Here is a 56,291-nt window from a genome sequence, read left to right on the forward strand (position 1 = left end):
GATGGCGGTGGATCAGTGACTGATGAAGTGACTGAAACACCGCCATCGGGGCAAGCCCCCTCCCACATTTTTACCTGTGTTGTGTCAGATCAGGCCAGGGCAGTCTCAGCCGGCGACACGATACTGGTCTTGCCCCCACGCGACTTACCGGAGCTCAGGTACTCGGCAATCGACTCCTGCGTCACCTCACCCAGGAACACCCGCTCCGCATCCATCACCGGCAACCACGAACGGTTGAACTCATACATGCGCGACAACAGGATGCGCAAATGCTCGTCATACGCCGCGGTGGCGTTGAACTCACGCAGATACTGGCCGCAGGTACCGGTCTGACGGTGCAGGTCGCGGCGGCGCACATACCCCAGCGCTTTGTTCTCGGCGCAGGTGACCACCACGTAGCGACGGTCCAGTTCGTCCATTTGCTCCAGGGCCTCGGCCACCGGCGTTTCCGGGCTCACCGACGGCGCGTTGTCCGCGGCATCTTCGGCCTTCACCAGCAGCAAGCGCTTGAGGGTGCTGTCCTGGCCCACGAAGTTGCTGACGAATTCGTCGGCCGGGTGCGCCAGCAGCGTGTCCGGGTGATCGATCTGCAGCAGCTTGCCGGCGCGGAAGATGGCGATCTTGTCACCGAGCTTGATGGCTTCGTCGATGTCGTGGCTGACCATGATCACGGTCTTGTTCAGCGCGCGCTGCATCTCGAAGAATTCGTTCTGGATCATCTCGCGGTTGATCGGGTCGACCGCGCCGAACGGCTCATCCATCAGCAGCAACGGCGCATCGGCCGCCAGTGCGCGGATCACGCCGATGCGCTGTTGCTGGCCACCGGACAGCTCACGCGGGTAGCGATGCAGGTACTGCTTGGGTTCCAGCTTGATCATGCTCATCAACTCGCGGGCGCGGTCGTGGCATTTTTGTTTGTCCCAACCCAACAGCTTGGGCACGACCACGATGTTTTCCTCGATGGTCATGTTCGGAAACAGGCCGATCTGCTGGATCACATAGCCGATGTTGCGACGCAGGGTCACTTCGTCGAGGTCGGTGGTGTCTTCGCCGTTGATCAGAATCTTGCCCGAAGTGGGCTTGATCAGGCGGTTGATCATTTTCAGCGTGGTGCTCTTGCCGCAACCCGATGGGCCGAGGAATACGCAAATTTCGCCTTCGTTGACGGTCAGGCTTACGTCGTTGACGGCGGAAACCGTCTTGCCGTTGCTTTGAAAAGTCTTGGTCAGGTTTTGAAGTTCGATCATTTGAGCAGTCCTTTTGGAGTCAGCGAGCGTTGCAGCCATTGCAGAAGCAGGTCGGCGAAGATGGCCAGGAGACTGACCAGCACGGCGCCGACGATCAGCATCGACATGTCGCTGCGGCTGATGGAAGCCAGAATAAGTACACCCAGGCCACCGGCGCCGATGGTGGCGGCGATGGTCATCACACCAATGTTCATCACCACGGCGGTGCGCACACCGGCGAGGATCACCGGCACGGCGATGGGCAGCTCGACCATGCGCAGGCGCTGGCCGAAGGTCATGCCGATGCCTTTGGCGGCTTCACGGATACCGGGTTCCACGCCGGTGAGGGCGAGGTAGGTGTTACGCATGATCGGCAGCAGCGAGTAGAGGAACACGGCGGTGATCGCCGGCATCGGCCCCAGGCCCTGGCTGAACTTGGAGTAGAACGGCAGCAGCAGGCCGAACAAGGCGATGGACGGCACGGTCAGCAGCACCGTGGCGCTGGCTTGCAGCGGGCCGGCCAAGGTGGGGAAGCGGGTCATCAGCACGCCCAGGGGCACGCCTACGACGATTGCCAGGATCACCGCGATGCCGACCAGGGTGATGTGCTGCCAGGTCAGATGCAGGACTTGGGCCCAATCAAGATGGGAAAAGGCGTTTAAAAATTCCATGTCTTCTCCTCTTTAGTTGATCGGATGTTGGCGCAGAAAATCTGCGGCCACGGCGGACGGGCTTTCATGCTCGACGTCGACCCGCGCATTCAGCTCGCGCATGGTTTTGTCATCGAACAGATCGGCCAGCGGCTTGAGTTCAGCGGCCAGCTGAGGGTGCTGGTCGAGGTATTGCTGACGAATCACCGGCGCGGCGGTGTAGTCCGGGAAGTAGTGCTTGTCGTCTTCCAGCAGCTTGAGCTTGAAGGCGTTCAGGCGACCGTCGGTGGTGTAGACCAGGCCGGCGAACACTTGGCCATTACGCAGCGCGGTGTAAACCAGGCCCGCGTCCATCTGCCGGGTGTTTTTGCGGGTCAGGTTCATGTCGTACAGCTTGACCATGCCGCCCATGCCGTCGGAACGGTTGGCGAACTCGGTGTCCAGGGCCACCAGGCGCGTGCCTTTGGTTTTTTCCGCCAGGGCTTGGGTCAGGTCGCTGATGCTATTGATCTGCGGGAATTCCTTGGCCACGTTCTCGGGTAACGCCAGCGCGTAGGTGTTGCTGAAGCGCGACGGCGAGAGCCAGACAAGGCCTTTTTTCGCGTCGAGTTCTTTAACCCGAGCGTAGGACTGTTCGCTGTCGAGTTTCTCGTCGACATGGTTGTAGGCCACCAGCGACACGCCGGTGTATTCCCACAGCAGGTCCAGTTGCCCGCTTTCCTGGGCACTGCGCGCCAGGTTGCTGCCCAGGCCGCCGGTCACCTGGGTTTGATAGCCCTTGGTGCGCAGGTACTGGGAGGTGATTTCGGCCAGCAGGGTCTGTTCGGTGAACACCCGGGCGCCGATGCGGATCAACGGTTTTTCAGCGGCTTGCGCAATGCCTGCAAACAGCAGGACGCAGCTCAATATCAGAGTCAGTCTTTTCATGTGATTTCCTTTGCCAAGCCTTAAGACGGACGCAACCCACGTTCCAGCCAGAGGCGGCTGGCCATGGTCACCAGACCGTCAAGCAGCAACGCCAGCAACGCGGTGCACGCGGCGCCGAGCAGCAATTGCGGCTGATTGTTCAGGGCGATGCCGGGGAAGATCAGGCTGCCGAGGCTGTTGGCACCAATCAGGAACGCCAGCGGTGCGGTGCCGACGTTGATGGCCAGGGCCACGCGCACACCGCCGATGATGATCGGCACGGCGTTGGGCAATTCCACGCGAAACAGTACCTGGCGCGGCGTCATGCCAATGCCGGTGGCGGCTTCTTTCAGCGAGCCTTGAACGTTTTTCAGGCCTTCGTAGGTGTTGCGCACGATAGGCAGGAGGGAGGCGAGGAACAGCGCGAAAATGGCCGGGCCGCTGCCGATGCCAAGAACGCCGAGGGCGATGGCCAGTACGGCCAGGGGCGGGACGGTGTTACCGATGTTGAAGATCTGCATGAAGCGTTCTGCGCGCCCGACCATGTTCGGTCGGCTGAGCAGGATACCGGCGGGGATGCCCACAATCAGGGCGGCCAGCATGGAGACTAGAACGAGGATCAAATGAGCTTGCAGGTAAAACAACAAATCGTCGCGGTACAGTTCGATCGTGTTGATGCCGATCCAGTGGACCAGCAGGGCCAAGAGGGCGACGACAACCGCTCCTCCTATCAGCCCTTTGCCATAGCGAATAGCCACAGGCGGACTCCTTTTTTCTTCTGTCGGCGCCCACATTCTCCGGCGGCAATGCCATGCCTGGCTGCCTCTGAATGTGGTCGCGAAATGCAGCTCGCCGATACCGGCAACGCGGTATGCGATCGAGCCATGAGCGCAGCCTCGTCAGGCTAACTTGCTGATTTATCAGCCCCTGTTCCGAGTGCGGTAGCAGGGGAGTGGACGTCTCTACCTTTTAAAAGGTTCCACACTTGGCAGCATTTAGCCACCCCCAATGGGCTGAACGGTGGTCCGTCCTCGTGGGTTTGCGCTATACTCGCCGCCCTTTTTTGACTCACCTGCCAGGCGATTTCCCATGACCCACCAGGCCGCCGAAGTCGCGAAACGCCGCACTTTCGCCATTATTTCCCACCCCGATGCCGGTAAAACCACCATCACCGAGAAGCTGTTGCTGATGGGCAAGGCAATCGCGGTGGCCGGCACGGTGAAATCCCGCAAGTCCGACCGCCATGCCACCTCCGACTGGATGGAAATGGAAAAACAACGGGGTATCTCCATTACCACGTCGGTCATGCAGTTCCCGTATCGCGACCACATGGTCAACCTGCTCGACACCCCAGGCCACGAAGACTTCTCCGAAGACACCTACCGCACTCTGACGGCGGTCGACTCGGCGCTGATGGTCCTCGACGGCGGTAAAGGCGTCGAGCCACGGACCATCGCGTTGATGGACGTGTGCCGCTTGCGTGACACGCCGATCGTCAGCTTCATCAACAAACTCGACCGCGATATCCGCGACCCGATCGAGTTGCTCGATGAAATCGAAGCCGTCTTGAAGATCAAGGCCGCGCCGATCACCTGGCCGATCGGTTGCTACCGCGACTTCAAGGGCGTGTACCACCTGGCCGACGACTACATCATTGTCTACACCGCCGGCCATGGCCACGAGCGCACCGACGTCAAGATCATCGAGAAGCTCGACTCTGACGAAGCCCGCGCCCACCTGGGCGACGAGTACGACCGTTTTGTCGACCAACTGGAACTGGTGCAAGGCGCCTGCCACGCGTTCAACCAGCAGGAATTCCTCGACGGCCAACTGACCCCGGTGTTCTTCGGGACCGCCCTGGGCAACTTCGGTGTTGATCACGTGCTCGACGCTGTCGTGGACTGGGCCCCGCGCCCGCTGCCCCGTGTCGCCAACGAGCGCACCGTGGAACCGGTGGAAGAGAAGTTCTCCGGCTTCGTGTTCAAGATCCAGGCGAACATGGACCCTAAACACCGCGACCGCATCGCCTTCATGCGCATCTGCTCCGGCAAATACGACAAAGGCATGAAGATGCGCCACGTGCGCACCGGCAAGGACGTGCGCATCGGCGACGCCCTGACGTTCTTCTCCTCCGAGCGTGAACAGCTCGAAGAAGCCTTCGCCGGCGACATCATCGGCCTGCACAACCACGGCACCATCCAGATCGGCGACACCTTCACCGAAGGCGAGTCCCTGAGCTTCACCGGCATCCCGCACTTCGCCCCGGAACTGTTCCGCCGCGTGCGCCTGCGTGACCCGCTCAAATCCAAGCAACTGCGCCAAGGCCTGCAGCAATTGGCGGAAGAGGGCGCCACCCAGGTGTTCTTCCCTGAGCGCAGCAACGACATCATCCTCGGCGCCGTCGGTGTGCTGCAGTTCGATGTGGTCGCGAGCCGCTTGAAAGAGGAATACAAGGTTGAGTGCTCGTATGAGCCGATTACCGTGTACTCCGCGCGTTGGATCGATTGCAGCGATAAGAAGAAGCTGGAAGAGTTTTCCAACAAGGCGGTGGAAAACCTGGCGGTGGATGGTGGTGGTCATTTGACCTACCTGGCGCCGACCCGAGTCAATTTGGCACTGATGGAAGAGCGCTGGCCGGATGTGAAATTCCGTGCGACTCGCGAGCACCATTAAGGTCTGAGCGGTAAGGAACAGGGCGAAGCTGTGATGGCTTCGCCCTTTTTCATGGCCGCTCACCCATCAAAAATGTGGGAGGGGGCTTGCCCCCGATAGCAGTGTATCAATCAATAAGTCCGCTGGCTGGTACGCCGCCATCGGGGGCAAGCCCCCTCCCACATTTTGCTTTCAGTCAGGCGTGGAATTGGCGAGAACCTTACATCCCGTCTAGCGTTTCAGGTATTTCACTTACCCATCGACGGAATAGGAGGCCACCGTGCGTATAACTCAACGCGCCATTCAACTGGTGCTGCTCGGGGCTTTGGGGTTGTCCGCCTCATTGGCGCTTGCAGGCGCGGGAACGCCCCAATGGAAAGACACCGGCCCTGTCACCAAGAAAAAGCAGCAGGAGGTCAACTCCGGCAGTTGGCAACCTCAGGCTCAGCCTGCCCCCAAAGAGGACGCAGAAAACCCCTACAACGAAGGGGAAGACAGCGAAACCTATGATGACGGGGACACCTGATAGCTGGCGCAAACCCAGTATCACAACTAGCTTCAAGGACTGGCGACGGTGGATCACTGTCGTACGGGTTTCATCTACTGACTGGACGGAAATCGACCATGAGTATTTTTCAACGAGTCGTGCTGTTGATAAAGGTGCTGGTGCTGATGTCGTTGGGTATGTCGGCGGCCTGGGCACATAACCCGGTGCAGAGCGGTCAGGCGAGCTTTTCAGCGTCGCATGACAAGGGCCTGCAGTTGGCCAAGTCTGAAGCTGAGCCTGGGGACCAGGATCAGGGTGGCAGCAAGGACGATGATGACTCCACCACGAACGAGCCGGACAGTGACGACCCGGACGACGATGATGGCGACAGCCAAACCTAGGTCTTGACCAAAAGAAAGCCCCTCCCACCCGGCTGATGCGCAACCGGGTGGGAAGGGCTGTGAAACGCGTTACCACTGCTTACCCCTGTGGGCGCGGGCTGTTGTGGCGAGGGAGCTTGCTCCCGCTGGGGTGCGAAGCGCGCCCAAAAGCGGGCGACTGCTACGCAGTCGAACGGGAGCAAGCGCCCTCACCACAAGAGCAACTCCCCTGAGGGGGCGTGTTGCTTAAGCCACAAACTGCTCCGCGTAATGGCAAGCCACTTGGCGGTTATCCAACGGCCGCAACTGCGGCTCCTCGGTGCTGCACCGCTGGGTCGCGTACGGGCAGCGTTTGTGGAACGCGCAGCCAGGCGGCGGGTTCAGGGGGTTGGGCAATTCGCCGACGATCTTGATCTTCGGCTTGCTCGGGTCTGGGTGGATGGTCGGGGTGGCCGACAGCAGCGCCTGGGTGTACGGGTGCAGCGGCCGGGCGTAGATGTCTTCCTTGGGGCCGACTTCCACCGGGCGGCCGAGGTACATCACCATCACGTCATCGGCGACGTGTTGCACCACCGCGAGGTTGTGGGAAATGAACACGTAGGCGGTGTTGAATTCCTGCTGCAAATCCATGAACAGGTTGAGCACCTGGGCCTGGATCGACACGTCGAGTGCCGAGGTCGGTTCATCCGCCACCAACACTTTCGGTTGCAGCATCATGGCGCGGGCCAGGGCGATGCGCTGGCGCTGGCCACCGGAGAACATGTGCGGGTAGCGCTGATAATGCTCAGGGCGCAGGCCCACTTGCTTCATCATCGCCTGGACTTTCTCGCGGCGCTCGGCGGCCGACAAGTTGGTGTTGATCAGCAACGGCTCGCCGAGTTGATCGCCGACCTTCTGGCGTGGGTTCAACGAGGCATACGGGCTCTGGAACACCATCTGCACGTCTTTGCGCAATTGCTTGCGCTGGGCCTTGTCGGCGCCGGCCACTTCCTGGCCGGCGATTTTCAAGGAGCCCGAAGACGGCTCTTCAATCAGCGTGAGCGCACGGGCCAGGGTGGATTTTCCGCAACCCGACTCGCCTACCACGGCGAGGGTCTTGCCGGCTTCCAGTTCAAACGACACGCCATTAAGCGCGCGTACCAACGCATGGCCCTTGAACAGGCCACGGGACACTTCGTAGTGACGGGTGAGGTCGCGGGCGGTAAGAACGACGGCCATTACGCCACCTCCTGGTTCAAGGGGTAGAAGCAGCGCGCAAGGCTGTTGCTTTTCGGATCAAGCCCAGGCCGCTGGGTACGGCAGGATTCCTGCACATACGGGCAGCGCGGCGACAGCAGGCAACCCTGCGGGCGGTCATAACGACCGGGCACGATACCCGGCAGCGTGGCCAGGCGCGTGGCGCCGAGGCTGTGCTCGGGAATCGCTTTGAGCAGGGCTTCGCTGTACGGGTGCGCCGGAATGTCGAACAGTTGCGGCACCTGGCCGACTTCCACGGCTTGGCCGGCGTACATCACGCACACGCGCTGTGCGGTTTCGGCCACGACCGCGAGGTCGTGGGTGATCAGCACCAGGCCCATGTTCTGTTCTTTCTGCAAGGCCAGCAGCAGTTCCATGATCTGCGCCTGAATGGTCACGTCCAACGCGGTGGTCGGTTCGTCGGCGATCAGCAGCTTCGGCTCGCCGGCAATCGCCATGGCGATTGCCACGCGCTGGCTCATACCGCCGGACAGTTGGTGCGGGTAGGCGTCCATACGGCTGGCAGCGCCGGGGATTTCAACCTTTTCCAACAGTTCGATGGCGCGCTTGCGCGCTTGCTTGCCGGACATCTTCAGGTGCAGGCGCAGCACTTCTTCAATTTGGAAACCCACGGTGTAGCTGGGGTTCAGCGCGGTCATCGGGTCTTGGAATACCATCGCCAGGTCCTTGCCGACGATCTGGCGACGCTGGCGGTTGCTCAGCTTGAGCATGTCCTTGCCGTCGAAGTTCAGCGCGTCGGCGGTGACGATGCCGGGGTGCTCGATCAGGCCCATCAGCGCCATCATGGTCACGGATTTACCCGAGCCCGACTCGCCAACAATCGCCAGGACTTCGCCTTTGTCGACGGTAATGTCGAGGCCATCGACCACCGGCACGGCGGTCTTGTCGCCGAAGCGCACGTTGAGATTCTTGATTTCTAACAGTGACATGGGAATCTCCTCAGGCGGCGTTCTTGAGTTTCGGGTCCAGCGCATCGCGCAGTCCGTCGCCCATCAAGTTGATTGCCAGCACGCTGAGCAAAATGGTCAAACCCGGCAGGCTCACCACCCACCAGGCGCGTTCGATGTAGTCACGGGCCGAAGCCAGCATGGTGCCCCACTCAGGGGTTGGCGGTTGTACGCCAAGGCCAAGGAAGCCCAGGGCCGCAGCATCGAGGATCGCCGAGGAGAAACTCAGGGTGGCCTGGACGATCAGCGGTGCCATGCAGTTAGGCAGCACGGTGATGAACATCAGGCGTGGCAGCCCGGCGCCGGCGAGGCGGGCGGCAGTCACATAGTCACGGTTCAGCTCGCCCATCACAGCAGCACGGGTCAGGCGGACATAGGACGGCAGCGACACGATGGCGATCGCGATCACGGTGTTGATCAGGCCAGGGCCGAGGATCGCGACAATGGCCACCGCCAGCAGCAGCGAGGGCAGGGCCAGCATGATGTCCATCAGGCGCATGATGGTCGGGCCGAGCAAGCGCGGGAAGAACCCGGCGAACAGGCCCAGCAGGATGCCCGGGATCAGCGACATCACCACCGACGACAAACCGATCAGCAACGACAGGCGCGAGCCTTGGATAAGACGCGAGAGCAAGTCACGGCCAAGCTCGTCGGTGCCGAGCAGGAACTGGATCTGCCCGCCTTCCAGCCACGACGGCGGGGTCAGCAGGAAGTCGCGGTATTGCTCGCTAGGGTTATGCGGGGCAACCCACGGGGCGAAGATCGCGCAGAACACGATCAGCACCATGAACAGCAGGCCGGCAACCGCGCCTTTGTTCTTGGAGAAGGCTTGCCAGAATTCTTTGTACGGGGACGGGTACAGCAGGCTTTGATCGACTGCTGACACTTGAGTAGGTGTGGTCATGGTCATGATCTCAGCGCTGGTGACGGATGCGTGGGTTGGCGAAGCCGTAGAGGATATCCACCACGAAGTTCACCAGGATCACCAGGCAGGCGATCAGCAGGATGCCGTTCTGCACCACCGGGTAGTCCCGCGCGCCAATGGCTTCGATCAGCCATTTGCCGATGCCGGGCCACGAGAAGATGGTTTCGGTCAATACCGCACCGGCCAGCAGGGTGCCGACTTGCAGGCCAACCACGGTCAATACCGGGATCAGCGCGTTACGCAGGCCGTGCACGAATACCACGCGTGCCGGCGACAGGCCTTTGGCCTTGGCGGTACGGATGTAGTCTTCGCGCAGCACTTCGAGCATCGACGAACGGGTCATCCGTGCGATCACCGCCAACGGGATGGTACCGAGCACGATGGCCGGCAGGATCAGGTGGTGCAGCGCATCCCAGAACGCGTCCGGCTCGTCAGCCAGCAGGGTATCGATCAGCATGAAGCCGGTGCGCGGCTCGATGTCGTAGAGCAGGTCGATACGCCCGGAAACCGGGGTCCAGCCCAGGCTTACCGAGAAGAACATGATCAGGATCAGGCCCCACCAGAAGATCGGCATCGAATAGCCCGCGAGGGAGATGCCCATCACCCCATGGTCGAACAGGGATCCTCGCTTCAAGGCCGCGATCACCCCGGCCAACAGGCCCAGGATACCGGCGAACAACAGGGCGGCCATGGACAGTTCCAGGGTCGCCGGGAAGAGGGCGGTGAATTCAGTCCACACGCTGGTGCGGGTGCGCAGCGATTCGCCAAGGTCGCCTTGGGCGAGCTTGCCGACGTAATCCAGGTATTGCGCATACAACGGCTTGTTAAGGCCAAGGCGTTCCATTGCCTGTGCGTGCATCTCGGGGTCGACGCGCCGCTCGCCCATCATGACTTCGACGGGGTCGCCAGGGATCATGCGAATCAACGCAAACGTGAGCAACGTTATGCCGAAAAACGTGGGGATCAATAACCCCAGTCGGCGGGCAATAAAACTAAACATCTTGTGGTGTACCTCAATCAGCCGGTTAGGCAGGTCCGGCACCACCCTGGTGGGCGGTGCCGAGCGTTTCTCTTATTACTTCACCTGGGTAGTGGCGAAGTTATTTGTACCTAGAGGGCTTTGGGTAAAGCCTTCTACGTTCTTGCGCATGGCGGTGAACAGTTTCGGGTAAGCCATGGGAAGCCATGGTTGGTCCTTGTCGAAAACGTCCTGTGCTTGTTCATAGAGTGCAGCGCGCTGGCTGGGTTCAGCGATGGCGCGAGCCTTGTCGATCAAGTCTTGAAACTCTTTGTTACACCAACGTGCGTAGTTTTCGCCGTTTTTTGCAGCATCGCAACTCAGGTTTGGCGTGAGGAAGTTGTCCGGGTCGCCGTTATCACCTACCCAGCCAGCCGAGACCATGTCGTGCTCGCCGTTTTTAGCACGCTTGAGCATCTCGCCCCATTCCATGACTTTGATATTGACCTTCAGGCCAATCTGCGCCAGATCCGCTTGCATGCGCTGGGCGCCGAGCATCGGGTTGGGGTTGGTAGGACCGCCGCCGTTACGGGTGAACAGGGTGAATTCGGTGCCTTCCGGTACGCCGGCTTCCTTGAGCAGGGCGCGGGCCTTGTCCAGGTCGCGAGGCGGGTTTTTCAGTTTGTCGCTGAAACCCAGCAAGGTCGGCGGATAAGGGCCAGTCCCCACCACCGCATTGCCTTTGCCGAACAGGGCTTCGGTATAGCCGGCCTTGTCGAACGCGATGTTGATTGCGTGACGTACCCGCGCATCGCTCATGTATTTGTGGGTGGTGTTCAGTGCGGTGTAACTGGTGGTCATCGCCGCCAATTCATCGACTTTCAGGTTCGGGTCTTTCTTGATGCTTGGAATGTCATCCGGCTTGGGGAACAACGCGATCTGGCATTCGTTGGCCTTGAGCTTCTGCAGGCGCACGTTGTTATCGGTGCTGATCGCCAGGATCAGCGGGTCGACTGCCGGCTTGCCGCGGAAGTAGTCGGGGTTGGCCTTGAATCGCGCCTGGGCGTCTTTCTGATAACGGGTGAAGATGAACGGGCCAGTGCCGATGGGCTTGGCGTTGAGGTCTTCGGTCTTGCCGGATTTGAGCAACTGGTCGGCGTATTCCTTCGAATGGATGGAAGAGAACGCCATGCCCAGGTCGGCCAAAAACGGTGCTTCAGGACGGGTCAGGGTAAAGACGACCGTGTAATCGTCGGTCTTCTCTACGCTCTTGAGCAGTTCCTTGAAACCCATGCTTTCGAAGTACGGGTAGCCCACGAGGGACTGTTTATGCCATGGGTGATTCGGGTCCAGCTGGCGCTGGAAGCTCCAAAGCACGTCGTCGGCGTTCATGTTGCGCGTGGGTTTGAAGTAGTCGGTGGTGTGGAACTTGATGTCGTCACGCAGGTGGAAGGTGTAGGTCAGGCCATCGGCGCTGATCTCGGGCAAGTCTTTGGCCAGCGCGGGGATCACTTCGGTGGTGCCGGGCTTGAAGTCCACCAGGCGGTTGAACATGGTTTCAGCAGCGGCGTCAGCGGTCACGGCCGTGGTGTACAGGACCGGGTCGAAACCTTCCGGGCTGGCTTCGGTGCAGACCACCAGCGGTTTGGCCGAAACGCCGATCGCCACGCTCAACAGCGCGGCAGCCATAGCGGCTTGTAGCGGGAGCATTTTCATTCAGAGCCCTCTGCAATCGATGGGACCAGACAAGCGTAGACGGCGGGCTCGTCCTGAGCCCGCCGTCTACCTGGCGCTAATTAAAGAATGTTGAATGGGATGGTGGTGACCAGGCGGAACTCTTTGATGTTGCCGTCAGCTTGTTCGGAGCTGGCACGGTGAGTCACGTAGGTTGCACGAATGGTAGTGGCCTTGAGTGGGCCGCTCTGGATCGCGTAGGACGAGCCAACACCGTATTCCTGGTGCTTCTCGCCGTCCATCAGGCGCAAGTCGCTGCGCGACGCGCCGGCTTCGCCGTAGGCGGTGCCTTTGTAGTGAGTACCGTCGATGCCCCAACCGCGAGCCGAGTAGACGTTGAACTTCAGGCCTGGCACGCCGTATTCGGCCATGTTGATGCCGTAGGCGATCTGGAAGGACTTCTCGTTCGGGCTGTTGAAGTCCGAAGTCAGGGAGTTGGCCAGGTAGATGCCGTTGGTTTCGTGCAGGTAGTCGAAGTACTCGTCACCGTTCACTTCCTGGTACGAGAAGGTCAGGCTGTGGGCTTGGTGAGTCAGGCCCAGGGACAACGAGTAGGTGTCGTTGTCGATGTTGCCCATCTTCTTGCTGCCGGTGTCGGTGGTTTTGTAGTAGTTCAGGCCGGTGGTCAGTGCCAGGGTCTGTGCATCACCCAATTCGTGGGTGGCACCGAAGTAGTACTGGTTCCAGAAGTCTTCGACGTTAGCGGCGAACACGCTGGTTTTCAGGCTCTTGAACGGCTGGTAGTTGAAGCCCAGGGTTTTGACCTTGTCGGTTTCCTGGCCATTGCCGTATTCGGAACGGAATTTCGACAGGCTCTGCTCGGTACGCGGCGAAACGCGGTCGAAGATACCGCCCTGGAACGACAGGTTGCTGAACTCTTCGCTGTTGAAGCTCACACCTTCAAAGCTTGAAGGCAGGGCGCGGTTGCCGATGGTGTCGACGATACCGGTGCTGAAATTCTGGCGACCGGCGGTCAAGGTGGTGTTGGACACACGGAACTTGACGTTGGCCAGGCCCAGTTTGCTCCACTGGCCTACAGCGTCACCGCCGGAATCCGCCAGGGTACGGTTGGAGCCGCCGGCGATATCCTTGCGGTCGCGATCAAGGGCGATGAAGTTGTAAGCAGCAACTTCAGTGCTGACCCCTACAGTGCCTTGGGTGAAGCCCGAGGTGTAGTTGAGGATGGTGCCTTGGGCCCAGTTGATACGACGGGAGATCGGCGTCTTCACACCGTCTTTACGGTAGCTGAAGCGGTCGTTGCGAAACTTCATTTCGTTCGCATACCAGTTACGGGTTGTACCGCCCAGGCTTTGACCGTCGATAAAGCCTTTGGCCTCGCTTTGCGCGCTGGTGCCGGCCAGGGTGGTCGGAACGAAGTCCTGGCTGGTGGTTTCAGCGTAGGCGGTAGCCGTGATGGTGCTGATGGCCAGGGCCAGAAGCGCTTTGCTGCTCAGTTTCATGAATGAAGCTCCTTTGGTTCTCTTTTTAATGCCGGTCTTTTTTGGTGATCCGGCTATTGGGTGTGTAACTCGTTCAAGCTCATGCAAACGTTTGGCGTAGGAAAAATCCCAACAAAAGGCCGCGCGTTTGCAGCAAGGCGGGGGCCGCCCTGCGCAATCCGGTTATTTTCTTATGGGGTGATACTGACGCCCGAGAACACGTTGCGGCCGAAAGGGCTGACCTTGAAGCCTTCGACTTTGGCGCTTAACGGCTGGTTGACCGTCGAGTGGGCGACTGGCGTGATCGGCACCTGCTGCTTGAGCAGTTGCTGCGCCTGTTTGTAGAGAACAGTCCTTTGTTCGCGGTCGGTCACGACCTTGGCTTGCTTGATCAGCTTGTCGTACGCCGGGTCACACCACATGGAGTAGTTGTTCCCGCCGATGGCGTCGCAGCTGTAGAGGGTGCCCAGCCAGTTGTCCGGGTCACCGTTGTCGCCGGTCCAGCCGATCAGGCTCACATCGTGCTCACCATTCTTGGTGCGCTTGATGTATTCGCCCCACTCGTAGCTGACGATCTTGACCTTGAGGCCGATCTTGGCCCAGTCGCTTTGCAGCATCTCGGCCATCAGCTTGGCGTTGGGGTTGTACGGGCGTTGTACCGGCATCGCCCATAGGGTGATTTCGGTGCCTTCCTTCACGCCGGCGGCCTTGAGCAGTTCCTTGGCCTTTTCCGGGTTGTAGGCGGCGTCCTGGATACTGTCGTCGTAGGACCACTGCGTCGGCGGCATGGCGTTGACCGCCAGTTGCCCTGCGCCTTGGTACACGGCGTTCAGAATGCTCTGCTTGTTCACCGCCATGTCCAGCGCCTGGCGCACTTCGAGCTGGTCGAACGGCTTGTGGCGCACGTTGTAGGCGATATAGCCGAGGTTGAAACCCGGCTTGGTCAGCAGTTGCAGGTTTGGGTCGGCCTTGAGGGCGTCGACGTCAGCCGGGCGCGGATGCAGCGTCACCTGGCATTCGCCCGCCTTGAGCTTTTGCACCCGCACCGACGCGTCGGTGTTGATGGCGAAGATCAACTGGTCCAGCTTGACCTTGCTCGGGTCCCAGTACTGTTTGTTGGCCACGTACCGGATCTGCGAATCTTTCTGGTACCGCTGGAACACGAAAGGGCCGGTGCCGATGGGCTTCTGGTTGATGTCGCTGGGCTTGCCGGTCTTGAGCAGTTGCTCGGCATATTCGGCCGAGAGGATCGCGGCGAAGCTCATGGCGATGTTCTGGATAAACGCGGCGTCGACCGTGTTCAGGGTCATCACCACGGTGTGCGGGTCGGTTTTCTCGACCTTGGCAATGTTCTTGTTCAGGCTCATCCCGTTGAAGTACGGAAACTCGGTGGGGTAGGCCTTGCGAAACGGATGGTCGGCGTCAAGCATGCGGTTGAAGGTGAACAGCACGTCGTCGGCGTTGAAATCCCGCGTCGGTTTGAATTCCTTGTTGCTGTGGAATTTCACCCCTTCGCGCAGGTGAAAGGTGTAGGTCAGGCCATCTGGCGAAATATCCCACTTGGTTGCCAGCGCAGGTACGACACCGGTCTCGCCCTTTTCAAACTCAACCAGACGGTTGTACAGCGGTTCGGCCGCATCGTTATCGGTGGCGGTGGTGTATTGCGCGGTGTCAAAGCCTGCCGGGCTGCCTTCTGAGCAGAACACCAGGCTCTTTTTGTCGGCGGCATAGCCCATCGTGGCCGCAGCCAACAGGCTGGTGCCAAAAATTGCGGATAGAACGGTGGTATGGCGCATGACGATCCCGATCCTTGTTTGTAATTGTCATCAGCGAGCAACCCCCCTGGCGTACGGCCAGGGGAACATCACTGATCCCACACGCAGCAAGTGCCTTTCCGTGTTAGCAGCCTCTGCTGTCCTACGACGTTATGGGTCTCGGACTTCGCAGTAAATGCGCCAAATCGGATTGACCTTGTAGGCAATGGCGTCGCGCTTCGCAGTTCATTGCTGTAGGACGCAACGATTGCGAGCACGGCCTGTTGCCTACTGGCCAGGCGGATGCAATAACGGCGACGTTATGAAGCGTCGCCGTCAAGGCTTCTTACTTGCCGCTTACGCTCACGCCGTAGAAGGAGTTCAAGCCAAACGGGCTGATCTTGAAGTCCTGCACGGTGGTGCGCATGGGTTGATACACCGTCGAGTGCGCGATAGGTGTCATCGGGACTGCATCTTTGAGGATATGTTGCGCCTGCTTATACAGCTCGGTGCGTTTGGCGACATCCGATGTGGCCTTGGCTTCTTTCACGATGCCGTCGAATTTCTTGTCGCACCATTTGGAGAAGTTGTTACCGGACAGCGAGTCGCAGCCGAACAGCACGTTCAGCCAGTTGTCCGGGTCACCATTGTCACCGCTCCAGCCAATGATCATGGCCTGGTTCTCGCCACCTTTGGAGCGCTTGATGTACTCGCCCCACTCGTAGCTGGTGATTTTCACGTTCAGACCGATCTTCTTCCAGTCGTTTTGCAGCATTTCAGCCATCAGCTTGGCGTTCGGGTTGTACGGACGCTGGACCGGCATGGCCCACAGAACGATTTCGGTCCCTTCCTTGACGCCGGCTTCCTTGAGCAGTGTCTTGGCTTTCTCAGGATCGTACTTGGCGTCCTTGATGGTGGTGTCATACGACCATTGGGTCGGCGGCATGGCGTTGACGGCCAGTTGACCGGCGCCCTGGTACACGGAGTCGATGATCTGTTGCTTGTTCACCGACATGTCCAGCGCCTGGCGCACGCGCAGGTCAGCCAGCGGGTTGGGCTGGTCGCTACCCTTGACCTTGTCCATGACGTTGTAGGCGATGTAGCCCAGGTTGAAACCGGCCTGGTTCGGCAGTTTCAGGTCCTTGTCGGCTTCCAGCGCCTTGAGGTCGGCCGGACGCGGGAACAGGGTGATCTGGCATTCGTTTTTCTTCAGCTTCTGGATACGCACCGACGGGTCGGTGGTGATGGCGAAGATCAGGTTGTCGATCTTCACGTCTTCAGGTTTCCAGTAGTCCTTGTTGCCGGTGTAACGGATGTTCGAGTCTTTCTGGTAGCTCTTGAACACGAACGGGCCAGTACCGACCGGTTTCTGGTTGATGTCCGAGGCCTTGCCTTCTTTCAACAGTTGGGCGGCGTATTCAGCCGACTGGATCGACGCGAAGCTCATTGCCAGGTTCTGGATAAAGGCGGCGTCCACAGTGCCAAGGGTGAACTTGACCGTGTGCTCATCGACTTTCTCGATGTTCTTGATGTTGGTGTCCATCCCCATGTCCGTGAAGTACGGGAACTCGGTGGGGTAGGCTTTGCGGAACGGATCGTCCTTGTTGATCATGCGGTTGAACGTGAACAGCACGTCATCGGCATTGAAGGTACGGGTCGGCTTGAAGTACGCGGTGGTGTGGAACTTGACGCCATCACGCAGGTGGAAGGTGTAGGTCAAGCCATCCGGGGACACGTCCCAGCTGGTGGCCAGCCCAGGAATCACAGCGGTGCCGCCGCGTTCGAACTGGGTCAGGCGGTTGAACATGGTTTCGGCCGAGGCATCGAAGTCTGTTCCGGTGGTGTACTGGCCTGGGTCGAAACCGGCCGGGCTCCCTTCGGAGCAGAACACCAGGTTAGTTGCCGCAAGGGCTACGGGGGCGGCGGCCATAAGGCCAGCGCTCACTAATAACGGAAGGACTGCGTGTTTAAGCATGTTGGCCTCATGATTTGTTGTCATTTTTGGTGGTGAGGGCGACCTCGTGAGTCGGCCTGCGGATACTTATGCAGGCGCCATACCCATTGCAAGATGCTGAACCGTTGCAAGGGTGAAACAGTGGTACGAACGTACAGGAATGTCGCAATTATGAAAGTTTGTACATATTTGCGCATATTTTGAGGGTTTTTTCGGTGCGTGAGCTGCACCAAAAAAGACCAACCGAGGCGTCTGGCGCACTCGGTTGGCGCACGGCTGTTACTTATCTAGACTCACGCCATAGAACGGCGTCAGCCCGAAAGGGCTGATCTTGAAGTCCTGGACTTCCTTGCGCAGCGGTTGGAAAACCGTCGAGTTCGCAATAGGCGTTATAGGTACTTGTTCCTTAAGGATTTTTTGTGCCTGTTGATACCACTTGATGCGCTGCTCGCGGTCGTTGCTGACTTTGGCTTGCTGCACCAGTTTGTCGTAGGCCGGGTTACACCATTTGGCGTAGTTGCTGCCCTTGACCGCGGCACAACTGTAGAGCACGCCGAGCCAGTTATCCGGGTCGCCGTTGTCGCCAGTCCAGCCATAAATCATCGCGTCATGCTCGCCGTTTTTGGCGCGCTTGATGTATTCGCCCCACTCATAGCTGACGATGTTGGCCTTGATGCCGATCTTTGCCCAATCCTGCTGGATCATTTGTGCCGACATCCGCGCGTTCGGGTTGGAAGCACGCTGTACGGTCATCGCCCACAAGTTGATGGTGGTACCTGGTGCAACCCCTGCTTCTTTTAGTAGCGCCTTGGCCTTTGCCGGGTCGTGGGGCGCGTCCTTGATACTGGGGTAATAAGACCACTGGGCAGGCGGCAGCGCGTTCTGCGCCAATTGCCCGGCGCTCTGGTACACCGCCTTGATGATCGCCGGCTTATCGATGGCCATGTCCAGCGCCTGGCGCACCTTGAGCTGGTCCAGCGGCGGGTGGGTCACGTTGTAGGCCAGGAAGCCCAGGTTGAACCCGGCTTGCTGCAGCACGCGCAAGTTCGGGTCTTGTTTCATCACTTCAATGTCGGCAGGGCGCGGGTAACCGCTGACCTGGCATTCGCCGGCCTTGAGCTTCTGCAGGCGCGACGCGGCATCCGGGGTGATGGCGAACACCAAGTTGTCGAGCTTCACATCCTCGGGTTTCCAATATTGCTTGTTGGCCACGTAGCGGATCTGCGAGTCCTTCTGGTAACGCTTGAACACAAACGGGCCGGTGCCCACCGGTTTTTGATTGATGTCGGAAGCGTTGCCTTGCTTGAGCAGTTGGGCGGCGTATTCGGCGGACTGCACCGAGGCAAAGCTCATGGCCAGGTTCTGCACGAACGAAGCGTCGACGTTGTTCAGGTTGAAACGCACGGTGTGTTCGTCGAGTTTTTCGACGTTTTTGATCGTGGTGTTCAACCCCATGTCGGTGAAGTACGGCGACTCGGACGGGTAGGCCTTGCGGAACGGGCTATCGGCATCCAGCAGACGGTTGAAGGTAAACAGCACATCATCCGCGTTGAAGTCGCGGGTAGGGGTGAAGAAATCAGTGGTGTGGAACTTGACGCCATCCCGCAGGTGGAAGGTGTAGGTCAGGCCGTCTTTGGAGATGTCCCAACTGGTCGCCAGGCCGGGTTCGACTTCGGTGCCGCCGCGCTTGAACTGGGTCAGGCGGTTGAACACGGTTTCGGCGGAAGCGTCAAAGTCGGTGCCGCTGGTGTACTGGCTGGGGTCGAAACCGGCGGGGCTGGCTTCGGAGCAGTAGACCAGGGTGCTGGCCGCTTGGGCCAGTGGCATAAAGGCCAGCAGGCCTGCGGCGAGGATGAGCGGTTTTAAGGCAATTCTTTCCATGGAGACCCCTGAAATGGCAGGCATATATAAGCTGCCCAAACGAAAACGGCGCTACCGAGGGTAACGCCGTTCAGGCCAATCAGGTAGGGGTCACTGCATCTGCACTTCGATCACGCCATCGGCGCTCATGCTTACCTGGCTGGTGCCGGCCTCGACTTCAGGCGTCGGTGCCGAATCTGCCATGGCTGCTTTCATCATCATGCCGCCACGTGCGTAAGGCATCGGGTAGCCGTTGGTGTTGAAGTTCAGGTTCACGATCTTGTAACCCTTGCCGCCCAACGCATCGGTGGCCAGTTGCGCGCGTGCTTTAAACGCGGCGACTGCGTCCTTGAGCAGCGCATCTTCGCTGGACTTGCGCGTGGCGTCGGCGATGGCGAAGTCCATGTTTTCCATTTTCAGGCTGTTCAACAGTTCGCCGGTGAGTTTGGACAGCGCCGGGAAGTCTGCGCTTTCCAGGCGCAGTTCGGCGCGTTCACGCCAGCCGGTGATCTTCTGGTCCTTGTTGTCGTAGATCGGGTAGCTGTTACGGCTGCCCTGGCGCAGGGTCACGCCTTTGACTTCGCGGGCCTCACCGAGGGCCTTGTTCAGGGTGTTGGTGATTTCGGCGGCAAGCTTGGCCGGGTCGCTGTTCTGCGATTCGGTGTAGAGGGTCACGATCATCTTGTCGCGGGCCACCTCCTGGCTGACCTCGGCGCGCAGGGAAATCTGGTTGTAATGCAGCTCATCGGCGGCCAGGGCTGGAAGGCTGGCCAGGGCGCCGACGCTGAGCGTGATGACGGCTGCACTGCGAGTGAAACGAGACATGGAAGCTCCTTGGGATGTGCGTGTTGGGTATGACTGTAGACGGTGGCAGTGGGTTCTTCGGGTTTACACATTACCTACACATGTGACGATGCCGACGAACGGTCATTTGCCCGGGCTGCGGCAAAGAGCCACACGCGCCGTGCCAGGCGGCCTGCTTCGTTTATACTCCTGCCGATCCGCCTGCAGCGCTCATCGGGAGAGCTCATGCTCGCCGCCGTAAAACTGACTTCCGCCACCCGCCAGAACCTCTGGCGCCTGACGTTCATCCGTACCCTGGTACTGGCCGCACAGGCCGGCTCCGTCGGGCTCGCCTATTGGTTCGACCTGCTGCCGCTGCCATGGCTGCAATTGGGCGTGACCCTGGGTTTCTCCATTGTGCTCTGTGTGTTTACCGCCATCCGGTTGCGCACCACGTGGCCGGTGACCGAGCTGGAATACGCCCTGCAATTGGCGTGCGACCTGTTTATCCACAGTGTGTTGTTGTATTTCTCCGGTGGTTCCACCAATCCGTTTGTTTCTTATTACCTGGTGCCACTGACCATCGCCGCCGTGACCCTGCCGTGGCGCTATTCGGTGGTGCTGTCGGGCATCGCGTTGACGCTGTACACCTTGCTGTTGGCGCGCTTCTATCCGCTGCAAACATTCCCGATCGCGCGGGAAAACCTGCAGATATACGGGATGTGGCTGAGCTTTGCGCTGTCCGCTGCGGTCATTACGTTCTTCGCTGCCCGCATGGCCGAAGAACTGCGCCGCCAGGAAGAACTGCGCGCGATTCGCCGTGAAGAAGGCTTGCGCGACCAGCAGTTGTTGGCCGTTGCCACCCAGGCCGCCGGCGCCGCCCATGAGCTGGGCACACCCTTGGCCACCATGAGCGTGCTGCTCAACGAAATGACCCAGGACCATCACGACCCGGCGTTGCAAGAAGATCTCGGCGTGCTGCGTGAGCAGGTCAAGCAGTGCAAGCAGACCCTTCAGCAGTTGGTGCGCGCCGCCGAAGCCAATCGCCGCCTGGCGGTGGAGATGCAGGACGTGACCCAGTGGCTCGATGAAGCCCTGAACCGCTGGCACCTGATGCGCCCCGAAGCCAGTTACCGTTTTCATCTATTAGGGCAAGGCACCGTGCCGCGCATGGCGCCGCCGCCGGACTTGACCCAGGCCCTGCTCAACTTGTTGAACAATGCCGCCGACGCCTGCCCCGAAGGCCTGGGCGTTCAACTGGACTGGGACCTGGAAAACGTCACCATCAGTATTCGTGACCACGGCGCGGGCGTGCCGCTGGCCATTGCCGAACAGATCGGCAAACCGTTCTTTACCACCAAGGGCAAAGGCTTCGGCCTCGGTCTTTTTTTGAGCAAGGCCAGCGTGACCCGCGCCGGTGGCTCAGTAAAACTCTATAGTCATGAGGAAGGCGGCACGCTCACCGAGCTGCGCCTGCCCCGTGTCGCACGAGGAGATATCGATGAGTGACGAGATCCAAGTCGAAGGCGAAGAACTGCCGCACCTGTTGCTGGTAGATGACGACGCCACCTTTACCCGCGTGATGGCGCGCGCCATGAGCCGTCGCGGTTTTCGCGTGAGCACCGCAGGCTCCGCCGAAGAAGGGCTGACCATCGCCCAGGCCGATCTGCCGGACTACGCCGCGCTCGACCTGAAAATGGACGGCGACTCCGGCCTGGTGCTGCTGCCCAAGCTGCTGGAGCTCGACCCGGAAATGCGCGTGGTGATCCTCACCGGTTACTCCAGCATTGCCACCGCTGTCGAAGCGATCAAGCGCGGCGCCTGCAACTACCTGTGCAAGCCGGCAGATGCCGACGACGTGCTGGCCGCGTTGCTGTCCGAACATGCCGACCTTGACACCCTGGTGCCGGAAAACCCGATGTCGGTGGACCGCCTGCAGTGGGAGCACATCCAGCGCGTGCTGACCGAGCACGAAGGCAATATCTCCGCCACCGCGCGGGCCTTGGGTATGCACCGTCGCACCCTGCAACGCAAGCTGCAGAAACGTCCGGTACGACGCTGAACCTAAGCTGAACAACCTGCTTCAGGCCGCGCGAAACGCTGAACCGATCACCTATGATCGGTTCAAACGCCTGCCTTCTTCCCTACGAGCCTGAACGATGAATCCGAACGCTGAGTACTCCGCGGTCAATGACGCTGTGCGTGGGCAATTCTTTCGCCGAACCTGGGCGATGATCACGCCTTATTGGCGAAGTGAAGAGAAGGGCAAAGCCTGGTTGCTGTTGGCCGCGGTGATCGGCCTGTCGCTGTTCAGCGTGGCAATTTCCGTATGGCTCAACCACTGGTACAAGGACTTCTACAACGCCCTGGAAAAAAAGGACACCGCCGCCTTCTGGCAACAGATCGGCTATTTTTGCGCTATCGCAGCGGTGGCTATTCTCGGCGCGGTATACCGCCTTTACCTGACTCAGATGCTGACCATTCGCTGGCGGGCGTGGCTCACCGAAAAGCACTTTGCGCGCTGGCTCGGCAACAAAAACTACTACCAGTTGGAGCAGGGCGGCTATACCGATAACCCGGACCAACGTATCTCCGAAGACCTCAATAGTTTTACCTCTAACACGCTGAGTCTAGGTCTTGGGCTGCTGCGCAATGTGGTCAGCCTGGTGTCGTTTTCCGTCATCCTGTGGGGCGTGTCGGGCAGCATTGACGTGTTCGGTATCACCATCCCCGGCTACATGTTCTGGTGTGCATTGGTCTACGCCGGCGTGGGCAGTTGGTTGACCCACCTGATCGGTCGCCGGTTGATCGGCTTGAGCAACCAACAACAACGTTTCGAAGCGGACCTGCGTTTCTCCATGGTGCGGGTGCGGGAGAATGCCGAGAGCATCGCCTTGTACAACGGCGAGGCTAACGAAAACCAGCGCTTGAGCACGCGATTCGGCAAGGTCTGGCATAACTTCTGGGACATCATGAAGGTGTCCAAGCGCCTGACATTCTTTACCGCCGGCTATGAACAGATTGCGATCGTGTTTGCCTTTGTGGTCGCCGCGCCCCGCTACTTTGCCGGGAAGATCGAGCTGGGTGAGCTGATGCAAATCAACTCGGCGTTTGGCAACGTGCAAGGCAACTTCAGCTGGTTTATCAGCGCTTATGCCGACCTGGCCGGTTGGCGGGCGACCAGCGACCGTCTCTTGAGCTTTCAGCAGGCCATGGATGAAAACGAGCAACGCCCGGCCGCCATTGAGGTGCACGCGGAAGGCGAACGCCTGGTGGTGCAAGGGTTGGGCATGAACCTGGCCGATGGCCGCCACCTGCTCACCGATGCCAACATGATCGTCGAGCCGGGTCAGCGCGTCATGCTCAGCGGCCGTTCCGGCAGCGGCAAAAGTACCTTGCTGCGCGCCATGGGCCATCTCTGGCCTGCGGGTCACGGCAGCATTCGCCTGCCGGCCAAGCGTTACCTGTTCCTGCCACAGAAACCCTACTTGCCGATTGGCACGTTGAAGGCGGTGTTAAGTTATCCACAGGACGACAGCGTCTACTCGGCAGAACTTTATGCACAGGTCCTGGAAACCTGCCGCCTGCCGCACCTGGTGGGGCGCCTGGATGAAGCCAATCACTGGCAGCGCATGCTCTCGCCGGGTGAGCAGCAACGCCTGGCCTTTGCCCGCGCGTTGTTGTTCGCACCGCAATGGCTGTATATGGACGAAGCCACGTCAGCGATGGATGAAGAGGACGAGGCGACGCTGTACCAGGCGCTGATTGATGAGCTGCCGGGTCTGAGCATCGTCAGCGTGGGTCATCGCAGCAGCCTCAAACGCTTCCATGGGCGGCATGTGCGGATCGAGGGTGGCTGGTTGCAGGAGCAACCACTGGCTTAAGGTCGCGTGCAGCCAGTGTGGGAGCACGCCCACACTGGATCTACCCTGTTCTGGAGAGCGAGCGTGCATAAAAAAGCCCGGCTGATCATCGATCAACCGGGCTTTTTAATTGCCTGAAGAGGACTTACTTCTTCAAGCCGTAATGCTCATCCAGCATGCCTGGGGCGTTCGGCGTCTTTGGCGCGTAGTCCCGTGGTGGCTCCTGGTTTTCCCGTGGCGGGGTCAGGCGTTCCCGTGGAGTTTGCGGTGCATCGGAATGCAACGCGGCCAGCAGACGCTGACGGGTGATGTCGTCGAGGGCCAGGCGGTTAGCGCCATCGGCGAGGTGATCCTGTACTTCCTGGTAGCTCTGGGTGAGCTTCTTGACCAGGGTCGCGGTGCTGTTGAAGTGGGTAACAACCTCGTTCTGATAACTGTCAAAACGTTCCTGAATGTCATCCAGCTGACGCTGCGTGCGGTTAGGCGCGGCATTCGGCAGCAAGCGAGCAACCAGGAATCCAATGGCGACACCGGCAACCAGGGCAAGAGTCGGCAACAACCAAACTAAGAGCGAGTGTTCCACGAGTCCTTCCTCTATAAACGGCTTTGCTTTACGTTAACGGCTCGGACCTGCGCTGTATACCGCGATTAAGCTCGCAATGATGCCATGCACAGACTTTTAGCTAGACGAGTCGACCCTTTGAGAGGTCACGGAGTTCATTCCTTGCTCATGCGTGAAACCCCCGTTTTGATCGATGGCCCGGTAGGCCAATTGGAAGCCCTGTACCTGGATCACCCCGAGCCACGTGGCCTGGCGCTGATCTGCCACCCTAACCCGGTGCAGGGTGGGACCATGCTCAATAAAGTTGTATCGACCCTGCAACGTACCGCCCGCGATGCCGGTTTGATTACCTTGCGTTTCAATTACCGTGGCGTCGGCGCCAGTGCCGGCACGCACGATATGAGCACCGGTGAAGTGGACGATGCCGAAGCGGTCGCCACGTGGCTGCGGGAAAAACACCCTGATCTGCCGATCACCCTGCTTGGGTTTTCCTTCGGCGGCTACGTGGCTGCCAGCCTTGGCGGGCGCCTGGAAGCCAAGGGTGAAAAACTCGCGCACCTGTTCATGGTCGCCGCTGCGGTGATGCGCCTGCGCGATACCGACACGCTTCCCCAAGGCTGCCCGCTGACCTTGATCCAACCGGAAACCGACGAAGTGGTCGACCCGCAACTGGTCTACGATTGGTCCGCCGCCCTGAAACGCCCCCATGAGCTGCTGAAAGTGGCAGAATGCGGACACTTTTTTCACGGCAAGCTGACCGATCTCAAGGATCTGGTGCTGCCGCGTCTCTCGAATTGATAGCAGTCTGATAAGCGATTACCCATGACGACTCGTACCCGTATCCTCACCGGCATCACCACCACCGGCACGCCGCACCTGGGCAACTACGCCGGTGCGATCCGCCCGGCAATCCTGGCCAGCCAGGACGCGAATGCCGACTCGTTCTACTTCCTGGCCGACTACCACGCCCTGATCAAATGCGATGACCCGCAGCGTATCCAGCGCTCGCGTATGGAAATCGCCGCGACCTGGCTGGCCGGTGGCCTGGATGTGAACCGGGTGACGTTCTATCGGCAGTCGGACATCCCGGAAATCCCCGAGCTGACCTGGCTGCTGACCTGCGTGGCCGCCAAGGGCCTGCTCAACCGCGCCCACGCCTACAAAGCCTCGGTGGACAAGAACGTGGAAACCGGCGAAGACCCGGATGCGGGCATCACCATGGGCCTGTACAGCTACCCGGTGCTCATGGCGGCGGACATCCTGATGTTCAACGCGCACAAAGTGCCGGTGGGTCGCGACCAGATCCAACACGTGGAAATGGCCCGTGACATTGGCCAGCGCTTCAACCACCTGTTCGGCAACGGCAAAGAATTCTTCACCATGCCCGAGGCGTTGATCGAAGAAAGCGTCGCCACCTTGCCGGGCCTGGATGGCCGCAAGATGTCGAAGAGCTACGACAACACCATCCCGTTGTTCACCAGCGCCAAGGACATGAAGGACGCCATCTCGCGGATCGTTACCGACTCCCGCGCGCCTGGCGAAGCCAAGGACCCGGACAATTCGCACCTGTTCACCCTGTACCAGGCGTTTGCCAGCAAGGCCCAAGAAGAAGAGTTCCGTGCCGAGCTGCTGCAAGGGCTGGGTTGGGGCGAGGCGAAAAGCCGTCTGTTCCAGCTGCTGGATGGCCAACTGGGCGAAGCCCGTGAACGCTACCATCAACTGATGTCACGCCCATCGGACATGGAAGACCTGCTGCTGGTCGGTGCCAAGAAGGCCCGTGCTGTGGCGGCACCGTTCCTGGCTGAACTGCGCGAAGCGGTGGGCCTGCGTTCGTTCGTCAACCAGGCTGCGGCGCCGGTTGCGGCCAAGAAGAAAGCGGCGAAAGCTGCACGGTTCGTGAGCTTTCGCGAAGACGATGGCAGCTTCCGCTTCCGCCTGCTGGCGGCGGATGGTGAGCAACTGCTGCTGTCGCGCCACTTTGCCGATGGCAAGGCGGCGGGCGTGGTGACCAAGCAGCTGCAGAGCGGTGACGCTTTGGACGTACGCACTGAGGCCCTGGGCTTCAGCGTATGGCTGGACGGTTCCGCCGTGGCAGACAGCGCCGAGTTCGCCGACGAAGCATCCCGTGATGCCGCCATCGAAGCCTTGCGCGTTGCGTTGACCCCCCTCGAGGATTAACCCGACCAAGGGTTGATTGCCATTATCCAGGGCCGTCGTTACAGTGACGGCCCGTTTTTGTTGCCTTGCTAACGAATTATGACGCCCCTAGAACGATATCAAGCTGATCTGAAACGCCCTGAATTCTTCCATGACGCAGCCCAGGAAACGGCGGTGCGTCATTTGCAGCGCCTGTACGACGACTTGGTCGCGGCCTCGCAGAGCAAGCCAGGCATGTTCAGCAAGCTGTTTGGCAAGAAAGACCACACGCCGGTCAAAGGCTTGTACTTCTGGGGCGGCGTCGGCCGCGGCAAGACTTACCTGGTCGACACCTTCTTTGAAGCGCTGCCGTTCAAGGAAAAGGTGCGCACGCACTTCCACCGCTTCATGAAGCGCGTGCACGAAGAGATGAAGACCTTGCCGGGCGAGAAAAACCCGCTGACCATCATCGCCAAGCGTTTCTCCGATGAAGCGCGAGTGATCTGCTTCGATGAGTTCTTCGTCTCCGACATCACCGACGCCATGATCCTCGGCACCCTGATGGAAGAACTGTTCAAGAACGGCGTGACCCTGGTCGCCACCTCGAACATCGTACCCGACGGCTTGTACAAGGACGGCCTGCAACGCGCGCGCTTCCTGCCGGCCATCGCGCTGATCAAGCAGAACACCGAGATCGTCAACGTCGACAGCGGCGTCGACTATCGCCTGCGTCACCTGGAGCAAGCGGAGTTGTTCCACTTCCCGCTGAATGAAGCGGCCCACGAAAGCCTGAAAAAGAGCTTCCGCGCCCTCACGCCGGAATGCACCCAGGCGGTGGAAAACGACAAGCTGATGATCGAGAACCGCGAAATCATCGCGCTGCGCACCTGCGATGACGTGGCCTGGTTCGAGTTCCGCCAACTGTGCGACGGCCCGCGTAGCCAGAACGACTACATCGAACTGGGCAAGATCTTCCACGCAGTGATCCTGAGCGGCGTGGAGCAGATGAGCGTTACCACCGACGACATCGCGCGACGTTTCATCAACATGGTCGACGAGTTCTACGACCGTAACGTCAAGCTGATCATCTCGGCGGAAGTCGAGCTCAAGGACCTGTACACCGGCGGCCGCCTGAACTTCGAGTTCCAGCGCACGTTGAGCCGCTTGCTGGAGATGCAGTCCCACGAGTTCCTGTCGCGCGGGCACAAGCCCTAAGCATCACGCAGATCAAATGTGGGGGCTTTTTGTGGTGAGCGGGCTTGTCCCGCGCTGGGCTGCGGAGCAGCCCCATTGGGTCTGCGGTGAACCCGTTGGGGGACAAGCCCCACTCACCACAACACGCCCTTTTCCACCTTTATTTCAGGCGGCCTGCTGAAACTGCTGCCGGTACTGGTTAGGCGACAACTCCGTGTGCTGCCTGAACAGCCGCGCAAAGAAGCTCGCATCGTCATACCCCACCTCATAACTGATGGTCTTGATGCTCTTGCGGCTGCCCGAGAGCAAGCCCTTGGCCGTTTCGATGCGCAAGCGTTGCAGATAATGCAGTGGCTTATCACCGGTGGCGGTCTGGAAGCGGCGCATGAAGTTGCGGATGCTCATGCCGTGTTCCCTGGCCACGTCTTCGAAGCGGAACTTGTCGGCGAAGTGCTCTTCGAGCCAGTGCTGGATCTGCAGGATAATCACATCCTGATGCAGCTTCTGCCCGCCAAACCCAATGCGTCCAGGGGAATAGCTGCGCTGCACTTCGTAGAGAATGTCGCGGGCCACGGCCTGGGCGATGTTGGCGCCGCAGAAACGTTCGATCAGGTAGATGTAGAGGTCGCACGCCGACGTGGTGCCGCCGGCGCAATACAGGTTGTCGGCGTCGGTGAGATGCTTGTCCTGGTTGAGCTGCACCTTGGGGAAGCGTTCGCTGAAGGCGTTGAAGAAGCGCCAGTAGGTGGTCGCCTCCTTGCCGTCGAGCAGGCCGGCTTCGGCCAGCCAGAACACCCCGGTGGCTTCGCCGCATAACACCGCACCGCGTGCGTGCTGTTCGCGCAACCACGGCAGCACCTGCGGGTAGCGCATGCACAAGGCGTCGAAGTCATCCCAGAAGGCCGGCAACACAATGATGTCGGCGTCTTCCAGGCCGCCATCCACCGGCATGATCACATCACTGAAGCTGCACACCGATTGCCCGTCGGGGCTGACCAGGCGTGTTTCGAATGCCGGGGTGAGGCCCAGGCCTTGTTGCCTGCCGTAACGCAGGCTGGCGAGGTGGAAGAAATCCTTGGCTTGCATGAGGGTTGAAGCAAATACCCGATCAATGGCCAAAATGCTGACGCGCCGCAACGGCGTGGAGATTTGGTTAGACATAATTTCATTTATTCTTATAGGGGAAAGTGGTCACCAGACGGCTGGATCGTCTTATTTTTTGTCGCATGTGTCCAGTGTCCTGTGATGCCTTCGGGGCATAGTCTCTGTGGGCTCGTCTTTGTCCGACAATCCACGCAGGTGAACCATGATTCCCAGAACCTTGTTCAGTCCGGAACACGAACTCTTCCGCGAGAGCGTGCGCACTTTCCTGGAAAAAGACGCCGCGCCGTTCCACGGGCAATGGGAGAAACAGGGCTATATCGACCGCAGTCTGTGGAGCAAGGCGGGGGAGGCGGGCATGTTGTGCTCCCACCTGCCGGAAGCCTATGGCGGGCTCGGTGCGGACTTTCTGTACAGCGCGGTGGTGATCGAAGAGATCAGCCGGCTGGGCCTGACCGGCATCGGTTTTTCCCTGCACTCGGACATTGTTGCGCCGTACATCCTGCATTACGGCAGTGAGGCGCTGAAGCACAAATACCTGCCCAAGCTGATCTCCGGCGAGATGGTCACGGCCATTGCCATGACCGAGCCGGGAGCCGGTTCCGATCTGCAAGGGGTCAAGACCACGGCGGTGCTGGACGGCGATGAGTATGTGATCAATGGCTCCAAGACGTTTATCACCAACGGCTACCTGGCCGAGTTGGTGATCGTGGTGGCCAAGACCGATCCCAAGGCGGGCGCCAAGGGCACCAGCCTGTTCCTGGTAGAGGCCGACACGCCGGGCTTCGACAAGGGCAAACGCCTGGAGAAGGTGGGTATGAAGGCCCAGGACACCTCGGAGCTGTTCTTTCAGGATGTGCGAGTGCCCAAGGAAAACCTGCTGGGCCAGGCGGGGATGGGGTTTGCCTATCTGATGCAGGAGTTGCCCCAGGAGCGCCTGACGGTGGCGATCGGCGCGTTGTCATCAGCCGAGGCGGCGCTGGCGTGGACCCTGGAATACACCCGCGAGCGCAAGGCGTTCGGCAAGGCGATTGCCGACTTCCAGAACACTCGCTTCAAGTTGGCGGAGATGGCCACCGAGATTCAGATCGGTCGGGTGTTCGTGGACAAGTGCATGGCGTTGCACCTGGAGGGCAAGCTGGACGTGCCCACGGCGGCGATGGCCAAGTACTGGGCCACGGACCTACAGTGCAAGGTGCTCGACGAATGCGTGCAGTTGCACGGCGGCTACGGCTTCATGTGGGAATACCCGATTGCGCGGGCGTGGGCGGATGCGCGGGTGCAGCGGATTTATGCGGGGACCAATGAAATCATGAAGGAGATTATTGCGCGGGCGCTTTGATTTTTGCGGGTCTTGAGTGCGTCATCGGGGGCAAGCCCCCTCCCACATTGGCATGCATTCCACGTGTGGGAGGGGGCTTGCCCCCGATAGCGGTCTACAGGTCAATCAAGGCGCAGGATTCGGATGATCCTTCTGAATCGCCTCAATCCCTTCCAGCACTTCCTTCGACAGCTTCAGGTCAGCACTGGCGATGTTGCTGTCCAGTTGCTCCAGTGACGTTGCGCCAATAATGTTGCTGGTCACGAACGGCTGTTGTGTCACAAACGCCAATGCCATCTGCGCCGGATCCAGGCCGTGCTCGCGCGCCAGTGCCACGTAACGGCTACACGCCGCCTCCGACTGCGGGTTGAAGTAGCGGCTGAAACGGCTGTACTCGGTCAGGCGTGCCTTGGCCGGGCGCGCGCGACCTTCGTACTTGCCGCTGAGCATGCCGAATGCCAGGGGCGAATACGCCAGCAGGCCGCATTGCTCACGAATCGCGATTTCCGCCAGGCCCACTTCAAAACTGCGGTTGAGCAGGTTGTAGGGGTTCTGGATCGACACCGCGCGGGACCAGCCACGGGCTTCGGCCAGGGCCAGGAATTTCATGGTGCCCCACGGGGTCTCGTTGGACAGGCCAATGTGGCGGATCTTGCCGGCCTTCACTTGCTCATCCAGTGCTTCGAGGGTTTCCTCAAGCGGAGTGAGGTCGTCTTCGTCCTTGTGCTTGTAGCTCAGTTGACCGAAAAAGTTGGTGCTGCGCTCCGGCCAGTGCAGCTGGTAGAGATCGATCCAGTCGGTTTGCAGGCGTTTGAGGCTGGCATCCAGGGCTTCGACGATGTGTTTGCGGTTGTGGCGCAGGTGACCATCGCGGATGTAGTCGATGGTGTTGCCGGGGCCGGCGATCTTGCTGGCGAGGATCCAGTCGGCGCGGTCGCCACGGCTTTTGAAGTAATTGCCGATATAACGTTCGGTGGTGGCATAGGTGTCGGCCTTGGGCGGCACCGGGTACATTTCCGCGGTATCGAGGAAGTTGATGCCGGCGGCCTTGGCCCGTTCGATCTGTGCGAAGGCCTCTGCCTCGCTGTTCTGCTCGCCCCAGGTCATGGTGCCCAAGGCGATCGCGCTCACGTTCAGATCGGTGCGGCCCAGCTGTCGATAATCCATCGGGTACTCCTTCGGGGAAAACAATCATAAAAGCAGGTTGAATTTTTTTTCGCAATCTGCATAATTGCCCACCTCTTTCTGCAGTGGAAGTGATGCGCCGCCTGCCGAAGAATCTTGCCGTTGAACGGACGCGCCGACCCGAGCCCCCGATAGCGTCTGTATCCGGCTGCCTTTGACTTGTCAAAGTACGCACTATTCAGTAAGATCCGCCGTCTAATTTACAGGGCGGCCCCTGAGGCTATTAAAGAATGACAACTTTTACTGCAAAACCGGAAACAGTTCAGCGCGACTGGTTTGTCGTCGACGCCGCTGGTCAGACCCTGGGTCGTCTGGCCACTGAAGTCGCCAGCCGTCTGCGTGGCAAGCACAAGCCTGAGTACACCCCTCACGTTGACACCGGTGACTACATCGTGATCATCAACGCTGAGCAGGTTCGTGTAACCGGCAACAAAGCAAGCGACAAAATGTACTACCGTCACTCCGGTTTCCCAGGCGGTATCAAGTCTTCCAATTTCGAAGGCCTGATTGCCAAGAAGCCTGAAGCCCCGATCGAAATCGCGGTCAAAGGCATGCTGCCTAAGGGCCCACTGGGTCGCGATATGTTTCGCAAGCTGAAAGTCTATGCGGGCGCTGTACACCCTCATGCTGCTCAGCAGCCCCAAGAACTGAAGTTTTAACGGAATAGTTCATTATGTCGGCGACTCAAAATTACGGCACTGGCCGTCGCAAAACCGCAACCGCACGCGTTTTCCTGCGTCCGGGCACTGGTAACATCTCGATCAACAACCGCACTCTGGACAACTTCTTCGGCCGCGAAACTGCCCGCATGGTAGTTCGTCAGCCGCTGGAACTGACCGAGACAGTTGAAAAGTTCGACATCTACGTCACCGTTATCGGTGGCGGTGTAAGTGGTCAAGCTGGCGCAATCCGCCACGGTATCACTCGCGCTCTGATGCAGTACGACGAAACCCTGCGTGGCGCTCTGCGCAAAGCTGGCTTCGTGACTCGTGATGCCCGTGAAGTTGAACGTAAGAAAGTCGGTCTGCGTAAAGCGCGTAAGCGTCCGCAGTACTCGAAGCGTTAATTCGCTTTACGTTCCACAAAAACGCCCAGCCTCCTCACGGAGCTGGGCGTTTTTTATTGCCTGCGATTTATACACAAATTTCGCCGTGACAACTTGCCACATCCGTAGACCCCCTATACTACAAGGCCTGGAGGCTGAGCCCAGGGCAATTCCCTTGTCATACGTGGGGCTTTTCATTACCATTCGGCAAAATTTTTATAAGTAAAGATTCAACACTTAGTAGACGCCTGATTTAACAGGCCAAAAAAGCTGATGGGAGAGGACTGAATGAGCAATGACGGCGTGAATGCAGGCCGGCGTCGCTTCTTGGTAGCAGCCACATCCGTGGTGGGTGCTGCAGGAGCGGTGGGGGCTGCGGTCCCGTTCGTGGGGTCATGGTTTCCCAGTGCCAAGGCGAAAGCCGCAGGTGCACCGGTGAAGGTGAATATCAGCAAGATCGAGCCAGGGCAGCAGATGATTGCTGAATGGCGCGGTCAGCCGGTCTTCATTGTTCGTCGTACCGAGGAAATCCTGGGGAATCTGAAAAAGATCGAAGGCCAGCTGTCTGACCCCAAATCTGAGAATTCCGACCAGCCCGCCTACGCCAAGAACGAAGTGCGTTCGATCAAGCCAGAGATCCTGCTGCTGGTCGGTCTTTGTACCCACCTGGGTTGCTCGCCTACCTTTCGCCCGGAAGTGGCCCCGGTCGATCTGGGCAAGGACTGGGTCGGCGGTTACTTCTGCCCCTGCCACGGCTCCCACTACGACCTCGCCGGCCGTGTCTACAAGTCCCAGCCTGCTCCGTTGAACTTGCCGGTTCCTCCGCACAACTACGAATCTGACGACATCATTGTCATTGGCCTCGACAAGGAGAACGCGTGATGAGCAAGTTCATGGATTGGGTGGATGCGCGCTTCCCCGCCACAAAAATGTGGGAAGACCATCTCAGCAAATATTACGCGCCGAAGAACTTCAACTTCTTCTACTTCTTCGGCTCCCTGGCACTGCTGGTGCTGGTCAACCAGATCGTCACCGGGGTGTGGTTGACGATGAGCTATACGCCGTCGGCGGAAGAGGCGTTTGCCTCCGTCGAATACATCATGCGTGACGTCGAGTACGGCTCGATCCTGCGCCTGCTGCACTCCACCGGCGCGTCGGCGTTCTTTATCGTCGTCTACCTGCACATGTTCCGTGGCCTGCTCTACGGCTCGTACCAGAAGCCCCGCGAGCTGGTGTGGGTGTTCGGCATGCTGATCTACCTGGCGCTGATGGCGGAAGCCTTCATGGGCTACCTGCTGCCGTGGGGCCAGATGTCGTACTGGGGCGCCCAGGTGATCATCTCGCTGTTCGGTGCGATCCCGGTGATCGGCAACGACCTGACCCAGTGGATCCGTGGTGACTACCTGATCTCCGGCATCACCCTGAACCGCTTCTTCGCCCTGCACGTGGTGGCCTTGCCAATCGTGATCCTCGGCCTGGTAGTGCTGCACATCCTGGCCCTGCACGAAGTGGGTTCCAACAACCCCGACGGCGTCGACATCAAGAAGCACAAGGACGAAAACGGCATCCCGCTGGATGGCATTCCGTTCCACCCTTACTACACCGTGAAAGACATTGTCGGCGTGGTGGTGTTCCTGTTCGTGTTCTGCTCGATCGTGTTCTTTTTCCCGGAGATGGGCGGTTATTTCCTCGAGAAGCCGAACTTCGAACAAGCCAACGCCTTCAAGACGCCTGAGCACATTGCCCCGGTCTGGTATTTCACGCCGTTCTACGCGATCTTGCGCGCAATCCCCGACAAGCTCATGGGCGTGATCGCCATGGGCGCGGCCATTGCGGTGCTGTTCGTGTTGCCTTGGCTCGACCGCAGCCCGGTCAAGTCCATGCGCTACAAAGGCTGGCTGAGCAAGATCTGGCTGTGGGTGTTCTGCATTGCGTTCGTGATCCTGGGCGTGCTGGGCGTATTGGCGCCGACCCCGGAGCGTACGTTGTTGTCGCAGGTCTGCACCTTCCTGTACTTCGCCTACTTCATTCTGATGCCGTTCTACACCCGGCTCGAGAAGACCAAACCGGTTCCGGAAAGGGTGACTGGCTGATGAAAAAGTTATTCGTTGCATTGATGCTTGCGGCCCTGCCGCTACTGTCCTTCGCTGCCGAGCACGGCGGCCCGGAACTGGAAAAAGTCGATATCGACGTGTCTGACAAGGCGGCTATGCAAGACGGCGCGCGTACGTTCGCCAACTATTGCATGGGCTGCCACAGCGCCAAGTTCCAGCGTTACGAGCGGGTGGCCGATGACCTCGGTATCCCCCATGAAATGATGCTGGAGAAGCTGGTGTTCACCGGTGCCAAGATCGGCGACCACATGAACATCGGCATGAAGCCTGCCGACGCCAAGACCTGGTTCGGCGCAGCACCGCCTGACTTGACTCTGGTGGCACGTGTACGCGGCACCGACTGGCTCTACGGCTACCTGAAATCGTTCTATGAGGACCCGGCGCGCCCTTATGGCGTGAACAACCGTGTGTTCCCGAATGTCGGCATGCCTAACGTTCTGGTCGGCCTGCAAGGCAAGCAAGTGGTAGGATGCAAGCAGATCCAGGTCGTTGAAGACGGCAAGAAGCAATACGATCCGTTGACCGGCACACCTTTGACTCATGAAGCGTGCGATCAACTGAAGATAGAAACCCCAGGTTCGTTGACGGACGAGCAGTTCGACGAGAAGGTCAAGAACCTTGTGACCTTCCTGGCCTACTCCGCCAACCCGGTCAAACTGCAGCATCAGCGCATCGGTACGTATGTGTTGCTGTACCTGGCCTTCTTCTTCGTATTCGCCTATCTGCTCAAACGCGAATACTGGAAGGATGTGCATTGATCCAACCGTAAGCAATTGCTGTTAATCTTGCGCGCCCAGCGGCATCTCTGAATACGTAGCGGTCTGGTTCTACCAGGCGTTACAGGGATGCTCCCTGGGCGCGCTCGTTTTTGAGCTTTCGATAATTTCAACAAGCGAGGAGGACCGCCATGGGCGTGACCAACCGGTTGGCCTGTTACTCCGACCCCGCCGACCACTATTCCCACCGAGTACGCATCGTGCTCGCAGAGAAGGGTGTCAGCGCCGAGATCATCAGTGTGGAAGTGGGTCGTCATCCGCCGAAACTGATCGAAGTGAACCCTTACGGCAGCTTGCCCACCCTGGTCGATCGTGACCTGGCGTTGTGGGAGTCAACCGTGGTGATGGAATACCTGGATGAGCGTTATCCGCATCCGCCTTTGCTGCCGGTGTACCCGGTGGCGCGTGCCAACAGCCGACTGCTGATCCATCGGATCCAGCGTGACTGGTGCGGGTTGGTGGATTCGATTCTGGATTCGCGTACAAAAGAAGCTGTTCGGGTGCAGGCGCGTAAGGAATTGCGCGAGAGCCTGACCGGCGTTTCGCCGTTGTTCGCGGATAAACCTTTTTTCCTCAGTGAGGAACAAAGCTTGGTGGATTGCTGCCTATTACCGATACTCTGGCGCTTGCCGATTCTCGGTATTGAACTGCCGCGGCCGGCCAAGCCGCTGCTTGATTACATGGAGCGCCAGTTTGCGCGTGAGGCTTTCCAGGCGAGTCTGTCTGGCGTCGAACGCGATATGCGCTAAGGCTTAAGGAGCCGCTGATGAACTCCAGTCGACCCTACCTGGTCCGCGCGCTCTATGAGTGGATTGTGGACAACGATTGCACCCCGCACATGCTGGTCAATTCCGAATTTCCTGCGGTTCAGGTACCGGAGGGTTTTTCCAGTGATGGGCAGATTGTGCTGAACGTATCACCCAGTGCGGTGCGTCACCTGCACATGGACAATGAAGCGGTGAGCTTCGAAGGGCGTTTCGGCGGGGTGCCGCATACGCTGTACGTGCCGATTGGCGCCATCCTCGGCATCTATGCCCGGGAGAATGGTCAAGGCATGGTGTTCGATCTGGAGTCGCCTTTCGAGGAAGATGAAGCGATCGAAAGCGAAGCGGGTGATGATTTGCCACCACCGGATTCCGAGCCACCGCGCCCTAGCGGCCGGCCGAGCCTGAAGGTGGTGAAATGATGGGCTTGACCTTCGGGTAGGCCGAAAAAATGCCTCGATCTGTGTCGGGGCATTTTTTTGCGCGCAGGATAGGGATGAAAGTCGTGCCCGGACGGTGATCGTACAACCACCATAGGCTATGATGCGTGTTCAAGCTCAACGAGAAAGATGATTCATCATGGAAAACGCCAACACCGCCCCTCGTCTTCCCCGCAAGCGCCGCAGCCTTGCCCAGGAATTGGTCACGGTGTTGTCCGAGCAGATCCGTGACGGCCAACTCAAGCGGGGCGATAAGCTGCCCACCGAGTCGGCGATCATGGACGCCCATGGGGTCAGCCGCACGGTGGTGCGGGAGGCTATCTCACGTCTGCAGGCGGCGGGGCAGGTAGAAACCCGTCATGGCATCGGCACTTTTGTGCTCGACACGCCAAGCCCGAGCGGCTTTCGCATCGATCCGGCCACGGTCGTGACCCTGCGCGATGTGCTGGCGATTCTGGAGCTGCGGATCAGCCTGGAAGTGGAGTCCGCCGGCCTCGCCGCATTGCGCCGCAACGATGAACAATTGGCCGCCATGCGTGCGGCGCTCGATGCCCTGAATGAAAGCGCGGCCCACGCCGGCGATGCGGTGGCATCCGACTTTGCGTTCCACCTGGAAATTGCGCTGTCCACCGGCAACCGCTACTTCACCGACATCATGACCCACCTGGGCACCAGCATCATTCCGCGTACCCGCCTGAACTCGGCGCGCTTGGCCCATGACGACCAGCAGCACTACATGGGGCGCTTGAGTCGTGAGCATGAAGAGATTTACGAGGCGATTGCGCGTCAGGATTCGGATGCGGCGCGGGCGGCGATGCGGTTGCATTTGACGAATAGTCGGGAGCGGCTGCGCCATGCCCATGAAGAGGCGGAGGCGCAGCGGGGTTGATTCTGTCGGTTGGGGCTGGGTTAGTTAGGCCAAATCGAAATCGATTTGGTCGACAGCGCCATTGTTGATATGGAAGTTTTTGCCCACGACTTCCAGAGGTGGATCACCGTCAAGTTGGATGGTGTCACCAATATTGGGGAGATCAACAGCGTCAATGTTCTGAGTTCCCCCTTTTGATTTATTGGAGCGGGATTTAAAGGTGCACTTTTTAGTAGCCATGATATGCCTCATTGATTTCAAGATGAGTAAATGGCCTCCAAGGTGACAGCGCCTCTGAGTCGTGCAGAGGTAACCCGGCGGTCGAATGCAAGCTACTGGAGTTTTATTGGCTCTCGATACTGTCAGAGTTGACAGTGGCGATGAACGGGCCCATGTGTGCGTTTACACACATGGGCACTGATTAGCTCAAGTCTGCGGGGTGTTCGGCTTGTAATCCTTGAGCAACAAATACGTACTCCACCCCCACCAATCATTCGTCCAGTGCTTGTCGTTCAGGTCATTCACCTCCTTGCGGCGCAGCACCTTATCTCCCTCCATCTTGAACAGCGGCGAGAAGTTATTCGCCGGGTTCTGCGCCGCATTCAGGTTCGGAACATACAGCGGCGCCTTGAAATTGGCCGGGGAGGGCGCGACACCGCTGATAAATGTCTCGAAGACCTCATCCGCCGAAGCCTGCACCGCACGTTTGACCTGCACCCGATTGTCCGCATCAATCGCGTCGAAGTAGCGTTTATCCCCATAGGCGTGCCACTGATCGCCCATGGCGTTACGCACCTTGAGCCCGAACTTGCTGTCTTCGTCATGCATGAAACGGCTGATCAGCGAACCCAGTTCACCGGGTGTCACCACCGCTGCGAGTTGTTTGCGCGGCACACGTAAATGGCCTGCCGAAAACAGATCGGTCAAAAAGTGATCAGCAAAACCGTTCATGGCATACGCCAGTTCCAGCGCCTGATCGGTGCCGGTCTGGTGAGCCACGACAGCTTGCTGCAACGCCGCCGTATGCCCCGCCAGATAGGCCGACAGCGCCCACTCGCCGAAGTGGTCGGCATTGTCCGCCGCCAACTTCAAATAGCGCCCCAGTGGAATCAGCGCCGACACTGCGCTGCCTCCGCCGGTGATACGGTTCCATTCTCCAGACAACGTATCGCCCAGCGCGTCGTAAGCCTCATGGGCCTGCTTGCCCTCCTTGACCGCCTGCTGGACCGCAGAAATCTCCTTTTGCATCACGGCAAGGATCTTGTGTGCTTCTTCGCGCGCGGCGGGCAGCACGGCCAGGGAGTTGAAGGCTGCGGTAAAGCGTTGCACGCGTTCGGCAGGGGAGGTGCCATCGCTGATGGGCTGGCCAGGAATGCCATAGAAGTCGCCGCCCAGGGCGATGACTTGGCCATACGTCAGCGCCAGTCCGTTGGGCAGGTGCAGTTCGATCTGGCGCGCGGGAATCGGCGCGGCATCTTTGACGAAGCGCAACAGGGTGTCATCGCCGATGGCGGTGTGTTCACCCCCTTCAAAACGCAGGGTGGGCGGTTTTTTTTCGGGTGCTGCGAGTTCAAGACCTGACATGTGAGCTCCTTGCTATGTCGTATGAATCTTCCTTAAATGCTGTATGTATATACAGCTTTAGCGAGCATAGAGGAAAAAAGTCCCACGTCAAGAACAGCGGTTTTGAAGTGTTCCGCCCCTGCATCTGCGAACGGTCGATGAATTGCAGTTGACGAAATTATTTATAGTTGTACGATGACGTACGACATCACCAAAACCAACAACAACCTTTCAATAGAAAGTCTTCGCCCAGGGTGTTCGAATAATGAATCCACAAGAACTGAAGTCCATCCTCTCCCACGGTCTGCTGTCTTTCCCGGTGACCGATTTCAATGCCCAGGGTGACTTCCACCAGGCGGGCTACATCAAGCGCCTGGAATGGCTGGCCCCTTACGGCGCTACCGCCCTGTTCGCTGCCGGCGGTACCGGTGAGTTTTTCTCCCTCGCTGCCAGCGAATATTCCCAAGTGGTGAAAACCGCCGTTGATACCTGCGCCACCAGCGTGCCGATTCTTGCCGGTGTCGGCGGTGCAACCCGCCAGGCCATCGAGTACGCCCAAGAGGCCGAGCGCCTGGGTGCCAAAGGTTTGCTGCTGCTGCCGCACTACCTCACCGAAGCCAGCCAGGACGGTGTTGCCGCCCACGTTGAAGCCGTGTGCAAGTCGGTCAAGATCGGCGTCGTGGTCTATAACCGCAACGTTTGCCGCTTGACTGCGCCCCTGCTGGAACGCCTGGCCGAGCGCTGCCCGAACCTGATCGGCTACAAAGACGGCCTGGGTGACATCGAGTTGATGGTGTCGATCCGCCGTCGCCTGGGCGACCGTTTCAGCTACCTCGGTGGCTTGCCGACTGCAGAGGTTTACGCCGCTGCCTACAAGGCACTGGGCGTGCCGGTGTACTCCTCGGCGGTGTTCAACTTCATCCCGAAAACCGCGATGGACTTCTACCACGCCATTGCCCGCGACGATCACGCCACCGTCGGCAAGATCATCGACGACTTCTTCCTGCCGTACCTGGACATCCGTAACCGCAAGGCCGGTTACGCCGTGAGCATCGTCAAGGCCGGCGCGAAAATCGCCGGCTATGACGCAGGCCCGGTGCGCACCCCGCTGACCGATCTGCTGCCGGAAGAATACGAAGCCCTGGCCGCGCTGATCGACAAGCAAGGTCCGCAATAAATTATCCACAAGGCCGCTGAGCAATCAGCGGCCTTTTGCGTCAGGAGAAGATTCGTGTCTCAAGCTCAACGTTTTGATAACTACATCAATGGCCAGTGGGTGGCCGGCGCTGACTATTGCGTCAACCTCAACCCGTCGGAGTTGTCCGATGTCATTGGCGAATACGCCAAGGCTGACGTTGCTCAAGTCAACACCGCCATCGATGCTGCCCGCGCCGCGTTCCCGGCTTGGTCCACTTCCGGGATCCAGGCTCGCCACGATGCCTTGGATAAAGTCGGCAGCGAAATCCTCGCCCGCCGCGAAGAGCTCGGCACCCTGCTGGCCCGTGAAGAGGGCAAGACCCTGCCCGAAGCCATTGGCGAAGTGACCCGCGCCGGTAACATCTTCAAGTTCTTCGCCGGTGAGTGCCTGCGCCTGTCCGGTGACTACGTGCCATCGGTTCGCCCGGGCGTCAATGTCGAAGTCACCCGCGAGGCCCTGGGTGTGGTCGGTTTGATCACGCCGTGGAACTTCCCGATCGCCATCCCTGCGTGGAAAATCGCCCCGGCCCTGGCCTACGGCAACTGCGTGGTGATCAAGCCCGCCGAGCTGGTACCGGGCTGCGCCTGGGCGCTGGCAGAGATCATTTCCCGTGCCGGTTTCCCTGCCGGTGTATTCAACCTGGTAATGGGCAGCGGCCGTGTGGTCGGTGATGTGCTGGTCAACAGCCCGAAAGTCGATGGCATCAGCTTCACCGGTTCGGTGGGCGTCGGTCGCCAGATCGCCGTCAGCTGCGTGTCGCGCCAGGCCAAAGTGCAGTTGGAAATGGGCGGCAAGAACCCGCAGATCATTCTCGACGACGCCGACCTCAAGCAGGCCGTCGAGCTGTCCGTACAGAGCGCGTTCTACTCCACCGGCCAGCGTTGCACGGCGTCCAGTCGCCTGATCGTCACCGCCGGTATCCACGACCAGTTCGTCGCGGCCATGGCTGAGCGCATGAAGTCGATCAAGGTCGGTCACGCCCTCAAAAGCGGCACCGACATCGGTCCGGTGGTTTCCCAGGCCCAGTTGGACCAGGACCTCAAGTACATCGACATCGGCCAAAGCGAAGGTGCGCGGCTGGTCAGCGGTGGCGGCCTGGTGACCTGCGATACCGAAGGTTACTACCTGGCGCCGACGCTGTTTGCCGACAGCGAAGCCGCCATGCGCATCAGCCGTGAAGAGATCTTCGGCCCAGTGGCCAACGTAGTGCGCGTCGCGGACTACGAGGCGGCGCTGGCCATGGCCAATGACACCGAGTTCGGTTTGTCGGCGGGCATTGCCACGACGTCGCTGAAGTACGCCAACCACTTCAAGCGCCACTCCCAGGCCGGGATGGTGATGGTCAACCTGCCAACCGCCGGTGTGGACTATCACGTTCCGTTCGGTGGCCGTAAGGGTTCATCCTATGGTTCGCGTGAGCAAGGTCGCTATGCGCAAGAGTTCTACACCGTGGTGAAAACCAGCTACATCGGTTCGTAATTCGCAACACCTGTGGAACCCGCTTGTGTGGGAGCTGGCTTGTCTGCATCGCAAGCGAGCCAGCTCCCACATAAAGCGGTCCGCAGTAGCCATACACACAACAATTACCCGCAAAAAAAATAATTAGTGGGAGTACTTCTAGATGCAAGCGACCAAGCCGACCCACGTCCGCTATTTGATCCTGCTCATGCTGTTCCTGGTGACCACGATCAACTACGCCGACCGGGCCACCATCGCCATCGCGGGCTCCAGCCTGCAAAAAGACCTCGGCATCGACGCGGTCACCCTCGGTTATATCTTCTCCGCATTCGGTTGGGCCTACGTGGCCGGGCAAATCCCCGGCGGCTGGCTGCTCGACCGCTTCGGTTCGAAAAAAGTCTATGCCCTGAGCATTTTCACCTGGTCGCTGTTCACCGTGCTGCAAGGCTATGTCGGTGAGTTCGGTGTCTCCACTGCGGTTGTCGCGCTGTTTATGCTGCGTTTCATGGTGGGCCTGGCTGAAGCGCCATCCTTCCCAGGTAACGCACGCATTGTGGCCGCCTGGTTCCCGACGGCCGAGCGCGGTACGGCATCGGCTATCTTCAACTCGGCGCAGTACTTCGCCACGGTGCTGTTTGCACCGCTGATGGGATGGATCGTCTACCGCTTCGGCTGGCAGCACGTGTTTATCGTGATGGGCGTGATCGGCATCGTGTTCTCGCTGATCTGGCTGAAAGTGATCCACAGCCCACGCCAGCACCCGATGATCAACGAAGCCGAGCTCAACCACATCGCCGCCAATGGCGCGATGGTTGATATGGACCAGGATAAGGGCAAGGGTAAGAAAACCGACGGTCCGAAATGGGATTACATCCGCCAGTTACTGACCAACCGCATGATGCTCGGCGTGTACCTGGGCCAGTATTGCATCAATGGCATCACCTACTTCTTCCTGACCTGGTTCCCGGTGTACCTGGTGCAGGACCGTGGCATGACCATCCTCAAGGCCGGTTTCATCGCCTCGTTGCCGGCGATCTGCGGCTTCATCGGCGGCGTGCTGGGTGGGGTGATTTCCGATTACCTGCTGCGCAAGGGCCATTCGCTGACGTTCGCCCGCAAGGCGCCGATCATCGCCGGCTTGCTGGTCTCCAGCAGCATCATTGCGTGTAACTATGTCGATGTTGAGTGGATGGTCGTGGGCTTCATGGCCTTGGCTTTCTTCGGCAAAGGCGTTGGCGCACTGGGCTGGGCGGTGGTGTCTGACACGTCGCCGAAACAAATCGCCGGTCTCAGTGGCGGCTTGTTTAACACCTTCGGTAACCTGGCCTCGATCACTACGCCGATTGTCATCGGCTACATCATCAGCACCACCGGTTCGTTCAAATGGGCCCTGGTGTTCGTCGGCGCCAACGCGCTGGTGGCAGTGTTCAGCTACCTGGTCATCGTTGGCCCGATCAAGCGTGTAGTACTCAAAGAGCCGCCAGCCAAGGGCCCTGAGTTGAACAACCTAACCGAAGCGCATTCCTGAGGGGCCGTGTGATGCAGTTGATTGAACATGCCGACTCGCCGCGCTCGATTCGTTTGCACGAGCGCGACAACGTGGTGATCGTGGTCAATGACCAGGGCGTACCGGCCGGGACGGAGTTCCCGGACGGCCTGGTGACCGTGGATTTCATCCCCCAGAGCCACAAGGTGACCCTGGAAGATATCCCCGAAGGCGGTCAGATTATTCGCTACGGCCAGACCATTGGTTACGCCTTGGCGCCGATTCCGCGCGGCAGTTGGGTCCAGGAAGATCAACTGCGCATGCCGACCGCGCCACCGCTGGACAGCTTGCCGCTGTCCACCGAGGTGCCTGAAACCCAGGCGCCGCTGGAAGGGTTTACGTTCGAGGGTTACCGCAATGCCGACGGCACCGTGGGCACGCGCAATATCCTCGGCATCACCACCACGGTGCAATGCGTTACCGGTGTGCTGGACCACGCGGTCAAGCGCATCAAGGACGAATTGCTGCCCAAATACCCCCACGTCGATGACGTGGTGGCGCTGACCCACAGCTACGGCTGTGGGGTGGCGATTACGGCGACGGATGCCTACATCCCGATCCGTACCGTGCGTAACCTGGCGCGCAACCCGAACCTGGGCGGCGAAGCCTTGGTGATCAGCCTGGGCTGCGAGAAATTGCAGGCCGGGCAGGTGATGCACGACAACGACAGCTCCGTCGACCTGAGCGAGCCGTGGTTGTACCGGTTGCAGGATTCCAGCCACGGGTTTACCGAAATGATCGAGCAGATCATGGCGCTGGCCGAGGTTCGCTTGAAGAAGCTCGACCAGCGCCGCCGGGAAACCGTGCCGGCGTCGGAGCTGATCCTGGGCATGCAGTGCGGCGGCAGTGATGCGTTTTCCGGCATCACCGCCAACCCGGCGCTGGGTTATGCCTCGGATTTGCTGCTACGGGCCGGGGCGACGGTGATGTTTTCCGAAGTGACTGAAGTCCGCGATGCCATTTACCTGCTGACTTCGCGTGCAGAGACGAAGGAAGTTGCCGAGGAGCTGGTACGGGAAATGGACTGGTACGACCGTTACCTGGCCAAGGGCGAGGCGGATCGCAGCGCCAACACCACGCCAGGCAACAAGAAAGGCGGGTTGTCGAATATTGTCGAGAAGTCCCTGGGCTCCATCGTCAAATCCGGCAGCAGCGCGATCAACGGCGTGCTGGGGCCGGGCGAGCGGTTCAAGGGCAAGGGCCTGATCTTTTGCGCCACGCCGGCCAGCGACTTTGTGTGCGGCACCTTGCAACTGGCAGCGGGGATGAACCTGCACGTGTTCACCACTGGGCGTGGCACGCCTTATGGGTTGGCCATGGCGCCGGTAGTGAAGGTCTCGACCCGTACAGAGTTGGCGCAGCGCTGGCCGGACCTCATCGATATCGACGCCGGGCGCATTGCCACCGGGCGCGCGACCATCGAAGAGTTGGGCTGGGAGTTGTTCCACTTCTACCTGGATGTGGCCAGCGGCAAGAAGCAAACGTGGGCGGAGCATCACAAGTTGCATAACGACATTACGTTGTTCAACCCGGCGCCGATCACCTAGGTCTTCTTGCTGGAATCAAGGCAGTGCCCTCATCAAGGCCTGGAGATGGGGGTAAACCTGTTTCGGGCTGTCAGCCCGGAGGATATGCCCGGACATCTCGGGCATAGGCTGCGTCGTGTAGTAGTCGGCGCAGACAAAGCCGTCAACCCAGCCATCGGCATACACCTGATGGTCGGAGCCAGCGTCTCCGACCATCAGGACGCTTCCCTGGAGCCGGCCGTTCTTGCGCCATTGCCGAACAATCTTGCTCTTGCCCCTGCTGGGGTTTATCAGTGGCGACGGTCGCGGGCACACGGCGCGTGATCCGGCCCAGAAAAGACGGTTGGCTTTAACGTCCTGTGCGTTGATATTCAGTGAGTGAGCAATGGGGGCAATCCACTCTGTGTATCCGCCGGAAAGGATATGCACTTGTGTACCTTCTTGCTGCAGGTTGTGCAGCGTTTGCACAAGCGCTGGGTCGAGGTTGCCAATGATCGCTTGGGTATAACGATGAACGTGATGCTTGCGCACGCACGCCAGGGTCTTCATCAAGTACAGCAATTCCCGGATATTGGCTTGGCCTGACAAGGCTTTGGGCACAATCAGTTTGAGTTGTTCCAGCGTTACCTGAGCGTTCGGGCTGTCGGCAATTGCCGATTTGACGATCTCAAGCGTGCTTTCGTGGTTCACCAAGGTCTGGTCGAAGTCGAAAATGACATGCGTTGCAGGGGGCGCTTTCATCGGCGTGCCTGCGCATCTATCTGGCGATAGCGGTGCTTATCCTCTCGGGTCCAGTGGGTCGCGGCAATTCCCAAGTGCTGGGCGATGCGTGCTTGTATCTGGTCGGCAAACGCTTGCCCGCTCTGATGCTCCTCGCGTTCCAGGCGTTCCAGATAGGTCATTTCGCAGACCATCCAGGGCATCATCAGCAAGCGTAGGAAACTCGCCAGGGCGGAGGCATGAAGCGGGCTTGCGACCAGGCCGAACGGAAGAATCAGGCGCCCGGCCAGTGGCACGACGGGTAACTGGCGGCTCAACAGCCCAGCCCGAAAGCGATACAAACCGTGGCCATTGTTAATGGTCGCTTCGGGGGTCGTGTAGAGAGCGGTCCCTTGGGGGTTGGTTCGCATCTTTTGCAGATTGCGGGAGAAGGTCTTCTTATCGGCACCGTTCCAGAAGTGCCCGCCCGAGCATTTGATCAGCAGCAAAGCCATGAGGGCGACAACCCGGTTGTAGCCGCTGGACGCCACCAGCGTTGCTCCAGGCATCGCCAGGATTGCAAATGGATCAATCACGCTGACGTGGTTGGCGGCCACCACACAACCGCTGGTGAGCGTTGAGATTTGTCGCGGTGACAGGGCGCACTTGATGCGAATGCCCAGTATCCAGAGAAGGCCTCGATACAGGATTCGCTTGGCGCCTACTGGAAGCGGCCAGGCGATCAGGCTCACCGCGATCATCGAGACCAGGCGCACACACGCCAGCACACAGCCGAAGGGCAGGTAAAGTTGCCGTAGAACGCTGGGGAACGCCCAGGTTTTCCGAGTGCACAGGCCTGCTATAGAGTGAAGGGGGTCGAGTGGCGGCACTTTGTTGTTCATGGTGGCTTACTCAGCAGTGTTTTTTTCAAGCCAGCTTTTTCTGCTCGGCAGTTTTCATTCGGCGTGAGAACCGATTGATTCGCTCCAGGTTGGCAGGGCTTATTTCTTTGAAGCGTTCACACGTAAGGTCGATCTTTGTGTGAGGGCCAAAGGCGGTTTCCATCACCTCTCCTGTGAGCTCCGGCATGTGCAAGAATGCTTTGTTCATTTCCAGCGCACGGTGATGGTTGACGTTGGTCAGTGTGTAAATGCGGTCAAAACCCACGTGCAAAAACCCGTACTCAAGTGCCAGGTGGATGGCAATAAAGGGGTAGGGTGTGCCCCAGTATTTTTTGAGGAAACGATTGCCAAAGTTAATGCCATGCTCTTTTTTCGAGAATCCGGCATAACCAATAAAGGGGCCGTCCAGGCCAATGCTTACAGCCCAGCGCGACCAGTTCTGCTCGGCAATTTCTTTTTTGAACGTTGATATTTCGTTTATGGCAGCGGCCCTGTCTCGCGTGCTGCCGGCCGAAATGAACTTCATTGCCTCGGGGTCGCTGAGCAGTTCGGTATAACCCTCAACGTCCTGATCATCCCAACTTCTGATATACACGTTGTGTAAATGGTTGAAGGATTTACGCATGAGCCCCTCTCGCGCCTCGAAATAATAGTGGTTTGCTGCTGAGTTGTGATTTCGTTACAGAGGGATTTTCAGGGGCGGCAATTATGAAGAAGAGGTGTGGAGTCCCATTTATGCGTAGGAGTCTGTGTAGCGTTGTGTGCGAGGAATACGTGATGGGTGAGATCCCGTGGTTATTTCATACGAAATAGGCACAGTTCCGAGTTCAAGTTTTTTTAGTTTGTATTGATGTGTCGAAATGAAGCGCGAGCAACCAGCGCGACTGCTTTATAATCGCAACCCCTGATAACAGGACTTAAGGCTGATACAGCATGCTCGCCATTTTCCTTGCGACGCTCACCATCACCGCGCCGGTGTTTGCCATGCTGTTTCTCGGTGTGTTGCTCAAGCGCCTCAACTGGATCAACGACAACTTTATCCACACCGCCTCGTCCCTGGTGTTCAATGTCACCATGCCGGCGTTGCTGTTCCTCGGCATCCTGCATGCCGACCTGCATTCGGCGCTCAAACCGGGTTTGCTGATCTACTTTGCCGTCGCCACGCTGCTCAGCTTTGCCTTGGCCTGGGGCTGGGCGATTTTCCGTTGCAAACGTGAAGACCGTGGCATCTATACCCAGGGCGCGTTTCGCGGCAATAACGGCGTGATCGGCCTGGCACTCGCGGCCAGTATGTACGGCGACTACGGTATCTCTCTCGGCGCGATCCTCGCCGCACTGGTGATCCTGTTCTACAACACGTTGTCCACCATCGTGCTGGCGGTCTACAGCCCAGTCATCAAGTCCGACCCGTGGAGCATCTTCAAAAGTGTGGTGGCCAACCCGCTGATCATCAGCGTGATTGTGGCCGCCCCGTTCGCCTATTTTCAGATCGGCTTGCCGGGTTGGCTGGAAAAATCCTTGGGGTACCTGGCAGACACCACGTTGCCGTTGGCGCTGATCTGCATTGGTGGCACCTTGTCGTTGGCCGCATTGCGCAAGAGCGGCAACATGGCCTTGAGCGCGAGCCTGATGAAAATGGTCTGGCTCCCGGTGGTCGCCACCCTGGGCGCCTGGCTGCTGGGGTTCCGAGGGCCGGAGTTGGGGATTCTGTTCCTGTATTTCGGCGCGCCGACGGCCGCTGCGAGCTTTGTCATGGCCAGGGCGGCCGAGGGCAATCATGAGCTGGCGGCGGCGATTATTGTGATCACCACCCTGATGGCGGCAGTGACCACGAATATCGGGATCTTTGTGTTGCAGGCGGGTGGTTGGATCTGAACGCTCGGGTGCCTGTGAGGGCCAATCGGGGGCAAGCCCCCTCCCACATGTGGATGGGTGAACACATTCATTGTGGGAGGGGCTTGCCCTCGATCGCTATCTGACCGTCACTGCTGATCTGCCTGATACGCCTCGATCACTTCCTGCGCCGCACGAAACGCATCAATCGCCGCCGGCACTCCGGCGTACACCGCGCAATGCAGCAGCGCTTCGCGGATCTCTTCCACGCTGCAACCATTGTTCAGCGCGCCGCGCACATGGCCCTTGAGTTCCTGCGGGCACTTCAGCGCGGTCAGGGCGGCGAGGGTGATCAGGCTGCGGGTTTTCAGCGACAACCCCTCGCGGTTCCACACACTGCCCCAGGCGTGCTCGTTGACGAAGTCCTGCAGCGGCTGGGTGAACTCGGTGGCATTGCCCAAGGCACGGTCGACGAATACATCCCCCATGACCTGGCGACGCATTTCAACCCCGGGCTTTTTTTGATCGGTCATTGCGATTCCCTCTTGTGTTGGCGGCGCCAGGCTCGCAGCGTGCTGAACAACAGAAACGCCACCAGCACTGGCAGGACGTAATACAGCATCAGTTGTTCAAGCTTGTTGGCCAGGGGCATGCCGGTGGTGAACGTCATTACATGCAGCCCGTACGCCAGGTACAGGCCCAGCAGCACAAGGCCTTCGGCACGGGTCACGCGGTAACCGGTGTAGAACACCGGCAGGCACAGCACCACCACGCCGAGCATCACCGGCAGGTCAAAGTCCAAGGCATTCGGCGAAACCGACAGCGGCGAGGGCGCGAGCAAGGCGGTCAGCCCCAATACGCCGAGCAGGTTGAACAGGTTGCTGCCGATCACGTTGCCCACGGCAATTTCCCGCTCGCCGCGCAGGGCGGCAATCAGCGAGGTGGCCAGGCACGGCAGCGAGGTGCCGACACCGATCAGCGTCAGGCCGATGATGCGTTCCGACAGGCCCAGGTCGCTCGCCACGTCCACGGCAGCGCCGAGCAACAGATGCCCGGCCAGCACCAGAATCAGCAGCCCGCCGAGCATCAACAGCACGCTGCTCAGCCATGGCGCCCTGGCCACGGTGTCCAGCGTGCGTGGGCGTCGGGAGTGGCGCGTCTGGTAATGCAGCACGCCGAGGTAGGCGATCAGGGCCACGAGCAACAGCAGGCCGTCGACGGGTGTGAGCTCTTCATTGGCTGCCAGGGTAAACACCAGCAGGCCGGCCAGGATCATCACCGGGATATCCAGGCGTACCAGTTGCCGGGAGACCCGCAGCGGAATGATCAGCGCCGACAGGCCCAGGGTTACAAGGATGTTGAAGATGCTGCTGCCGATCACGCTGCCCACGGCGATATCCGTATTGCCGGCCAGGGTGGCCTGCAGGCTCACGGTCATCTGTGGCGCGCTGCTGCCGAAGGCGACGATGGTCAGGCCAATGATCAACGGCCGCACCTTGAGGCTCGCGGCCAGGCGTACGGCGGCCCGCACCAGGATTTCGGCGCCGACGATCAGCAGCAGGAGGCCGCTGACCAATTCCAGAAGGCTCCAGGGGGAGAGGGCGGTTAGTCCGAAAATGGCCGGGCCTCCATCGTCAGTTGCTCAAGGCTTGTACGCGCACGCGTGCGGTGCCGCTGCTGATCATACCCAGCTGCTCGGCGGCCTTGCGTGAAAGATCAATCAAGCGCCCACGGGTATGCGGGCCGCGATCGTTGATGCGCACAACCACGGATCTGTCGTTGTCGAGGTTGGTGACCTTGACCTGGGTGCCGAAGGGCAATCGCCGATGGGCGGCGGTCAAGGCGTTCTGGTTGAAAGGTTCACCGCTGGCAGTCTTGTTGCCATGGTGTTTGGCGCCGTAATAGGAGGCGGTGCCGGTTTCGTCGTAACCGTTGGGGTTGATGACGCCGCTGGCGCAGCCGGCCAGCAGGGAGGACAGGATCATCAGGCCGAGTAGGCGCTTCATTCAAGGTATCCCCATATCAAAGGTGGAAGGGGCTTACGTGGGAGGGGGCTTGCCCCCGATAGCGGTGTATCAGCCAAGCATTCGTCAGCTGACACTCTGCAATCGGGGGGCAAGCCCCCTCCCACCTTGGTCCGAGCCGAGCATGAGATCTCAGTCGGCCCCTTCATCGCTATCAGCCTTCAAGCTTGCTTTTCAGCAGCTCGTTCACCTGTTGCGGGTTAGCCTTGCCTTTGGAGGCTTTCATCGCCTGACCCACAAAGAAGCCGAACATCTTGCCGCGCTTGGCTTCGTCTGCCGCACGGTATTGCTTGACCTGCTCGGCATTGGCCGCGAGCATTTCATCCAGCACGGCCGAGATGGCGCCGCTGTCGGTGACTTGCTTGAGGCCACGCTTCTCGATGATCTCGTCGGCACTGCCTTCACCGCTGGCCATGGCTTCGAACACGGTCTTGGCAATTTTGCCGGAGATGGTGTTGTCCTTGATGCGCAGCAGCATGCCGCCCAGTTGCTCGGCGGTGACGGGGGCTTCGTCGATTTCCAGGCCCTGTTTGTTCAGCAGGCTGCCCAGCTCGACCATCACCCAGTTGGCCGCCAACTTGGCGTCACCGGCGATGCTCACGACTTTTTCGAAGTAGTCGGCTTGTTCGCGGCTGGAAGCCAGCACGCTCGCATCGTAGACCGACAGGCCGAACTGCGCCTGGAAGCGTTCGCGTTTTTGCGGCGGCAATTCCGGCAGAGTAGCGCGGATGTCATTGAGGAACGAATCCTCGATCACCACCGGCAACAGGTCCGGGTCGGGGAAGTAACGGTAGTCGTTGGCTTCCTCTTTGCTGCGCATGGCGCGGGTTTCGTCTTTGTTCGGGTCGTACAGGCGGGTTTGCTGGATCACTTTGCCGCCGTCCTCGATCAGTTCGATCTGGCGACGCACTTCGGTGTTGATCGCCTTCTCGATGAAACGGAACGAGTTGACGTTCTTGATCTCGCAGCGAGTGCCGTACTCGGCCTGGCCTTTGGGGCGTACCGACACGTTGCAGTCGCAGCGCAGCGAGCCTTCGGCCATGTTGCCGTCGCAGATGCCCAGGTAACGCACCAGCGCGTGGATGGTCTTGACGTAGGCCACGGCTTCCTTGGCGCTGCGCATGTCCGGTTCGGAAACGATCTCCAGCAGCGGTGTGCCGGCGCGGTTCAGGTCGATGCCGGTGGCGCCGTTGAATTCTTCATGCAGGCTTTTGCCGGCGTCTTCTTCCAAATGTGCGCGGGTTACGCCGACGCGCTTGATGGTGCCGTCTTCCAGTGGGATGTCCAGGTAGCCCTTGCCGACGATCGGCAATTCCATCTGGCTGATCTGGTAGCCCTTGGGCAGGTCCGGGTAGAAGTAGTTCTTGCGCGCGAACACGTTGTGCTGGCCGATCTCGGCGTCAATCGCCAGGCCGAACATCACCGCCATGCGCACCGCTTCCTGGTTCAGCACCGGCAGCACGCCGGGCATGCCCAGGTCTACCAGGCTCGCCTGGGTGTTGGGCTCGGAGCCGAACGTGGTGGCGCTACCGGAGAAAATCTTCGATTGGGTGGCGAGCTGGGTATGAATCTCCAGCCCGATCACAACTTCCCATTGCATAGTGTTCTCCTCAGAAGCCGGTAGGGGTGCGAGTGTGCCAGTCGGTGTTCAACTGGTACTGGTGCGCCACATTGAGCAGGCGGCCTTCCTGGAAATACGGGGCGAGCAATTGCACGCCGACCGGCAGGCCATCGACGAAACCGGCGGGCATGGACAAGCCCGGCAGGCCCGCGAGGTTGGCGGTGATGGTGTAGAGGTCTTCCAGGTACTCGGCAATCGGGTCGCCGGTCTTGGCGCCGATCTTCCAGGCCGGGTTCGGCGTGGTCGGGCCGAGGATCACGTCGACTTCTTCAAAGGCCGCCATGAAGTCGTTCTTGATCAGGCGACGGATTTTCTGCGCCTTGAGGTAGTACGCGTCGTAGTAGCCCGCCGACAGGGCGTAGGCCCCGACCATGATCCGGCGTTGTACTTCGGCGCCGAAGCCTTCGCCACGGGAGCGTTTGTACAGGTCGGTGAGGTCTTTCGGGTTTTCGCAGCGGTAGCCGAAGCGCACGCCGTCGAAACGCGACAGGTTGGAAGAGGCTTCCGCTGGCGCGATCACATAGTAGGCAGGAATCGCGTGCTGGTTGTTCGGCAGGCTGATTTCCTTGATCACTGCACCGAGGCCTTCCAGCGTCTTGACGCTGTTGTGCACCAGCTCGGCGATACGCGGGTCGAGACCGGCGCTGAAGTATTCCTTCGGCACGCCGATGCGCAGGCCCTTGATCGAGGTGTTCAGGCTGGCGCTGTAGTCCGGCACGGGCTCATCGATGCTGGTGGAGTCCTGTTTATCGAACCCGGCCATACCTTGTAACAAAATTGCGCAGTCTTCAGCAGTGCGGGCCAGGGGGCCGCCCTGATCCAGGCTGGAGGCGTAGGCGATCATGCCCCAGCGGGAAACGCGACCGTAGGTCGGCTTCAACCCGGTAAGGTTGGTGAACGCCGCCGGCTGGCGGATCGAACCGCCCGTGTCGGTGGCCGTGGCAGCCGGCAGGAAACGCGCGGCAACGGCGGCGGCCGAACCACCGGACGAACCACCGGGCACGTGGTCGAGGTTCCACGGGTTTTTCACCGCGCCGTAGTAGCTCGACTCGTTGGCCGAACCCATGGCGAACTCGTCCATGTTGGTCTTGCCCAGGGTCACAGCCCCGGCGGCAGCCAGCTTGGACACCACGGTGGCGTCGTAGGGGGCCTTGAAGTTGTCGAGCATCTTCGAGCCGCAACTGGTGCGAATGCCCTGGGTGCAGAACAGGTCCTTGTGGGCGATAGGGGCGCCCAGCAGTGCGCCCTGTTCACCGTTGGCGCGACGTGCGTCGGCAGCCTTGGCCTGGCTCAAGGCCAGCTCTTCGGTGAGGCTGATGAAGCTGTTGACCTTCGGATCGTGCTCGGCGATACGCGCCAGCAGGGTCTTGGTCAGCTCTTCGGAAGAAAACTTTTTGTCGGCGAGACCGCGGGCGATCTCGGCCAGAGTCATGTGATGCATTGCAGGCTCTTTCCCTTTAGTCGATGACTTTCGGAACCAGGTACAGGCCGTTTTCGACCGCTGGCGCGATGGACTGGTAGGCCTCGCGATTATTACTTTCGGTCACGACGTCTGCGCGCAGGCGCTGGCTGGCTTCCAGCGGGTGAGCCAGGGGCTCGATGCCGTCGGTATTCACGGCCTGCATTTGGTCGACCAGCCCGAGAATACTGTTCAGGGCTGCGGTGGTCTGTGGAAGATCGTCTTCATTCAGGCCAAGCGAGGCCAAATGCGCGATTTTTTCCACATCGGAGCGTTCAAGCGTCATGGGAATCTCCAGTGGAAAACAGAACGGAGGCTGTCCGTGTGTTAGATTGTCGGAACACTACCGCATTTCTACGGTCTTACGGCCGCGATTGTGGGGGTTGGTGCACAGAAAGTCGGCCAATTTAGCACATTGGCGCCTTGCCCAAAATCCCTGTCGTTGTTAGAGTTTGCCGCACTTTTTTACCCACGCGTTGCCTAGGGTCCCTTTCCCATGTTCAAGAAACTGCGTGGCATGTTTTCCAGCGATCTTTCCATTGACCTGGGCACTGCCAACACCCTTATTTACGTGCGCGAGCGCGGTATCGTCCTGAATGAGCCATCGGTTGTGGCCATTCGGACCCATGGTAATCAGAAAAGTGTCGTTGCCGTCGGCACCGAGGCCAAGCGCATGCTCGGCCGTACACCAGGCAATATTGCTGCCATTCGTCCGATGAAAGACGGCGTGATCGCCGACTTCAGTGTCTGCGAGAAGATGCTGCAGTACTTCATCAACAAGGTTCACGAAAACAGTTTCCTGCAGCCCAGCCCTCGTGTGCTGATCTGCGTTCCATGCAAATCCACCCAGGTTGAGCGTCGTGCCATCCGTGAATCGGCCCTTGGTGCCGGTGCTCGCGAAGTGTTCCTGATCGAAGAGCCGATGGCTGCTGCGATCGGTGCCGGCCTGCCGGTAGAAGAAGCCCGCGGTTCGATGGTGGTGGATATCGGTGGTGGTACCACTGAAATCGCCCTGATTTCCCTGAACGGTGTGGTGTATGCCGAATCCGTACGCGTAGGCGGCGACCGTTTCGACGAAGCGATCATCACTTATGTGCGTCGTAACTACGGCAGCCTGATCGGCGAATCCACCGCCGAGCGCATCAAGCAGGAAATCGGTACCGCTTATCCGGGCGGCGAAGTGCGCGAAGTCGATGTTCGCGGTCGCAACCTGGCCGAAGGCGTTCCACGTGCCTTCACCCTGAACTCCAATGAAGTGCTGGAAGCTCTGCAAGAGTCCCTGGCTACTATCGTTCAGGCCGTGAAGAGCGCCCTGGAGCAATCGCCGCCGGAACTGGCTTCCGATATCGCCGAGCGTGGGCTGGTGCTGACCGGTGGTGGCGCCTTGCTGCGCGACCTCGACAAGCTGCTGGCCCAGGAAACCGGCTTGCCGGTGATCGTCGCCGAAGACCCGCTGACCTGCGTCGCCCGTGGCGGTGGCCGTGCACTGGAAATGATGGATAAACACACCATGGACCTGCTTTCCAGCGAATAAGCATTTGCTGATTAGCCCATGTTTCGCCCGCAGGCAGCACTTTGCAGTGCTGCCTGTTGGCGTTTATCTTCTTCAATCTGCATCCAGGCCGGTTAGATGCCGTATGAATAAAGAGAACATTTGCCTGGGAGGAGCGGCTTATTAAACCGCTTTTCGCCAAAGGCCCCTCATTGGGCGTACGCCTGTTGGTGCTGGTCGTGCTTTCGGTCGCGCTGATGGTGGTCGATGCCCGCTTTGCACTGCTCAAGCCCGTGCGTAGCCAGATGTCGCTGGTGTTGATGCAGACTTACTGGATCACCGACCTGCCACAACGTCTCTACCAGGGCGTGGCCAGCCAATTCGGCAGCCGCACCGAGCTGGTCGCCGAGAACGAAAAACTCAAGACCGAAAACCTGCTGTTGCAGGGGCGCATGCAAAAGCTCGCGGCCCTCACCGAGCAGAACGTTCGGCTGCGCGAGTTGCTCAATTCCTCCGCACTGGTCAACGAAAAGGTCGAAGTGGCCGAGTTGATCGGCATGGACCCCAACCCCTTCACCCATCGCATTATCATCAACAAGGGTGAGCGCGACGGTGTGGTCCTTGGCCAGCCAGTGCTCGATGCCCGTGGCCTGATGGGCCAGGTGGTTGAGCTGATGCCCTACACCTCACGGGTGTTGCTGCTGACGGACACCACCCACAGCATTCCGGTGCAGGTGAACCGCAACGGCCTGCGTGCGATCGCCAGCGGCACCGGTAACCCTGAACGGCTGGAGTTGCGCCATGTGGCCGATACTGCCGACATCAAGGAAGGCGACTTGTTGGTCAGTTCCGGCCTGGGTCAGCGTTTCCCGGCGGGTTACCCGGTGGCGACCGTCAAGGAAGTGATCCACGATTCCGGCCAGCCGTTCGCCATTGTGCGTGCCGTGCCTACCGCCGCCTTGAACCGCAGCCGCTACCTGCTGCTGGTGTTCAGTGACAACCGCACCCCGGAAGAGCGCGCCAACGACGCCGCCCAGGCCCAGGAGGCGGAAGACAAACAAAACGGTACAGCGCCGATCGTTCCCACAACCGTGCCGAAACCGGCATTCGTGGGGCCGCCCGCGCCTGTCGCTGCTCCGGCAGCGCCGGTGGTCACCCCGGTCAAACCGGCAGCCCACAGCGCACGCCCGGTTAAACCGGCAACGACTAAGCCACCGGCCACCACGCCGACCACCACGCGGCAGAGGGAGGAATAATGGCCGGTACTCATTCGCGCAATGGCTGGATCGTCTGGCTGACCTTCGCCATTGGCTTGCTGCTCAGCGTTTCGCCGCTGCCGCAGTTCATGGAAATCCTGCGCCCGCTCTGGCTGGCTTTGCTGCTGGCCTTCTGGTCGCTGAACCTGCCGCACAAAGTGGGTATGGTCACGGCGATGTTCCTGGGCTTGGCCGAGGATGTGCTCTATGGCACCTTGCTGGGCCAGAACGCGTTGATCCTGACCCTGATCACCTTCCTGGTGCTGTCGTTGCAGCAGCGCCTGCGCATGTTCCCGATGTGGCAGCAGTGCCTGGTGATCCTGGTGATCTTCGGCCTGGCACAGCTTGTTCAACTGTGGCTCAGCGCCTTGACTGGCAATCGCCAGCCAACCCTGGCGCTGGTGCTGCCGGCCCTGGTCAGTGCCTTGCTGTG

General features: G+C 59.7%; 54 protein-coding genes (1 of these 54 running past the window's edge). 26 read left to right on the plus strand and 28 right to left on the minus strand.

Annotated features, from left to right (window positions below):
• Positions 1–89 precede the first annotated feature (89 nt).
• Genes K7431_RS12310 through K7431_RS12325 form a run of 4 tightly spaced genes read right to left on the minus strand, consistent with a single transcriptional unit; the run spans position 90 to position 3,576 of the window.
• Positions 90–1,247: an osmoprotectant ABC transporter ATP-binding protein OsmV gene (locus tag K7431_RS12310; RefSeq protein WP_012722180.1), complete on the minus strand. Its 1,158-nt coding sequence runs from the start codon at positions 1,245–1,247 to the stop codon at positions 90–92.
• Positions 1,244–1,897 carry an ABC transporter permease gene (locus tag K7431_RS12315; RefSeq protein WP_012722181.1) on the minus strand — a complete coding sequence of 218 codons (654 nt, stop codon included), beginning with the start codon at positions 1,895–1,897 and terminating at the stop codon, positions 1,244–1,246. The genes K7431_RS12310 and K7431_RS12315 overlap by 4 nt, the downstream gene beginning before the upstream one ends.
• Positions 1,898–1,909: 12 nt before the next feature.
• The gene (locus tag K7431_RS12320; RefSeq protein ID WP_012722182.1) at positions 1,910–2,803 is read right to left on the minus strand and encodes a glycine betaine ABC transporter substrate-binding protein; all 894 of its coding nucleotides are present in this window, start codon (positions 2,801–2,803) and stop codon (positions 1,910–1,912) included.
• 20 nt (positions 2,804–2,823) lie between these two features.
• A complete protein-coding gene (locus tag K7431_RS12325; RefSeq protein WP_252120892.1) occupies positions 2,824–3,576 on the minus strand; it encodes an ABC transporter permease in 753 nt (250 codons plus the stop codon).
• Between the two features lie 295 nt (positions 3,577–3,871).
• On the opposite strand from K7431_RS12325, the gene K7431_RS12330 reads away from it, so the two are divergent.
• The 3 genes from K7431_RS12330 to K7431_RS12340 all read left to right on the plus strand — a co-directional run bounded on the left by K7431_RS12330 (position 3,872) and on the right by K7431_RS12340 (position 6,322).
• Positions 3,872–5,455 carry a peptide chain release factor 3 gene (locus K7431_RS12330; RefSeq protein WP_012722183.1) on the plus strand — a complete coding sequence of 528 codons (1,584 nt, stop codon included), beginning with the start codon at positions 3,872–3,874 and terminating at the stop codon, positions 5,453–5,455.
• 259 nt (positions 5,456–5,714) lie between these two features.
• Positions 5,715–5,960, plus strand: coding sequence for a hypothetical protein (locus K7431_RS12335; RefSeq protein WP_012722184.1), 246 nt, complete (start codon positions 5,715–5,717; stop codon positions 5,958–5,960).
• 98 nt (positions 5,961–6,058) lie between these two features.
• Positions 6,059–6,322 (plus strand): hypothetical protein, encoded by a 264-nt coding sequence (locus K7431_RS12340; protein WP_012722185.1) that lies wholly within the window; start codon positions 6,059–6,061, stop codon positions 6,320–6,322.
• A gap of 225 nt (positions 6,323–6,547) precedes the next feature.
• Here the strand turns inward: K7431_RS12340 and K7431_RS12345 are convergent, their stop codons facing one another.
• From K7431_RS12345 to K7431_RS12390, 10 genes are all read right to left on the minus strand, one after another.
• Positions 6,548–7,519, minus strand: coding sequence for a peptide ABC transporter ATP-binding protein (locus K7431_RS12345; protein WP_012722186.1), 972 nt, complete (start codon positions 7,517–7,519; stop codon positions 6,548–6,550).
• Positions 7,519–8,487 (minus strand): ABC transporter ATP-binding protein, encoded by a 969-nt coding sequence (locus K7431_RS12350; RefSeq protein ID WP_012722187.1) that lies wholly within the window; start codon positions 8,485–8,487, stop codon positions 7,519–7,521. The genes K7431_RS12345 and K7431_RS12350 overlap by 1 nt, the downstream gene beginning before the upstream one ends.
• A gap of 10 nt (positions 8,488–8,497) precedes the next feature.
• On the minus strand, positions 8,498–9,409 hold the full coding sequence (locus K7431_RS12355) for an ABC transporter permease subunit (protein WP_043204774.1): 912 nt from the start codon (positions 9,407–9,409) through the stop codon (positions 8,498–8,500).
• Positions 9,410–9,419: 10 nt separating this feature from the next.
• Positions 9,420–10,430 (minus strand): ABC transporter permease subunit, encoded by a 1,011-nt coding sequence (locus tag K7431_RS12360; protein WP_003171721.1) that lies wholly within the window; start codon positions 10,428–10,430, stop codon positions 9,420–9,422.
• Positions 10,431–10,505: 75 nt separating this feature from the next.
• Entirely contained in the window at positions 10,506–12,104 is a 1,599-nt protein-coding gene (locus K7431_RS12365) for an ABC transporter substrate-binding protein (protein ID WP_012722189.1), read from the minus strand.
• Between the two features lie 80 nt (positions 12,105–12,184).
• On the minus strand, positions 12,185–13,582 hold the full coding sequence (locus K7431_RS12370; RefSeq protein ID WP_012722190.1) for an OprD family outer membrane porin: 1,398 nt from the start codon (positions 13,580–13,582) through the stop codon (positions 12,185–12,187).
• A gap of 170 nt (positions 13,583–13,752) precedes the next feature.
• A complete protein-coding gene (locus K7431_RS12375) occupies positions 13,753–15,357 on the minus strand; it encodes an ABC transporter substrate-binding protein (RefSeq protein WP_012722191.1) in 1,605 nt (534 codons plus the stop codon).
• A 304-nt stretch (positions 15,358–15,661) separates the two neighbouring features.
• Positions 15,662–17,290, minus strand: coding sequence for an ABC transporter substrate-binding protein (locus tag K7431_RS12380; protein WP_012722192.1), 1,629 nt, complete (start codon positions 17,288–17,290; stop codon positions 15,662–15,664).
• Between the two features lie 258 nt (positions 17,291–17,548).
• Complete coding sequence (locus K7431_RS12385) at positions 17,549–19,150, minus strand: ABC transporter substrate-binding protein (RefSeq protein WP_012722193.1); 1,602 nt, start codon at positions 19,148–19,150, stop codon at positions 17,549–17,551.
• A gap of 90 nt (positions 19,151–19,240) precedes the next feature.
• A complete protein-coding gene (locus K7431_RS12390; protein ID WP_012722194.1) occupies positions 19,241–19,954 on the minus strand; it encodes an SIMPL domain-containing protein in 714 nt (237 codons plus the stop codon).
• Positions 19,955–20,158: 204 nt separating this feature from the next.
• Between K7431_RS12390 and K7431_RS12395 the strand changes: the two genes are divergently transcribed.
• From K7431_RS12395 to K7431_RS12405, 3 genes are all read left to right on the plus strand, one after another.
• Positions 20,159–21,421: an ATP-binding protein gene (locus K7431_RS12395; protein ID WP_012722195.1), complete on the plus strand. Its 1,263-nt coding sequence runs from the start codon at positions 20,159–20,161 to the stop codon at positions 21,419–21,421.
• Complete coding sequence (locus K7431_RS12400) at positions 21,414–21,974, plus strand: response regulator transcription factor (RefSeq protein WP_003171731.1); 561 nt, start codon at positions 21,414–21,416, stop codon at positions 21,972–21,974. The genes K7431_RS12395 and K7431_RS12400 overlap by 8 nt, the downstream gene beginning before the upstream one ends.
• A 97-nt stretch (positions 21,975–22,071) precedes the next feature.
• The gene (locus K7431_RS12405; protein ID WP_012722196.1) at positions 22,072–23,796 is read left to right on the plus strand and encodes an ABC transporter ATP-binding protein/permease; all 1,725 of its coding nucleotides are present in this window, start codon (positions 22,072–22,074) and stop codon (positions 23,794–23,796) included.
• A 124-nt stretch (positions 23,797–23,920) separates the two neighbouring features.
• Here the strand turns inward: K7431_RS12405 and K7431_RS12410 are convergent, their stop codons facing one another.
• Positions 23,921–24,358 carry a YhcB family protein gene (locus K7431_RS12410; RefSeq protein WP_003171734.1) on the minus strand — a complete coding sequence of 146 codons (438 nt, stop codon included), beginning with the start codon at positions 24,356–24,358 and terminating at the stop codon, positions 23,921–23,923.
• A 147-nt stretch (positions 24,359–24,505) separates the two neighbouring features.
• Between K7431_RS12410 and K7431_RS12415 the strand changes: the two genes are divergently transcribed.
• The 3 genes from K7431_RS12415 (at position 24,506) to zapE (ending at position 27,688) form a co-directional block, all read left to right on the plus strand.
• Positions 24,506–25,135 (plus strand): alpha/beta hydrolase, encoded by a 630-nt coding sequence (locus tag K7431_RS12415; RefSeq protein WP_012722197.1) that lies wholly within the window; start codon positions 24,506–24,508, stop codon positions 25,133–25,135.
• 24 nt (positions 25,136–25,159) lie between these two features.
• Positions 25,160–26,515 carry a tryptophan--tRNA ligase gene (locus tag K7431_RS12420; RefSeq protein ID WP_012722198.1) on the plus strand — a complete coding sequence of 452 codons (1,356 nt, stop codon included), beginning with the start codon at positions 25,160–25,162 and terminating at the stop codon, positions 26,513–26,515.
• A gap of 78 nt (positions 26,516–26,593) precedes the next feature.
• On the plus strand, positions 26,594–27,688 hold the full coding sequence (gene zapE, locus K7431_RS12425) for a cell division protein ZapE (protein ID WP_012722199.1): 1,095 nt from the start codon (positions 26,594–26,596) through the stop codon (positions 27,686–27,688).
• 144 nt (positions 27,689–27,832) lie between these two features.
• On the opposite strand, the gene K7431_RS12430 is transcribed toward zapE, so the two are convergent.
• Positions 27,833–28,753, minus strand: coding sequence for a GlxA family transcriptional regulator (locus K7431_RS12430; RefSeq protein WP_173390394.1), 921 nt, complete (start codon positions 28,751–28,753; stop codon positions 27,833–27,835).
• Positions 28,754–28,973: 220 nt separating this feature from the next.
• Between K7431_RS12430 and K7431_RS12435 the strand changes: the two genes are divergently transcribed.
• Positions 28,974–30,110 (plus strand): acyl-CoA dehydrogenase family protein, encoded by a 1,137-nt coding sequence (locus tag K7431_RS12435; protein ID WP_012722201.1) that lies wholly within the window; start codon positions 28,974–28,976, stop codon positions 30,108–30,110.
• A 105-nt stretch (positions 30,111–30,215) separates the two neighbouring features.
• Here K7431_RS12435 and K7431_RS12440 read toward each other — a convergent pair whose 3' ends face one another.
• Positions 30,216–31,256: an NADP(H)-dependent aldo-keto reductase gene (locus K7431_RS12440; RefSeq protein WP_012722202.1), complete on the minus strand. Its 1,041-nt coding sequence runs from the start codon at positions 31,254–31,256 to the stop codon at positions 30,216–30,218.
• Positions 31,257–31,504: 248 nt separating this feature from the next.
• Between K7431_RS12440 and rplM the strand changes: the two genes are divergently transcribed.
• From rplM to K7431_RS12480, 8 genes are all read left to right on the plus strand, one after another.
• On the plus strand, positions 31,505–31,933 hold the full coding sequence (rplM, locus tag K7431_RS12445; RefSeq protein WP_003188508.1) for a 50S ribosomal protein L13: 429 nt from the start codon (positions 31,505–31,507) through the stop codon (positions 31,931–31,933).
• Positions 31,934–31,947: 14 nt separating this feature from the next.
• Positions 31,948–32,340 (plus strand): 30S ribosomal protein S9, encoded by a 393-nt coding sequence (rpsI, locus tag K7431_RS12450; protein ID WP_003171743.1) that lies wholly within the window; start codon positions 31,948–31,950, stop codon positions 32,338–32,340.
• 267 nt (positions 32,341–32,607) lie between these two features.
• Positions 32,608–33,201, plus strand: a complete 594-nt coding sequence (gene petA, locus K7431_RS12455; RefSeq protein WP_012722203.1) for a ubiquinol-cytochrome c reductase iron-sulfur subunit — start codon at positions 32,608–32,610, stop codon at positions 33,199–33,201.
• Complete coding sequence (locus K7431_RS12460) at positions 33,201–34,412, plus strand: cytochrome b (RefSeq protein ID WP_003171746.1); 1,212 nt, start codon at positions 33,201–33,203, stop codon at positions 34,410–34,412. Before petA ends, K7431_RS12460 begins: the two co-directional genes overlap by 1 nt.
• Positions 34,412–35,191: a cytochrome c1 gene (locus K7431_RS12465; RefSeq protein ID WP_012722205.1), complete on the plus strand. Its 780-nt coding sequence runs from the start codon at positions 34,412–34,414 to the stop codon at positions 35,189–35,191. Before K7431_RS12460 ends, K7431_RS12465 begins: the two co-directional genes overlap by 1 nt.
• Positions 35,192–35,340: 149 nt before the next feature.
• Positions 35,341–35,958 carry a glutathione S-transferase N-terminal domain-containing protein gene (locus K7431_RS12470; RefSeq protein WP_012722206.1) on the plus strand — a complete coding sequence of 206 codons (618 nt, stop codon included), beginning with the start codon at positions 35,341–35,343 and terminating at the stop codon, positions 35,956–35,958.
• 17 nt (positions 35,959–35,975) lie between these two features.
• Positions 35,976–36,395, plus strand: a complete 420-nt coding sequence (locus K7431_RS12475; RefSeq protein ID WP_012722207.1) for a ClpXP protease specificity-enhancing factor — start codon at positions 35,976–35,978, stop codon at positions 36,393–36,395.
• 157 nt (positions 36,396–36,552) lie between these two features.
• Entirely contained in the window at positions 36,553–37,302 is a 750-nt protein-coding gene (locus K7431_RS12480; protein ID WP_012722208.1) for a FadR/GntR family transcriptional regulator, read from the plus strand.
• Between the two features lie 24 nt (positions 37,303–37,326).
• Here K7431_RS12480 and K7431_RS12485 read toward each other — a convergent pair whose 3' ends face one another.
• Positions 37,327–37,521, minus strand: a complete 195-nt coding sequence (locus K7431_RS12485; RefSeq protein ID WP_043204780.1) for a hypothetical protein — start codon at positions 37,519–37,521, stop codon at positions 37,327–37,329.
• Positions 37,522–37,707: 186 nt separating this feature from the next.
• Positions 37,708–38,865: a hypothetical protein gene (locus tag K7431_RS12490; RefSeq protein ID WP_012722209.1), complete on the minus strand. Its 1,158-nt coding sequence runs from the start codon at positions 38,863–38,865 to the stop codon at positions 37,708–37,710.
• 244 nt (positions 38,866–39,109) lie between these two features.
• On the opposite strand from K7431_RS12490, the gene kdgD reads away from it, so the two are divergent.
• From kdgD to garD, 4 genes are all read left to right on the plus strand, one after another.
• Positions 39,110–40,021 carry a 5-dehydro-4-deoxyglucarate dehydratase gene (kdgD, locus tag K7431_RS12495; protein ID WP_012722210.1) on the plus strand — a complete coding sequence of 304 codons (912 nt, stop codon included), beginning with the start codon at positions 39,110–39,112 and terminating at the stop codon, positions 40,019–40,021.
• A gap of 54 nt (positions 40,022–40,075) precedes the next feature.
• Positions 40,076–41,521, plus strand: a complete 1,446-nt coding sequence (locus K7431_RS12500; protein WP_012722211.1) for an aldehyde dehydrogenase family protein — start codon at positions 40,076–40,078, stop codon at positions 41,519–41,521.
• A 142-nt stretch (positions 41,522–41,663) separates the two neighbouring features.
• The gene (locus K7431_RS12505; RefSeq protein ID WP_012722212.1) at positions 41,664–43,028 is read left to right on the plus strand and encodes an MFS transporter; all 1,365 of its coding nucleotides are present in this window, start codon (positions 41,664–41,666) and stop codon (positions 43,026–43,028) included.
• Between the two features lie 11 nt (positions 43,029–43,039).
• Positions 43,040–44,593, plus strand: coding sequence for a galactarate dehydratase (gene garD / locus K7431_RS12510; protein WP_043204782.1), 1,554 nt, complete (start codon positions 43,040–43,042; stop codon positions 44,591–44,593).
• Between the two features lie 15 nt (positions 44,594–44,608).
• Here garD and K7431_RS12515 read toward each other — a convergent pair whose 3' ends face one another.
• Genes K7431_RS12515 through K7431_RS12525 form a run of 3 tightly spaced genes read right to left on the minus strand, consistent with a single transcriptional unit; the run spans position 44,609 to position 46,798 of the window.
• Entirely contained in the window at positions 44,609–45,313 is a 705-nt protein-coding gene (locus K7431_RS12515) for an HAD-IB family phosphatase (protein ID WP_012722214.1), read from the minus strand.
• Positions 45,310–46,173, minus strand: a complete 864-nt coding sequence (locus K7431_RS12520) for a 1-acyl-sn-glycerol-3-phosphate acyltransferase (protein ID WP_012722215.1) — start codon at positions 46,171–46,173, stop codon at positions 45,310–45,312. Before K7431_RS12520 ends, K7431_RS12515 begins: the two co-directional genes overlap by 4 nt.
• 25 nt (positions 46,174–46,198) lie before the next feature.
• Positions 46,199–46,798 (minus strand): GNAT family N-acetyltransferase, encoded by a 600-nt coding sequence (locus K7431_RS12525; RefSeq protein WP_012722216.1) that lies wholly within the window; start codon positions 46,796–46,798, stop codon positions 46,199–46,201.
• A 308-nt stretch (positions 46,799–47,106) separates the two neighbouring features.
• Between K7431_RS12525 and K7431_RS12530 the strand changes: the two genes are divergently transcribed.
• Entirely contained in the window at positions 47,107–48,048 is a 942-nt protein-coding gene (locus K7431_RS12530; RefSeq protein ID WP_012722217.1) for an AEC family transporter, read from the plus strand.
• 107 nt (positions 48,049–48,155) lie between these two features.
• On the opposite strand, the gene K7431_RS12535 is transcribed toward K7431_RS12530, so the two are convergent.
• The 6 genes from K7431_RS12535 to gatC all read right to left on the minus strand — a co-directional run bounded on the left by K7431_RS12535 (position 48,156) and on the right by gatC (position 53,396).
• On the minus strand, positions 48,156–48,539 hold the full coding sequence (locus tag K7431_RS12535) for a carboxymuconolactone decarboxylase family protein (protein ID WP_012722218.1): 384 nt from the start codon (positions 48,537–48,539) through the stop codon (positions 48,156–48,158).
• A complete protein-coding gene (locus K7431_RS12540) occupies positions 48,536–49,582 on the minus strand; it encodes a calcium/sodium antiporter (protein ID WP_012722219.1) in 1,047 nt (348 codons plus the stop codon). Before K7431_RS12540 ends, K7431_RS12535 begins: the two co-directional genes overlap by 4 nt.
• A 58-nt stretch (positions 49,583–49,640) precedes the next feature.
• Complete coding sequence (locus tag K7431_RS12545) at positions 49,641–50,012, minus strand: septal ring lytic transglycosylase RlpA family protein (protein WP_012722220.1); 372 nt, start codon at positions 50,010–50,012, stop codon at positions 49,641–49,643.
• 172 nt (positions 50,013–50,184) lie between these two features.
• Entirely contained in the window at positions 50,185–51,630 is a 1,446-nt protein-coding gene (gatB, locus tag K7431_RS12550) for an Asp-tRNA(Asn)/Glu-tRNA(Gln) amidotransferase subunit GatB (RefSeq protein WP_012722221.1), read from the minus strand.
• A gap of 10 nt (positions 51,631–51,640) precedes the next feature.
• On the minus strand, positions 51,641–53,092 hold the full coding sequence (gatA, locus tag K7431_RS12555; RefSeq protein WP_012722222.1) for an Asp-tRNA(Asn)/Glu-tRNA(Gln) amidotransferase subunit GatA: 1,452 nt from the start codon (positions 53,090–53,092) through the stop codon (positions 51,641–51,643).
• 16 nt (positions 53,093–53,108) lie between these two features.
• Positions 53,109–53,396: an Asp-tRNA(Asn)/Glu-tRNA(Gln) amidotransferase subunit GatC gene (gene gatC / locus K7431_RS12560; protein ID WP_012722223.1), complete on the minus strand. Its 288-nt coding sequence runs from the start codon at positions 53,394–53,396 to the stop codon at positions 53,109–53,111.
• 210 nt (positions 53,397–53,606) lie between these two features.
• Between gatC and mreB the strand changes: the two genes are divergently transcribed.
• The 3 genes from mreB to mreD all read left to right on the plus strand — a co-directional run.
• Positions 53,607–54,644 carry a rod shape-determining protein MreB gene (mreB, locus tag K7431_RS12565; protein ID WP_002555108.1) on the plus strand — a complete coding sequence of 346 codons (1,038 nt, stop codon included), beginning with the start codon at positions 53,607–53,609 and terminating at the stop codon, positions 54,642–54,644.
• 140 nt (positions 54,645–54,784) lie between these two features.
• Complete coding sequence (gene mreC, locus K7431_RS12570) at positions 54,785–55,858, plus strand: rod shape-determining protein MreC (RefSeq protein WP_080567161.1); 1,074 nt, start codon at positions 54,785–54,787, stop codon at positions 55,856–55,858.
• Positions 55,858–56,291, plus strand: the 5' portion of a protein-coding gene (gene mreD, locus K7431_RS12575; protein ID WP_003171788.1) for a rod shape-determining protein MreD. The gene runs 55 nt beyond the window's last position; 434 of the gene's 489 nt are visible here — the first part of the coding sequence; it begins with the start codon at positions 55,858–55,860; the stop codon falls past the right edge of the window. Before mreC ends, mreD begins: the two co-directional genes overlap by 1 nt.

Origin of the sequence: Pseudomonas fluorescens group sp., from assembly GCF_020093335.1 — a bacterium.
In the GTDB taxonomy this organism is placed as follows: domain Bacteria; phylum Pseudomonadota; class Gammaproteobacteria; order Pseudomonadales; family Pseudomonadaceae; genus Aquipseudomonas; species Aquipseudomonas petroselini.

Excerpts from the sequence above, each read along its gene's own strand:
- K7431_RS12490 (WP_012722209.1), bottom strand. The coding sequence starts at position 38,865 with ATGTCAGGTCTTGAACTCGCAGCACCCGAAAAAAAACCGCCCACCCTG.
- rpsI (WP_003171743.1), top strand. The coding sequence starts at position 31,948 with ATGTCGGCGACTCAAAATTACGGCACTGGCCGTCGCAAAACCGCAACC.
- K7431_RS12440 (WP_012722202.1), bottom strand. The coding sequence starts at position 31,256 with ATGGATTATCGACAGCTGGGCCGCACCGATCTGAACGTGAGCGCGATC.
- gatB (WP_012722221.1), bottom strand. The coding sequence starts at position 51,630 with ATGCAATGGGAAGTTGTGATCGGGCTGGAGATTCATACCCAGCTCGCC.
- K7431_RS12320 (WP_012722182.1), bottom strand. The coding sequence starts at position 2,803 with ATGAAAAGACTGACTCTGATATTGAGCTGCGTCCTGCTGTTTGCAGGC.
- K7431_RS12430 (WP_173390394.1), bottom strand. The coding sequence starts at position 28,753 with ATGCAAGCCAAGGATTTCTTCCACCTCGCCAGCCTGCGTTACGGCAGG.
- petA (WP_012722203.1), top strand. The coding sequence starts at position 32,608 with ATGAGCAATGACGGCGTGAATGCAGGCCGGCGTCGCTTCTTGGTAGCA.
- K7431_RS12310 (WP_012722180.1), bottom strand. The coding sequence starts at position 1,247 with ATGATCGAACTTCAAAACCTGACCAAGACTTTTCAAAGCAACGGCAAG.
- K7431_RS12460 (WP_003171746.1), top strand. The coding sequence starts at position 33,201 with ATGAGCAAGTTCATGGATTGGGTGGATGCGCGCTTCCCCGCCACAAAA.
- garD (WP_043204782.1), top strand. The coding sequence starts at position 43,040 with ATGCAGTTGATTGAACATGCCGACTCGCCGCGCTCGATTCGTTTGCAC.
- K7431_RS12545 (WP_012722220.1), bottom strand. The coding sequence starts at position 50,012 with ATGAAGCGCCTACTCGGCCTGATGATCCTGTCCTCCCTGCTGGCCGGC.
- K7431_RS12405 (WP_012722196.1), top strand. The coding sequence starts at position 22,072 with ATGAATCCGAACGCTGAGTACTCCGCGGTCAATGACGCTGTGCGTGGG.
- K7431_RS12395 (WP_012722195.1), top strand. The coding sequence starts at position 20,159 with ATGCTCGCCGCCGTAAAACTGACTTCCGCCACCCGCCAGAACCTCTGG.
- zapE (WP_012722199.1), top strand. The coding sequence starts at position 26,594 with ATGACGCCCCTAGAACGATATCAAGCTGATCTGAAACGCCCTGAATTC.
- K7431_RS12480 (WP_012722208.1), top strand. The coding sequence starts at position 36,553 with ATGGAAAACGCCAACACCGCCCCTCGTCTTCCCCGCAAGCGCCGCAGC.
- K7431_RS12400 (WP_003171731.1), top strand. The coding sequence starts at position 21,414 with ATGAGTGACGAGATCCAAGTCGAAGGCGAAGAACTGCCGCACCTGTTG.
- mreB (WP_002555108.1), top strand. The coding sequence starts at position 53,607 with ATGTTCAAGAAACTGCGTGGCATGTTTTCCAGCGATCTTTCCATTGAC.
- K7431_RS12435 (WP_012722201.1), top strand. The coding sequence starts at position 28,974 with ATGATTCCCAGAACCTTGTTCAGTCCGGAACACGAACTCTTCCGCGAG.
- kdgD (WP_012722210.1), top strand. The coding sequence starts at position 39,110 with ATGAATCCACAAGAACTGAAGTCCATCCTCTCCCACGGTCTGCTGTCT.
- K7431_RS12370 (WP_012722190.1), bottom strand. The coding sequence starts at position 13,582 with ATGAAACTGAGCAGCAAAGCGCTTCTGGCCCTGGCCATCAGCACCATC.
- K7431_RS12340 (WP_012722185.1), top strand. The coding sequence starts at position 6,059 with ATGAGTATTTTTCAACGAGTCGTGCTGTTGATAAAGGTGCTGGTGCTG.
- K7431_RS12315 (WP_012722181.1), bottom strand. The coding sequence starts at position 1,897 with ATGGAATTTTTAAACGCCTTTTCCCATCTTGATTGGGCCCAAGTCCTG.
- K7431_RS12415 (WP_012722197.1), top strand. The coding sequence starts at position 24,506 with ATGCGTGAAACCCCCGTTTTGATCGATGGCCCGGTAGGCCAATTGGAA.
- K7431_RS12380 (WP_012722192.1), bottom strand. The coding sequence starts at position 17,290 with ATGCTTAAACACGCAGTCCTTCCGTTATTAGTGAGCGCTGGCCTTATG.
- K7431_RS12360 (WP_003171721.1), bottom strand. The coding sequence starts at position 10,430 with ATGTTTAGTTTTATTGCCCGCCGACTGGGGTTATTGATCCCCACGTTT.
- K7431_RS12350 (WP_012722187.1), bottom strand. The coding sequence starts at position 8,487 with ATGTCACTGTTAGAAATCAAGAATCTCAACGTGCGCTTCGGCGACAAG.
- gatC (WP_012722223.1), bottom strand. The coding sequence starts at position 53,396 with ATGACGCTTGAACGCTCCGATGTGGAAAAAATCGCGCATTTGGCCTCG.
- K7431_RS12475 (WP_012722207.1), top strand. The coding sequence starts at position 35,976 with ATGAACTCCAGTCGACCCTACCTGGTCCGCGCGCTCTATGAGTGGATT.
- K7431_RS12355 (WP_043204774.1), bottom strand. The coding sequence starts at position 9,409 with ATGACCACACCTACTCAAGTGTCAGCAGTCGATCAAAGCCTGCTGTAC.
- K7431_RS12505 (WP_012722212.1), top strand. The coding sequence starts at position 41,664 with ATGCAAGCGACCAAGCCGACCCACGTCCGCTATTTGATCCTGCTCATG.
- K7431_RS12345 (WP_012722186.1), bottom strand. The coding sequence starts at position 7,519 with ATGGCCGTCGTTCTTACCGCCCGCGACCTCACCCGTCACTACGAAGTG.
- K7431_RS12385 (WP_012722193.1), bottom strand. The coding sequence starts at position 19,150 with ATGGAAAGAATTGCCTTAAAACCGCTCATCCTCGCCGCAGGCCTGCTG.
- K7431_RS12420 (WP_012722198.1), top strand. The coding sequence starts at position 25,160 with ATGACGACTCGTACCCGTATCCTCACCGGCATCACCACCACCGGCACG.
- K7431_RS12365 (WP_012722189.1), bottom strand. The coding sequence starts at position 12,104 with ATGAAAATGCTCCCGCTACAAGCCGCTATGGCTGCCGCGCTGTTGAGC.
- K7431_RS12390 (WP_012722194.1), bottom strand. The coding sequence starts at position 19,954 with ATGTCTCGTTTCACTCGCAGTGCAGCCGTCATCACGCTCAGCGTCGGC.
- K7431_RS12515 (WP_012722214.1), bottom strand. The coding sequence starts at position 45,313 with ATGAAAGCGCCCCCTGCAACGCATGTCATTTTCGACTTCGACCAGACC.
- K7431_RS12325 (WP_252120892.1), bottom strand. The coding sequence starts at position 3,576 with ATGTGGGCGCCGACAGAAGAAAAAAGGAGTCCGCCTGTGGCTATTCGC.
- K7431_RS12375 (WP_012722191.1), bottom strand. The coding sequence starts at position 15,357 with ATGCGCCATACCACCGTTCTATCCGCAATTTTTGGCACCAGCCTGTTG.
- K7431_RS12470 (WP_012722206.1), top strand. The coding sequence starts at position 35,341 with ATGGGCGTGACCAACCGGTTGGCCTGTTACTCCGACCCCGCCGACCAC.
- rplM (WP_003188508.1), top strand. The coding sequence starts at position 31,505 with ATGACAACTTTTACTGCAAAACCGGAAACAGTTCAGCGCGACTGGTTT.
- K7431_RS12535 (WP_012722218.1), bottom strand. The coding sequence starts at position 48,539 with ATGACCGATCAAAAAAAGCCCGGGGTTGAAATGCGTCGCCAGGTCATG.
- gatA (WP_012722222.1), bottom strand. The coding sequence starts at position 53,092 with ATGCATCACATGACTCTGGCCGAGATCGCCCGCGGTCTCGCCGACAAA.
- K7431_RS12525 (WP_012722216.1), bottom strand. The coding sequence starts at position 46,798 with ATGCGTAAATCCTTCAACCATTTACACAACGTGTATATCAGAAGTTGG.
- K7431_RS12465 (WP_012722205.1), top strand. The coding sequence starts at position 34,412 with ATGAAAAAGTTATTCGTTGCATTGATGCTTGCGGCCCTGCCGCTACTG.
- K7431_RS12485 (WP_043204780.1), bottom strand. The coding sequence starts at position 37,521 with ATGGCTACTAAAAAGTGCACCTTTAAATCCCGCTCCAATAAATCAAAA.
- K7431_RS12330 (WP_012722183.1), top strand. The coding sequence starts at position 3,872 with ATGACCCACCAGGCCGCCGAAGTCGCGAAACGCCGCACTTTCGCCATT.
- K7431_RS12530 (WP_012722217.1), top strand. The coding sequence starts at position 47,107 with ATGCTCGCCATTTTCCTTGCGACGCTCACCATCACCGCGCCGGTGTTT.
- K7431_RS12520 (WP_012722215.1), bottom strand. The coding sequence starts at position 46,173 with ATGAACAACAAAGTGCCGCCACTCGACCCCCTTCACTCTATAGCAGGC.